A 57,671-nucleotide genomic window follows, 5' to 3' on the forward strand; every position below is an offset into this window, starting at 1 on the left:
GTGGTGCTGGGCATGCGCGAGATCAACAATCTGGTGACCTGTATCTCGGTGTTGCGCGCCTTTCCGGGTCGCGGTGAAGCCGGTTTTGACCGCAACGCGTTCTGGGAGCATTCGGCGGGGACCGGTGAGATCGCGCGGGTCATCGCGTCGCGGTTGCACTTGCGCCTGCACGGGGTGGAGTTTACCGCGGGTTTGTTGCACGACGTGGGGAAGATCGTGTTGGACCAGCATTTTCACTCGGAGTTCATGGAATCGCTGCGGGTCGCTTCGGCGGAAGGCCTCAGTACGGCGGAGGCGGAGCGACGGGTGCTGGGGGTGGATCACGCGGAGATCGGAGCCTGGCTTGCGGAGGCCTGGGCGCTTCCGCCGGCGATTACCGAATGTATTCGTTATCATCACCAGCCCACGCTGTCGCCGGACTCGCGGACGTTGACGGCGGTGGTTCACATGGCGAACCTGTTCACGACCGCGATGCTCGGCAGTGAGAGTCAGCGGGCGCGGTTGACGGAGCGGATCGCGCTCAGTCCGGCCTGGAATATTCTTGCGGAACAGCATCCGGAGCTCATCGCGATCGACGTTTCCGGTTTCGCCGCCGACCTGCAGGAAAACATCGAGCGCGCACGGGACTTCATTCGCATGGCGACAGAGTAGCGGGCGAGCGCACGACGGATTCGACAGTATTTCCCGGACCGACCATCAACCCGATCAGACCCTTGCCGATTCGCGTACTTGTCGTTGACGACTCCCCGTTCATTTGCAAAATGATCTCGCTGATTCTCGAGGAACAAGGCGAGTACGAAGTGGTGGGCACGGCCCACGATGGTGCCGAAGGCCTGGGGCTGGCGGACCAGCTCCGCCCGGACCTGATTACGCTCGACCTGGATATGCCGGGCATGAGCGGTTCGGAGATGATTACCCGGTTGCGTCTTCGCAGCACGGTTCCGGTGGTGATTGTGTCGGGGCTGCCCGAGGCGATGGGTCCGGGTCCGGGTCATCCGGATTGGGAGCCGGTCGGATATGTCGCGAAGGTGCTTTCGGACCGGCCGTTGGATTTGAGCTTGTTTGCCGCGGAATTGGCCGAGGCGATTCGGGCCACGTGCGAGCAGGTCCGTCAGATTCCCGGTCGTATGACTATGAAATAGAAAGAGTTTACTGGCTGGAGGGAGCGTGAGCCGTTGACTGCGGGGTCAACGGCTCACATGTTTTCATAATTCATCATAGTTTAGTCGGGTTCCCCAGTAAAGCGTCAAGGGTATTCACAGGGTCCTGCAAACCGGCGGAGCTTCGCTTTGGCGCATGGATGGCCTCTCTTTTCCGGTGGGTCACTGGGGGTGGGCAGAAAATCCTGCCTTGCAAATCATGGAATTAGCTTCGCATGCGTCTATTCGGGCGGTGGATATTTTGGTTCGCAGGTGCATTAATAACAGAGGTTAAAATTGTGTTCGGACATTTTTGGTAAAAGTGAGCAAAGGGTTGCGTAAGTCGTTGACAAACTGTCAGTGTGGCGTTATATTTAGCCCGACTTGAACCATCCGGCGGATGCATGAAATGCGCACTGGATGTCGTCACGGGTCAGCTGTGCGATTTTCGTGGTTTTGCTTGCAAGATAAGGCAGTTTGGGCAATCTGCTAACTCACTTTAAGGAGAGGTGAAGAGATGACCAAGAAAATGCTATGGTATGTGTTCCTGGGTCTGCTTTGTTGTGGCTTAGGAGCGGCGGTGCTGAGTGCGAAGGTGAACAAGACCTCGCATACGGTGGTGGCTGGCAGTGTCGCTGAGAAGTATCAGCGGTTGACCGGCGACGCGGCCTTGGATGCCACGACCCCGGTTTCTGTTGGCAACAAGGTGGAGAATTTGGATGAGATGCGTGCGCGTCAGGCGCAGCGTGCTCAGGTGAATCCGGTCTCGGTCGAGACGCCCAAGTTGGACGTGTCGGCCCTTGAGCTTCAGATCGCCGAATTGGAAGCACAGCTGTATTCTCCGTCCGCCTCTGATCAGGATGCGGTCGTGCCGATGGATGTGAAGCTTCGCTTAGGCGAACTTTACGCGCTCCGTCCGGAGAATCAGCGGAACCGTCGCAGTCTCGACCAGGGTGTCGATGCCTGCCCGGGAACGGTAATTCCGTCGGTGCCCTACAGCGATTCCGGCACAACGGTTGGTTACGTGAACAACTACACGACCTGCGGCGCCAACACGTCGCCGGACGTCATCTACGAATTCACGCCGACGACGACGACGCAGTACATTCTTTCGATGTGCGGCAGCTCCTACGATTCGCGGCTTGAAGTTCGCAGCAGCGGCGCCTGCCCGGGTACGGTTCAGAATGGCTGCAACGACGACTTCTGCGGCCTCCAGTCGCAGTTGACGCTGGCGCTGACCGCCGGCACGACGTATTTCGTCATCGTCGATGGTTACGCCACCAGTTCGGGTGCTTACGTCCTGAACATCACGGAATTGACTCCGTGCGTGATCACGTGCCAGGGTGGCGATGTGATCGAGTGTGCGGCTCAGGGTCCGGATAGCACGACCCAGGCCACGGATTGCAACGGTGGTTGCAACAACTCGAGCGGCACGCCGTTGTTCCAGAACATCAACTGTGGCGAGACAGTGTGTGGCACGGGCTTCACCTATCTCACTCCGGGCGGCCTGCAGTATCGCGACACCGACTGGTACATGTTCACGATCGCGGCTCCCTGTACCGTTCGCGTCAGCGCCCGTGCGGAGTTCCCGGTTCTGGTGGGCATCGTGAACAACGTCAGCCCGTGCGCCGGTCCGGCCTTTGTGGCAAGCGCATCGAATGCGAACCTTTGCTCGACGACGGTGGCGACGTCGATCTGCCTCGCGGCGGGGACGTACGCGGCCTTTGTGTCGCCGAACGTCTTTACGGGTTATGCGACGCCGGCTGAATACCGTGTGACGTTGACCTGTTCGGCTCCGTGCGCACCGTGCGTTCCGGACCTTACGCTGGCTGCTCCGGGTTCGATCAGCGGATCGACCTGCGGCGCGGGTGACAATTGCAATCTGCGTGCTGGCGAAGATGTCACGGTTGCTGTGACGATCCCGACGGCCGGAAACTGGACGTTCAGTCTGTGTGACCCGGTGACGAACTGGGATTCGTACATGTATGTGACCACCGCTTGCTGCGGTGGAACGGTGCTGGCTCAGGATGACGACGCCTGCCCCGAGTTCGGCGTGGGTCTCTCCCTGATTCCGAGCCTGGCGCTCGCGGCCGGGACGTACTACGTTGACATCGAGCCGTTCTCGGCCGGTGTGTGCTCGACCTGGACCCTCGTGGTCTCGCAGCCTGCTCCGTGCGCGCCGCTCTACTTGGCGACGGCACCGTTCACGCAGGCGTCGCCGGGCACCTCGACGACGAACACGTGTAACCTGACCGCGGGTCCGGATGAGACGTGGGAAATCACGATTCCGAACGACGGCGAGTGGACCTTTACGCTCTGCCCGACGCTGCCGGCCACGTGGGATTCCTACATTCGTCTCAGCACGACCTGCTGCGGCACGTCGCTGATGGATGCGGACGGCAGTCCGTGCGACGGCGTGAACCTCTCGGAGATTACCTGCATCGCGTTGACGCAGGGCGTCTATTACTTGTCGGTTGAGGATTGGAATGCGGCGGCGTTGTCGGCGTACACGCTGCAGGTCTTTGAGTGCCTGCCGTGCTCGGTGGCTTGCGCCGGTGGAGCTCTGATCGAAGGCGAAGCTTGCGATCCGACGATTGACGTGGTGGACGGTGGCTGTAACTACACCCCGTTCCTCGCGTTGAACCTCGCTTGCGGCACGACCTACTGTGGCAATATCGTGGCGAACGACACGATCCGCGACACCGACTGGTACGCGGTGAACTTGGCCACGGCGGGCACGATTACCGTGACGGCTCAGGCGGAGCGTGCGTTCTCGATCACGATCATCGACACGACGTGCGGCGGCTGTCCGGCTTCGGCGTCGATTGGCAGCGGTTCGCAGGTGGCGTGCTCGACCTTGACGGTCGTCAGCCAGTGTGTCCCGGCGGGAACTTACTTCGTGGTGATTCTGCCGACGAACTTCCCGACGCTGTGTTCCGACTACAACATCACGGCGGTCTGCGATCCTTGCGTGCCGTGTGATGTGGTGAGTGCGGGCACTCCGGAAGCGTTTGAAGACTTCACGTCACCGACCTTCCCGGATGATGATCCGGACGGTGGCTGCAACAATCTGGTGCCGACCTACGGCGCGATCGCCTGTGGCGAGCACGTGGCGGGCCGCATCGCGGTTTACAATGCCGGCGCCAACCGTGATACCGACTGGTATCAGATCACGCTGGCCGACTCCGACAGTCTGAACATCACGGTGAATCCGGAATGGGGCCTGATGTTTACGTACCTGTTGGCGGGCGACTACTGTACGTCGTTTGGCATCGTGGCGGGTCCGGCCTTCTCGACCGCCCCGTGCGTGCCGTACACGCTGACCACCGGCTGTATCGCCGCCGGCACGTACATCGTGTTCGTCTCAACGCAGGATTGGACGGGACCGTTCTGTGCGAAGGAATACGACTTGTTCGTGGAATGCTCGCCGTGCGGTACGCCGTGCCCCGACATCTACGACCTGACGGCGTTGCCGTACAACCACCGCTTCAACGCGAACCCGAGCAATCCGCCGGACTCGCTGTTGTTGACGTGGTCGGTGCCGGATTCGTTGATGATCGACTCGGTCATCATCTATTCGGCCGACGGCGCGTATCCGACGGTAGATCCGCCGTCCGCTCCGTGGGTTGCGGTTGAGACCGTGCTGGGTGCTTCGGTAACGGGCAACTCGTTCCTCCGTAAGTACGTGGACGTGCGTCCGCTGTCGGTGCTTCCGAGCACGCCTGGTGTTCCGAAGACCCGTTTCTACAACGTGGTCCGCAAGTACTGTTTCGTTCCGCCGCCGCCTCCGCCTCCGCAGGCTGAAGAACGGTGCCCGGGAACGGCGCTCTCCGGCGCGTTACCGATCACGGTGACGAACAATACGCTGCTGATGGCGAACGACTACACGGCGGTGGGTCTGGGTGCTGCGGCTCCGGCATGCTGGCTGGGCTTCTATTCAGAAACCACGTCATGTGCGGGTCCGGATGGGGCGTATGACTGGACGGCTCCGGCGACGGCGACGTACACGATTTCGCTGGCAGGTTCGACGTTTGATACCTGCTTGCTGATCTACACGTACACCTGCCCGACCGAGCCGGTCAATCCGACCGACTACCTCTGTGGTAACGACGATTCCGTGGGTCTGCAGTCGCAGATCAACAACCTGTCGTTGACCGCGGGTCAGCGGGTGTTGATTGTCGTGGACGGTTACGGTACCAGTTCGGGTACGTACACGTTGACGATCTCGACTCCGTAGTTCGATCGAGACAATCCAGTTGGCCCGCGTGGGCCGGCTGGCGGCTGAAACTGAAAGGCCGGAGCGCAATGCTCCGGCCTTTCTCTCTCTATGGTCAGTCGCCAGTGATAAACAACAGCCCCCGCCGGGGCGGGGGCTGCAGGTCTAAGCTCGAGTGCGAAGTTTTCAGCGCGCGAGATGCCGGTGTCGTACCACGGATCCCTCGACCATGTATATCACATCCTGCGCGATGTTCGTGGCGAGGTCGGCGATTCGCTCCAGATAGCGAATGACGGAGAGCAGTTGGATCCACGGCTCAAGCTGGGAAACATCCTGCTTGATATACTGCTGAATCGACACGAACAGGCCCCGGTGCAGCGCATCGACCTCGTCATCAGACGCGCAAACGGCGCTGGCCAGACTCGAGTCGCCCTCGACGACGCAATCGAGCGACTTCCGGACCATGTTCACAACCTTCTCGGCCATCGTGGCGACTTCGTCGGGCAGCCGGATGTCCGGGTACATCGAGAGTGCGACGGAGCGCTCGGCGACGTTCGCCGCATAGTCGCCCATCCGTTCGAGGTCGTTGTTCATCTTGAGCACAGCCACGACGAACCGCAGGTCCTTGGCCACCGGTTGATGGAGGGCGAGGATTTTCAGGCACTCCTCTTCGAGCTGCACTTCGCGGCGATCGATCTCCAAGTCACCGGCAATGACCTGTTCGGCCAGCGCGCGGTTTCGGCTGGTCAGCGCGGTGACGGAGCGCGAAATCGACTCCTCGACGATGGTACCGACCTCGAGGGTGATCTTTTTTAGTTTCTCGAGGTCCTTTTGGAGATGGACAGCCATGGCAAGACGGGTTTGGACAGTGGAGAGAGAAATGAGGCGGCCGCTCCCGGGCAACGCCTCGCGCGTGAGGTGCAAATTTAATGACAGCCCCGCGGAACATCCTGACATTTTAACGCGCGAGCGCCCGCCGGGGTCCCGCCGGAATCAGCCGAATCGGCCCGTAATATAGTCCTCGGTCTGCTGCACGGCGGGCTTGGTGAAGATCATCTTGGTCAGGCCCAGCTCGATCAGTTTGCCTTCGTAGAAGAAGGCCGTATAGTCAGAGACGCGCGCAGCCTGCTGCATATTGTGGGTCACGATGACAATCGTATAGTCTCCGCGCAGTTCGGCGATCAGGTCCTCGATACGGGCCGTTGAGCGCGGATCGAGGGCTGACGCGGGCTCGTCCATTAACAGGACCTCCGGATCGACAGCCAGTGCCCGGGCGATGCAGAGTCGTTGCTGTTGTCCGCCGGAGAGAGAGACGGCATTGGTTTCGAGCCGATCCTTAACCTCGTCCCAGAGCGCGGCGCGGGTCAGGCTTCGCCGGACGATGTCCGAAAGCTGGGAACGGTCCTTGATCCCTTCCAGCCGGGGTCCATAGGCGACGTTCTCGAAGATGGACTTCGGGAAGGGGTTGGATTTCTGAAAGACCATTCCGACCTTGCGACGCAGCGCGAACACATCGGCATCCGGTCGGTAGATATCATCGCCGTCGATCAGAATCCGGCCTTCGAGACGGGTTCCGGGGATGATATCGTTCATGCGGTTGAGCGTGCGCAGAAAGGTGGACTTGCCACAGCCTGAGGGACCGATGAGCGCCGTGACGCGGGCGGCTTCGATGTCCATCGACACGCCGTACAGCGCCTGCACCGCGCCGTAGAAGAAGTTGAGGTCGTGCACGTGGACCATCACGGGATTCGCTGCGGAAGTGCTGCTCACCAACGGTATTTCTTTCGGAAGTGCATGCGGAGGAAGATGGCGACCAGATTAAGACCCAGCACCAGAATCAGCAGCACCAGCGCCGTCCCGTATTGCATCGGCCTGACCTTGTCCACGTCGGGGAGCTGCGTGGCGAGGATGTAGAGGTGGTACGGCAGGGCCATGACCTGATCGAAGATGGAATTCGGCAGTCTGGGCAGGAAGAAGGCGGCGACGGTGAGCAGAATCGGGGCGGTTTCCCCGGCGGCCCGGCCGACCCCGAGGATCGATCCGGTCAGCATTCCGGGCATGGCGTAGGGCAGCACATTGCGCCAAATGGTCTGCCACTGGGTGGCGCCCAGGGCGAGGCTGGCCTCTCGCAGGGAGCGCGGGACGGCTTTCAGCGATTCTTCGCTGGCGACAATAATGGTGGGCAAGATCATGCAGGCGAGCGTCAACGCGCCGGATAGAATGGAAGCGCCAAAGCCGAGGAAGATCACGAACAGACCCAGCCCGAACAGCCCGAAGACGATGGACGGAATCCCGGCCAGCGTCGAGATCGCCACTCGGATCAGGGTATTCAGCCGACCCTGTGTGGCATATTCGGTCAGGTAAACCGCTCCGGCCATCCCCAGCGGAAGCGCGATGGCCACGGTGCCAATGACGAGATAGAGCGTGCCGATAATGACCGGGAAGATCCCGCCTTCGGCACCGCTGCGCCGCGGGTATCCGAACAGGAACTCAGCGGACAGCACTCCCGCGCCGCGGATAACGATGTCGAGGATGATGTATGCGATGACGGCTACGACCGCGTAGGTGAAGAGGCGGAGCAGCCAGAAGCCGCGGAGTTCTTTGAAGTGCAGGTTTGGCATTAGCCGATCCGATATCGCTTCAGGACCCGTTGCGCGATGACGTTCAACACAAACGTCATGAGCAGTAATACCACACCGATACAAAACAGCGCGCGGTAGTGATGGCTGCCGAACGGCACTTCGCCCATTTCCGCGGCGACCGTTGCGGTCAGCGTCCGCACGGACGCGAGCGGATTGGCGGTGAGGATCGCGGCGTTACCGGTCACCATCATGACGGTCATCGTTTCGCCGATGACCCGGCCGATGCCGAGCATGATCGCGGCGATGATGCCGGACAAGGCGGCGGGGACCGTAACTTTGAAGATGGTCTGGATCCGGCTGGCTCCGAGCGCGAGCGACGCTTCTTTATAGGAATGCGGAACCGAGCGGATCGCGTCCTCGGAAATCGTAATGATCGTCGGTATCGCCATGAGCGCGAGCAAGAGCGCTCCGGTCAGCGCGGTGAGACCGGTTTGGAGTCCGAAGGCCGATTTGACGAGCGGGGCGACGACAATCAGGCCGAAGAATCCCAGCACGACGGAGGGGATTCCCGCCAGCATTTCCACGAACGGCTTGAAGAATTCGCGCTCGGTGGGCGTGGCAACTTCGGCGATGTAGATGGCGGCACAGACCCCGAAGGGCACAGCCATGATCGTCGCGAGCAGCGTGACCAGCAGCGATCCGGTGAACAACGGGATGATGCCGAACAGCTCTTTTTCGAAGGACACCGGATTCCAGCGCGATCCCAGCAGCTCCTGTGCGCCGGGCTCCGTGACAAATGGCGCGGATTCCCTTCCGAGAAACACAAAAATCAGCAGCACGATGAGCACGGACATCGCTGCTGCCGATTGTAAGATGATCTTGACTGCTTTATCCTGCCAGAGTGGACTCACGATTCACCCGCAGCGAATTTGCCGGAGGCGCCTGCCGGTCGATGATGGGCAGCGCTCGTTTCCAATTCAGAATCAGCTCTTCTTCACGGTCATATAGCCGGACTCGACGACGATCTTCTGGCCGGCCGGCGAGAGACACCAATCGACGAATTTCTTCAGTTCGCCGGTGGGCTGGCCATTGGTATAGTAGAACAGCGGCCGGGCGATCGGATAGCTGCCATCGTGCACGGCGGCTTCGCTGGGAAAGACGGCCGCGGCGTCCGGCGTGGACTTGACGTTTAAAATCTTGATCTGTGAGTTTTCGCCGTAAGCGACGCCGCCGTAGCCGATCGCCCACTTGTCGTCTCTGAGGGCCTGCACGATCGCGCCGGTGGACGGCATCAAACGCACGGTGGCGGCGAAATCGGCTTTGTTGAGGACATGTTCCTGAAAATAGACATAGGTGCCTGAGTTGCTTTCGCGCGACAGCACGACAATCGGCTGGTCGGGTCCGCCCACATCACTCCATCGCGTGTACCCGCCCGTGTAGATCTGCTTGATTTGTTCGAGCGCGAGTTCAGAAATCGGATTCGCCGGGTTGACCATGACCGCCAGACCATCCATGCCCACGCTGAGTTCGACGGGATTCACGCCGCGCTGCTTCGCCTGCTCGCGCTCATTATCCTTGAAGGAACGTGACGCAGCGCAGATATCGGTCGTGCCGTTGATCAGGGCGCTGATGCCGGTGCCGGAACCGCCGCCGGTCACGGAAATGTCGATTTGCTTGTTCGCCTTCATGTAGTCTTCGGCAAAGGCGGCCACCAAGTTGACCATGGTGTCGCTGCCTTTGATCTGAATGCTGGTGCTGGCTTGACCTGCCTCTTTGCGTGAACAGGATACGCAGAGGAGGAGCGTGGTGAGGAGCGCTACGGCGAGGAATGCCGTCCGTTTCATGAGCGGGGAGTCCTTTCTTACGGTAGAGTGAGAATTTACGAGTTCCATGTTAAGATCAGGTTAGGAACAGACGTTCAGAACTTGACTTCGATGTCAGCCATCAGACGCCCATAGGCACGATCAGCGCCGTTATCAAACGGATCGATGCGATTCAACAGGTAACGTACACGGCATAGGGTATTGGCCATCGGCCAGATGGTCCCCGTAACGGAATGCCCCGAGCCGTTTGTACCTCCTCCGATGAAATCGGAGTCGGCGAACTCACCAACCGCCGCGTCTTTCGCCAGTCGGCGGTAGTGGTAACCCACGTCCCAATCCCATCCCGACAGCTTTCGCTTATAGGTGACCCCCGCCAGGGCACCGACCCGCGCGGAGTTGCTTTCGGACGCGGCCATGTTCACGACGTACTCGCCGAGGAGCGACAGGGTCGATTTTGACCACGTCCGCGTTCCCGCGAAAGAGAGTTCGGCGAGATTGAAGTCCGACACGTAAACCGCACTGGATCCGCTGCCAGCCACACGGTTTCCGCGCGCACCGCCGATGATGGCATGGTGCTTCAGATTTTGGTAATCGGCGTAAGCGAGGGCAAGGACCGCCGTGCGCGGACCGCGCACGATTCGGTAGCCCGTCTGGGCCAGCAGCAGCCCCTGATCCGGCTGGGTAGCGGATTCCGTTAGCCAGAATCCGCCGGCGGTAGCCAGCAGGCCGGACTGCTTGGGATCGCCCTTCCAGCGCCCGGCGGCTCCTTCGAGATTCAAGTCAGTATCCCAGATCAGGTCTGTGGATTCCAAGGGCACCCCGAACTTTCCCGCGAACAGCGAGATTTTCGGCGCCGGATGCATTTCAAGGAAGGCGCGGTCAATCCAAATTCCCTTCTGTCCAGACCCTCCGCCCAAGTCCTGATTGGTTGAAACCGGCTCGCCTTTCCCGCTGGCGAGGCGCAGGCTTGCTTCAAGGCGCTCGTTGATCGTGGCCATGGTCGCGAACCGGACCCGCAACCGATGGCGATGGCGGTCAGGTTTCGCGTGTTCCGTGATGCTCTCATGACGATAGCGAAAGTCGCCTGAGAGGGTGATCCGGTCCGACCACGGTTTCGGCGCCTCGGCTCGGACAAGCGTTACGAGCCACAGTGAAGCGACCAAAGCGATACAACGGCGCAATCTGAGATGCATGACGACTCCTGAAGCGATCCGCGTTACTGAATGGTGACGATCAGGTTTCAAATAAACGACCGTATTGTGAACATCGTGTTAGAAGAGAGTAAGGAATTGCCCTCAAATGAGAAAAGAGGCCGCTATGCCTCTTTGGTGACGAACAAGTCGTGGGACGCCGCGGGCTCAGCTTGCCGGCAATTCGATTGAGAACTCGCTGCCGGCGCCGGCCTCGGACCGCACGCTGATCTTTCCGGCATGGACCTGGACGATATGCTTCACGATGGCCAGTCCGAGTCCGGTACCGCCGAGTTGCCGGCTGCGCGCTTTGTCCACGCGGTAGAAGCGTTCGAAGATTCGCGAAAGATGATCGGCCGGAATCCCGACACCGCGGTCGCGCACGCGAATCACCGCGCGGTCTTTAAGACTCGAAATCGCGACGGTCACCAATTGGTCGCGTCCACTGTATTTGATGGCGTTGTCGAGCAGGTTGGCGATGGCCTGCTCAATCAGCAGCGCATTTACGGGCGCCAGGACATCGGCCGGGCAGACCAGCTCAATCGTAACCCCATGTTCGGCGGCCTTGCGGGAGAGATGCGAGATGGCCGCCGCCGCGATCGCTCCGAGGCTGCCGGGTGCGCGCTGCAGGTCACCGCGATTCCCCTCTTGTTCGATGCGCGACAGGCTGAGCAGATCGTCGATGATCGCGTTCAAGCGAATGGCATTCTGCTCGATTCTCGTCAGGAAATCGCGGGCTTTGTCCCGGTCATCAAGTGCTCCGTCGAGCAGCGTTTCCACGAAACCCTGAATCGTGGTGATCGGCGTCTTCAGCTCGTGCGACACATTGGCGACAAACTCGCGGCGCACGTTTTCGAGTTTTCGCAATCGGGTAATATCGTTGAAGACGACCAGCACGCCTTTGGTCGCGCCGCTCAGATCGCGGAGCGGAGCGCCGGCCACCTGCAGCACGCGGTCTTCGCTGAATTCAAGCGTGACCTCACCTTCCCCGATCTGTGACCCGGCCAGGATTTGCCCGATATACTGTTGGAGTCGGCTGCTGCGGGCGACTTCGGGCAGCAACCGGCCGACCACCTTGTGCGACTCAACTCCGAGCAGCTCGGCGGCGGCGCGGTTGGCATACAGCACGCGCTCGTGCGCGTCGAGGGCGATCACACTCTCGCGCAGGCTGGCCAGAATCGCTTCCTGTTCGTTGCGCTGGAGCGTAATCGCATGGATCTTGTCGCCGAGCTGATCCGCCATTCGATTCAGGGAGTCGGCCAGCCCGGCCAATTCCGTGATTCGCGGGAGCTTGACCTTTTCGGAGAAGTCGCCCGCGGCGAAGCGTTCAGCGCCGCGCTGCATGTCGGCGATCGGGCGATTCACGAAGCGCGAGAGCACGACCGTAATCAAAGCGGCCACGGACAAGGAGACCAGTACCGCGAGCAGGATGACGACGCGATTCCGTTCGAGATCCGGGCCCTGTGCTACCAGCGGGACGGCGGAGCGCATGGCTCCTACGACCTGGCCGCGGTGCAAGAGTGGGACGGCCACGTACAGCACTTCGCTGCGCAGGACTTCGCTGCGTCGTGTCGCCGAGCCGGTCTGGCCCGCGAGCGCCGCGCGAACTTCCGGTCGAAAGCTGAGCGATTCCAGGTCGCGCGGATCGATCGGGCGGATCAGCGCGGTATCTGCGGCGGAGAATCGATCTTCGCGATCACTGTCACCGAGCACGCGTCCCGCAGTCGAGACGAGCGTGAGCCGGACGCGCGAGACGGCGGACGCGTATCGACAGAAAGACTGGAGTGAATCAGGGGGGGTGAACGGGAACGAGGAGGGAACTTGCTCCGCCAGCAGCCGCAGTCGGACTTGCAGATCGGCCGCGGTGCGTCGCAGGTGGTATTCCTGGAGGACGGAATTGGTGTAGGTCCCTGTGACCACGACGGCCACGAGGATAATCAGGAAGTAGATCGGCGCGAGCGTCCAGAGCAGCCGGTTCCTAAGCATGCCGCAGATCCCGGAAGCGATAACCGACACCGCGGACGGTTTCCACCATGTCGCCGGCTTGTCCGAGTTTGCGGCGCAGGGAAACCATATGAACATCGACCGCGCGACCGGTAACTTCGGAGTTGCTGCCTTGAGCGAATTCGAGGATCTGTTCGCGGCTGTACACCCAGCCGGGGCGGCGGCAGATCATTTGCAGGATGCGGAACTCCGTCGCCGTCAGATCGACGGACTGGCCGCTGACGCGAACTTCATGCTTGTCGGGGAGAATCACGAGGGGGCCGAATTGCAAGGTGCTGCCGGTAATTTCCGGTGAACTCGCGCGTCTCAAAACGGCCTTCAGGCGCGCAAGCACAACGCGCGGGCTGAACGGTTTCGTGATGTAATCATCGGCGCCGAGTTCGAGACCGGTGACAATATCGGCCTCTCCGTCCTTCGCCGTGAGCATGATGATCGGGATGTTGACGGTCTCGACGTTGGACTTCAGGGTTCGACACAGGTCGAGTCCGTCCACGCCGGGCAGCATCAGGTCCAAAATCACCGCGTCGGGCGAGCTGTCATTGACGATTTTGAGCGCCTGTTCGCCACTGGTGGCCGTGACCACCTGATGACCTTCGCGGCTCAGGTTGTAACGCAGGAGTTCGAGAATGTCTTCTTCGTCGTCAACAACGAGGATTTTGGCCTTGCTCATGGTAGTGTTCCGACGTGCTGCCGAGTGGCAGAGACTCCGCTTGCAGCCAAGCGGGGTCCGGCTGTTAGGATCTCGTTCCGGAAATTTACGAGGAATCGCCCGGAAACGCAACCGACCAGCTCGTCCTCTCGCAGCACCCCTGCGGTCCGTGCTGTGGACCCGGCGCACGGACGGTAAGTGAAATAATTCAATAGTTTAACAAATGTGACTCTTTTTGGAAAATTACTTGACATGCGGGTGTCAGAGCATTAAATTGGTAGCATCATGATCCACCAGCCGTCCCATAACACCTGCTGCTGTTGTCCTTGTTGGAAATACCCTCCGGCGAAGTTCGGCCTCGTGTTGCCTCCGAATTGACGGACGCTGCAATACAAACAGCCTGACCCCTTCGCCACCGCGAGGGGGTTTTTCTTTTGGCGATAAGTGCTTTTGTCGGCGGAATGCCGAGCCACCACAACGGAAGGAATGATTGCGCCATGAGTGACACGACTGCGACCGCATATTTACCCCGCCTGAATGAGCCGGCGCCGGACTTCACCGCGAAAACCACGCAAGGCGAGCTGAAGCTGGCCGATTTCAAAGGCAGGAAGTGGGTGGTGCTGTTCAGCCATCCGGCGGACTTTACTCCCGTCTGCACGACGGAATTCATCGCCTTCGCGCGAAACCACGAAAAATTCGAGCGCCTGAACACACAGATCATCGGTCTGTCAATTGACAGCATCTATTCGCACATTGCGTGGGTGCGGAACATCGAAGACAAGTTCGACGTGAAGGTCCCGTTTCCGGTGATCGCGGACCTGAAGATGGATGTGGCACGCGCCTACGGCATGGTGCATCCGACGGCGTCCGACACGTCGGCGGTGCGGGCGGTCTTTGTGATCGACGACAAAGGCATCATCCGGGCGATGATCTACTACCCATTGACGAACGGTCGCTCGATTGACGAGGTCTTGCGGATTGTTGAGGCCTTGCAGACCACGGATAAGAATCAGGTCGCCACACCGGAGAACTGGCGTGCCGGTGATAAGTGCATCGTGCTGGCGCCGCAGACCGTACAGGTGGCGGCGCAGCGGTCGGCAGAAGGCTTCGACTACACCGACTGGTACTTTACGAAGAAAGCGGTGAATTCGTGACGGCCTATCCGCTGCTGACGACGGAAGCCGCGCCCCGGGAATCGGTGACCGCTGATGACTTGTTTACGCCACCGCCGGTGGTCACGCAAATCGGGAATACGCCGCTGCTCGAACTCAAGCAGGTGCGTAGCGGGCTCCACCCCGCCGTGCGCGTCTTTGCCAAGGCCGAGTGGTCCAATCCGGGAGGCTCGGTGAAGGACCGCGCGGGCTGGTATATGATTCGGCAGGCGATCATTGATGGCCGGCTGAGCGGGGACCGGCGCATTCTCGATGCCACGAGCGGCAACACGGGAATTGCGCTGGCGATGATCGGCGCCGCGTTGGGGATTGGCGTCACGCTCTGCATTCCCGCGAATGCGAGTGCGGAACGGAAGCGCATACTTGCGGCTTACCATGCGGAGGTGATCCTGACGGATGCCTTGGGATCCACGGACTCGGCGCAGGCCACGGCGCGACAGCTTTCTCTGAAGTACCCTGACCGCTACTGTTACCTCAATCAATACGCGAATCCGGCCAATGTTCGCGCGCACATGTTGACGACCGGACCCGAAATCTGGCGACAAACCGACGGGAAGGTCACGCATTTCGTCGCGGGTCTGGGCACGACCGGAACCTTTACGGGTGTCGGACGCTATTTGAAGGCGCGGGCGCCGCAGGTCAGGGTCTTTTCGTTTCAGCCTGACGGTCCGCTGCACGGACTCGAAGGATTGAAACACCTTCCGACGGTTCACGTTCCGGAGATTTACGACGCCGCGCTATTGGACGGGAATCTTGAGGTCAGCACGGAAGACGCTTACCTGATGATGAAGCGACTGGTGCGCGAGGAAGGCCTGTTCGTCGGCGTGTCCGCGGCGGCGGCAACCGTCGCCGCGCTGCGCCTGGCGGCCACGCTCGAATCGGGGCTGGTGGTGACAATTCACTGTGATACCGGCGCGCGCTACCTGTCGCTGCCGGTGTGGGATTCCTGATGGGGCACAGCCAACTGTGCAGAGAGGACTTCTGATTTGGCGATTCAATTGACGGCCGGACACATCTCGCTCATCGGTCGGGAAGCCGAGCACGGCTATCCCGATGAAGTCTGCGGGTTTCTCTATGGCCGGGATGGCGGCGATACGCGCGAGATTCAGCGCGTGGTTCCCGTGGTCAACGAGCAGCATTTCAACCGCGCGCGCCGGTTTCTCATCACGCCCGACCAGTTTCGTCACGCGGAGTCGCGGGCGCACGAATTCGGTCTGGACTTGCTCGGCTTCTACCACTCGCATCCCGACCACCCGGCGATTCCCTCGGAATTCGATCGCGAGCACGCGTTGCCATTCTACTCCTATGTCATTATCTCCGTACGTTCCGGGCGGAGTGCCGAGTTGCGCAGTTGGCTGCTGCTCGAAGATCGCAGCGGCTATGCCGAGGAAACAATCCGGGAACTCACCACCACGACGATATGAGCATCTCCATTCAAATTCCCACAGTACTCCGCAGGTTCACGGAGAATCTGGACCAGGTTGAGGTTGACGGCGCCAACGTGCGCGAGGCTCTGCAGTCGCTGGTCTGGCGTCACCCGCATCTACGGAAGCACCTGTATGACGACGCCGGTTCTGTACGCAGCTTTGTGAACGTCTATCTTGGTGATCAGGACGTGCGTCACTTGCCCGCGAAGCACGACACCCGGCTGAACGGCGGCGAGGTCCTGACCATCGTGCCTTCCATTGCCGGGGGCAGCGGCCGCAATGGGCTGCCGCCATTGACACAGCATGAGATTCGGGCGTACAGCCGGCATTTGTTGTTGCCCGAGGTCGGCGCGGAAGGCCAGCGCAAGCTGAAAGCCGCCTCCGTACTCGTCATTGGCGCGGGCGGGCTCGGCTCACCGTTATTGGCCTACCTGAGCGCGGCCGGAGTTGGCCGCATCGGTATTGTCGATCTCGATGTGGTGGACGAAACGAATTTGCAGCGGCAGATTATTCATGGTGTGGACCGCCTCGGCGCGTCCAAGCTTGAATCGGCCCGGCAGTTCATTCGCAACCTCAATCCACGTGTTCAGGTCGATCTGCATGAGACATATCTCTCGAGCGAGAACGCGCGGTCGCTGGCCGCGGGTTACGACATTCTGGTGGATGGGACGGATAACTTCCCGACGCGTTATCTCGTCAACGATGTTGCCTACTTGCTGGGAAAGCCGAACGTCTATGGCAGCATCTTTCGATTTGAGGGGCAGGCCAGTGTTTTCTGTACGGAGGGCGGACCGTGTTATCGTTGTCTCTATCCGGAGCCACCGCCGCCCGGGTTGGTTCCTTCGTGTGCCGAAGGCGGGGTTTTGGGCGTCTTGCCGGGGATCGTCGGGTCGATTCAGGCGACGGAGGTCATCAAGCTGATTCTCGGAGTTGGGCAGTCGCTGGCGGGTCGCTTGCTGCGCTTTGACGCGTTGGGCATGAAGTTTCGCGAGTTCGTGTTGCAACGCGATCCAGCTTGTCCGCTGTGCGGTGACAGGCCCTCCATTCACGACTTGATCGACTACCACGAGTTCTGCGGACTTCCGGCATCGCAGGGCTCGGTCTCCGTGCCGGTCGAGAACCAGATCGACGTGAAGCAACTGCACGCGCTGCTGGAACACGGCAACGGCCATCGTCCGGTGCTTCTGGATGTGCGGCTGCCCGAGGAGCTTGAAATCTCCGCCCTGCCGGGCGCGCAACTGATCCCGATTCAGGAACTGGAGTATCGGCTGCACGAGGTGGAACGGGAGCGGGACGTGGTGATCTTTTGTCGCAGCGGCCGCCGCAGCGCCCAGGCGTGGTATCTGTTGCGCGATGCGGGGTTTCGCAATCCCATGTACAATCTGGAGGGCGGCATTCTGGCGTGGGCGGAGCAGATTGATCCCACGATGGCCTTATACTGAGATGTCAACATCAGAGATTCGGCCCGTGGCAACGCAGGAGGAGGCGTTGCCCGAAACAGCAAGCCCGGCATGAAGCCGGGCCTTTTGCGAGCCGGATTGTTCGGCTTACTTGATAGACTTGATGAAGTAGAAATTGAGGGAGTCCGATGCGGCAATGCCGACGTCGGTATACTGCAGCCCGAACGTGAAGCCGATAGAGTCGGCGGACGAGGGAACGAACTCGCTATCCGCACTGCGATAGATGACGTATCCGGTAATCGTCGGATCCGGCTCGGTCCAGGCCAGCAATGCATCGTTGCCGATAATCTGGATCACCAGATCATCCACGGCCAACGGCGCGACCGGCACGGGTTCTTCGCCGGAGATCGCGAAATTATCGAGATACCAGCCTTCACGCTGCGTACTCGAATCCGAACAGAAGCGGAACCGGAACCGCACGCTGTCGCCGGCAAATCCGCTCAAGTCAATTGTCTTGCTCAGCCACGACGTCGATCCGGAGTAGCAGGGGACTCCCGGCAGGGGGCCGGTGTAGGGGTTTCCGGAGCCGCGTTCATAGCGGAAAGTCCGCCCATATCCGCCGCTGGGAGTTACGATGGCGAACGGACCGCCGTTGGTCGAGATCTCGACGAAGCCGCCGTCGTAGGCGGAATCCTGATAGAGTGTCGAACTCTCGGCATCGATCCAGGAGTCAAACGTGAAGATCGACTGCGGAGTAATGACGATCGGCGGGCTGATCAGCCCGGCATCAAGCGAATCCGAATACGTTCCGGTCGAACTGTTGCCGCATTTCCAGGCCGAATCCGGAGAGGCCGACAGCTCAGTCGAGATATGCCATTGATCGACGAACCCATTCGTGTAGTTGTCATGCGTCCATCCGTTGGTCCCGTCGCGCACGCTATCGGCCCAATAGATCGTGCGGCGACCGATGATGAGCGCAAAGGAACGGTTCACGGTATATCCGCTGTCCGCGGTGAGCGCCAGCGTCAGAGTCGCCACATGATCCAGCGGAGTCGCGCTGTCGGCTTGCAGCACGAAATAGTCGGCCGTATTCGACCGCGTGGAGTCTTTGTCGATCTCCGGCCACGCACCGCTGTTATCGATCAGGCTCAGGTACGGATCACTCTCCGACAAGGTGCCCGCCACATTAGTCGCATTCGCGGCGGTGTTGAGTATCGCAACTTCGAGCGTGACGGTTTCGCCGCGCTCGAACAGGCCGTCGGCGTCCGCGAAAACCGTATCGGCCACCACGGAGCTGACATATCTCAGATTGGGCAGCGCACCGTTGGAGCCGGAATACTGGCTGATTTCATTCACGGCCTTATGGAGATTCAACCGTCCCCAGGTCACCGTGATGCTGGTCAGCGCGGATATCGTATCGACGGACGCCAGCAGGAGCTCGCGGAGTGCCAGCGCGGCGGAGTCGGGATACAAATGATAGTAGTCGTTGAACACCGTGCTGGCGGCGGCGTGCATGAGCGCAATCGCGCCGGCGACGTGGGGGGTGGCCATCGAAGTGCCCGTACTGTATCCGGTGGCGCCGTCCGATGTCGTGCTGAGAATGCTCGTGCCCGGCGCGCCGAGATCGATTGACGTTTGCCCCCAGGCCGATCCCGAGTTCTTGAGATCAGCGTTGGTCGTGTTCGTAACCGTCACCAAATAGGGGCTGGTGCATTGGGTCGGCACGTCGCCTACGGCATCCACGTCGACCGCATTGTTGGCGGTGGCCGCGGCGGACAGAATTCCCTGTTCGCCCATCGCATTGTACAGGTCGTTCCAGATCGGGTAGGAACCGCTGGTGCACGACGCATTATCCACACCGAAGCTCGAATTAGTGGCCACGACGTTTGCGCCGCGCAGGCCGTTGGTCTGCCACCAGAGCGTCTTTTGTGTCAGGACATAATTGTACGCGATCGACACGACCGACGTCTGGCTGCTCGACCCGGCCACGATCATGAGCTTGACGTTCCAGTTGACGCCGGACACCATCGACGCATTATTGCCTCGCGCTCCGACCGTGCCGGCCACATGCGTACCATGATTGTGGACAGGCAAGGTCCCGTTCTCATCGTACGCATCCCAGCCGTTGATATCATCAACGTACCCGTTCGTATCGTCGTCGATCGCGTTTCCCGGAATCTCGTTGGGGTTAGTCCATAGATTGCCCTGCAAGTCCGGATGCGTGAGCAGGCAGCCACCATCGATGACCGCGACGACGATGTCGTTACCCGCTTGATCCGTGCCTCCGGTGGAAACATCCCACGCCTCCGGCGCATCAATATCTGAATCGCTGGCCTGGTTCATGTCCCACTGGCTCCCGAACAGCGCGTCATTGGGGAACGTGGACCGTTGGCTCAGATAATGGTCAGCCTGCGACCACACGACGATAGAATAGCCCTTAAGCTCCTCGATCGCGTCCAATACGCTGAGTTGCGGGGTCAATTTGACCAGCTGGATGTTCAGCGCCGGAACCAACTCGCGCTCGAGGCTGAATCGCAGCGGATCGAGCAACTGTTGCGCCTCGGTGCGCGAGACGTGTTTCCCAAATCGAACGATGACCTGGCCCTCGACATAGGCGGACGCTCCCTGGGCAAACGAAGCACCCGTCAAAGCTGTCAAGAGGGTCAAGATCGCTAAGCGAAACCGCATGCTTACTTCTCCGCGCATTTCATCCAAGTTGTGACTGTCGGCCAGCATTTTCCAATCAACACAAAATAACATCGGAACCGCGCGAACGCAAGGGCGGTTCGCTATGCAGTTCAATTCAGTGCCGGCACAGGGGCTCACGGAAGCTCAGATTTTACAATGGTTCCGTGTCCCTTATCAAGTGGATTGAACCCGCTGTCCTCAGTAACCCTCGTCGCCGCTCACCAAACGAGGTCAAGTCAGACGGCTTATTGGGCTGGCTTCGGGGGATCGTCTGTCTTCGCGCCCAGCACGTACTTGTCGAACCAGTGCAAATCCCATTCGAGTTTGCAGCGGCGCTGGGTCAGCTTCGACAACCCGTGTCCCTGTCCGGGGTAGATCACAAGCTCCGTGGGCACACCGAGGTACTGATGCAGCGCCCGGTGCAGGGTCTTGGCATGGGCGGCGGGAACTCGTTCGTCCTTCTCGCCGACATGAATCAAGGTCGGTGTCGTGACTCTGTCGAGCTGGTAGAGCGGCGAGGCCTTTCGCATTTCGTCCGCGGCACTCCAGGGCAAGCCGCGCATGTAGTTGATGACGTGCCCCGGCGTGTCTTCGATCCCCCATTGAATTGACATATCAACGACGCCGGCGCCGCTGCTGGCGGCCTTGAATCGCTGGGTATGGGTGATGAGGCAGTTCGTCAGATACCCGCCGTTACTCCAGCCGCCGACGGCCAACTTCGCGGAATCCGCGATTCCACGCTCGACCATCGCATCCACGCCGCGCAAAATATCTTCGACCTCGATTTCGTTTTCATGGCCGATGAGATCGGCGCAGAAGCGGTCACCGTATCCGGTGGAGCCGCGATAGTTCGGGCAGAGCACCGCCCAGCCCCGCGCCGCCAGCAAGACTCGACCGTAGATCCAGAACTCGAATCGCAGTTTGTCGCTGTCGGTGGGTCCCCCGTGCACACTGACAAACATCGGGAGCGGCTTGCCCGGCACATAGTCCGGCGGCAATTCGAGGATGCCTTCTACATCTTCTCCGTGCGCGCCGGTCCAGGTCACCGTCTCGATCCGCGGCAGCTTCCAGTTGTCGATTTGCGGATTAACGTGGGTGAGTTTCCGTTTCGCCGTTGCGTTCGTTGTGGACCACAAGTAGATGTCACCGGGATTGGTCACGTCGCTGATATTGGCGGCGATTTGAGCGCCGTCGGTCGATAGCGAAAACTGTTCGACCACCAAATCGCCGGGCGTAAGCAGATCGGTGCGACCCTGTTTACCATTGGCGATATCCCGAATCGCGGCCACGCGAACTCGCGCGCGCTCCTCAGCGCCGACCAGCAAATCCCGGGAATTGGGCATCCACGCGATGGAGCCGCCGTCCGCGGGCGAGAACTCGCGAACCCGTTGCAGCTTTTGCGTCCGCGGCTCTCCGGTTGACCAGTCCGCGACGAAGAACTCCGCGGCGTAGCCGTCAAACCCGACGCCCAGCGCGAGTTTTTTCGCGTCGGGCGACCAGGCGAGACCTTCGATCCATCCGTAGGGCGACGGCGCCTGTTCGCGCCAGAGCGAGTCCTCCAGTGCGGAGATGGCCTTGGTTGCTCCGTCGTAAATATCGACCCGGGACCAGCCCTCGTTGGTCACGAGTTTGGAATTCGGTGTCGTGATCATCGCGATCCGCGACCCGTCGCGCGTCACGGCGAACTCGCGAATGCTCCGCTTGTCGTTCACGAGTTCTTCGGTTCGCCATGTTATCAGGTCCAATCGGTACAAGACGGAGATTTCGTCAACGCCATCACCGTAAGTGACGTCCTTGAATTTCTCGCGCAGACTTTTCCACTCATCGCCGATGTTGTCGTCGCTGGTCGTGTAGTACAACGCCTTCCCGTCCAACGATAGCTTGAAGGCATCGATCCCGTCCTTCAGCCGTGTGACGGCCTGCGCCTCGCCGCCCTCGATGGAGACTCGCCAAACCTGCGGCTTATGATTCAGGGGCGGGTCCGCCTTCTCCTCCCCGCGGCTGGCGGAGAAGAAGATGCTGCGGCTATCGGACGCCCACTGCGGCCCGGCGTCAGCTCCCGGATCAAAGGTCAGGCGGCGCGTTTCGCCGGTCGCGGTCCTCACGATCCAGAGTTCGGTATTGCGGGACTCCGCCGGCGGCTCCCAGCGCATCTCGGTGTAGGCCACCCAGTTCCCATCCGGGGAAATCACGGCACTGGTGATGTAGGCTTGCGTGAAGTAATCGTCCAGCGTGATGTCATGGTCCCTCACCGCTGCGCTGAGGGCACTGGCGAGCAGGCAGAACAAGACGGCGACGAGGCGTGGAACCGGGTAAAGCATGGTTGGAATCTGATGATTTTGAAGCAGTGAACACACAATCAAGTCCTCAGGGAAAGGTACGAACCTCTCCGTAGAAACGCAATCATTGACGCCGCGCCGGGTCGAATCCATAGTAAGATTGAAAAAAATTCGTATATTGCGCTTCAGTGTATCCTGGCGACGTGCGCCGGCGCGATCAAGCATAGCATATTGTAATTAATCACGTTACTGACGATCATCTGTTCAATGACGTCAGTGAGGAGTCTTGGCGAACAGGGTACTGGTCACGATGCCAAAGCAGAGGTAAACGATGAAGCAGCACACTTCGAGACTACTGCTGGCCGCCGCCGGGCTTGTGGCTCTGGTGACGATTGCCCGTTCGACCCCGGTTCTTTTCTGGGAACTGGCGGATCGCACGCAGGACGGCCAGATGACAATGTTTAATCCGTCAGCAGGGGACGGCGATACCGGGATTCCGGTTTACGGCGGCGGCGACCTTGACGGTGACGGCAAGATGGACGCGATTCTGTCGGCGATAACCGGCGACGGCCGCCTCGGCGACCGAACCTCGTGCGGTGAGTTGCATGTTCTATTCGGGGTGGACTCGATTCGCGGGCTGGTGGATTTCGCGAATTATGATGGGGTCTATTCCAACCTGCTGACGATTTGGGGTCGCAGTCGGAAGGATTATTTTTCTTCGAATGCGAAGACCGGCGATCTTGACGGCGACGGGACGCAGGATCTGATCGTGGGTGCGATGTGGGCGGACACGCTGGGCCGGCAGGATTGCGGGTCCGTGTATATCATCTGGGGCGGCGCTCACCTTCGGGATCGATTCATAGATCTGGCGAGTTCCGCCGACATGACCGAGTTCGAAATCACGACGATCACGGGCGCGCAGGCCGACGACAAGTTGGGGGTCTGGATTTCCACGGGCGATGCGGATAATGACGGCGCGATCGACGTGCTGATCGGCGCCCCGCGCGCGGACGGTTATCAGAACGCGCGTCAGCAGAGCGGCGAGGTCTATCTGTTGTTCGGGCCGTTTGCCCGGCTCGACCACATTGATCTCGCGAACACGACGCATCGCCGCACGATCATCTACGGTATCGACGCCGACGACCAGATGGGTAACACCGTGGAGTTGGATGATATCAACGGCGACGTGTACGACGACCTGATTCTCGGAGCGGGCGCGTATCGCGTGGCCCGTCTTGGGGATACGAATGTGGACTATCCGTTCGAGACCGGTGGCGCGGGCGATGGTCCGCTGAACAACCGACCCGAGGCCGGCGAGTTCTATATTCTACCCGGACGCGCCATTTGGCCGGACACGATCGACTTGCACGCGGGCATGCCCACGGGCAGCACGGTCGTGTGGGGTGCTTACGGCAATTCGGGGCCGGAAATCGGCGGCGACGAGCTGGCCGAAGAGATCGTGACCGCGGACATCAACGGCGACGGCATCCACGACTTGATCGTCGGCGCGTTTCGCGCGGATGGCTATTACAATGATATCTTCTGGGCCGGGAACTGCTACGTCTTTTACGGACGCTACAACTGGTTTTCGTCGTGGGACTTGCAGTCGGGCCTGCCCGATTCGACTTCGATTATCTGGGGTGGGGGGGAAGACTGGTTAGTCGGCGACTCGAACCCTTGCGGTGATCTGAACGGCGACGGCTATTTCGATATCTTCGCCGCGGCGGTGCACGACGGCGGGCCGTACAACATCTATAAATCAGGATGTGTGCGCGTCGTCTATGGCGGTCCGCAGCTCCTTCCACAACTCATCGACCTGGCCAGTCCTCCGCTTTCCATCGGCAAAGTTCCGGCGATTCAGGGAGCGGAGGAGAGTGACCTGTTGGCCTATTGGTGTACGACGGGCGACTTCAACGGCGACGGCTATTGGGATATCATTCCCAATGTAATGCACGGTGACGGCCCGAACAACGAGCGGAATAACGGCGGGGACTTCCACATTCTGTCCGGCGAGTGGTTCACCCGTCATCCCGGCAAGCCGCGCTACTTCACCGCGCTGCCGTTGGTTGATCGTGTCCAGCTCGAATGGTTTGATAACGGCGAGGCGGGCACGGATCACCACGTGGTTTTCCGGCGGCTCGATTCGGTCAGCACCTTCGATTCGATTGCGACGGTGCCCTATCCCGGGCATCTATTCCTCGATACGACCGTCACCAATCCGAATACGTACGTTTACCGGATTACTGCGGTTTCCGCTGCGGGCTTTCCCTCGAATCCGTCGGATCCGGTGGCCGCCACGTTGGGCCTCAACGTCGGCAGCGACGTCCCGCTGGTAGTCAACGGGATTCACTGGACATTCTACGGCTCGGAAGCCTACAATTTCTGGAATGACGATGTGCTGATGGGCGCCGACACGTTTGACTTCTGGGATCTCTATTCGACCGGCACGTATCCGCCCGGATTGATTCCGCGCGGGTTTGGCCCGGATAGTCTTCCGGCTGCGATCTTAAATTCGCGTCGCGTGATCTGGGTGTTGAACGGCTATGATCCGGCGGATCCGGACACGAATGACGGTACGATCCTGCGTGGATTCGGCAATGTGCTCGACGCTTATCTGCAGAACGGCGGCGAGCTGTTGGTCATCGGAAAAGAGTTGAACGACTTCATGCCGCCGACCACGCTTCGGGACTACGCGCACGTCGTTGGCTCGGGATTTGACAACTCGGTAACGACCACGAACGCACTGGTTGCACTCCATCCCGGGCTCTCCGATATCGCCAAGCGCGCCGGCGGCGCGAACGCGGACAATCTCGCTCCGCTGCGAATCGATGTGTCGGGCTGTACGCTGCCACTCTACAAGTTCGACAATGTAGTTCCGCAGGAGTTGATGGGCATTCTCTCCCGCGCGGCTCCGCCCAATTTCTACAACACGTGCCTGATTAGCCACCGGCCCTACCGTGCGGACCAAACTCCGCTGCGGCAGAGTCTGGACTACATCTATGATAACCTGTTGGGCCGCTATCCGGCTCCGACGGGGCTGACGGCTCAAGCGGCGGACACACAGATTGTCTTGAATTGGGTGCTTCCGACGAGCTTCAGCTACACCGGCATGCGCGTCTTCCGCCGCCGTGCCGATGGCCAGGGTCCGGTCGATACGCTCGCGGTCGTGAACACTCCGGGCATTGCGTACGCCGACGCAACGCATAACCGCTACGAGACGTACGATTACTGGATCTGTTCTGTGCATGGCGACGGTCGAACATCGCTCCCCAGCGATACCGTTCAAGGCTTTGCACCCGGCGCTCCGTCGGTCGGTGACATGTTGATCGTGAACGGCATGGACTGGACCGTTTATGGTGCGGAGATCACTCCGTTCTACACGGACAACGTAATTCAGGGCACCCGACCGTTCCGCTTCTGGGACCTGTTCACGACCGGGAGTTATCCGCCGGGCTACACACCGGATGGACACGGCACGGACAGTCTGATGGCGGCCATCTGGCAGTCGCGCCAGACCGTGTGGTTATTCAACAATTTCGGTGGCGATCAGGCCGCGTTTACGGCGATGTTGCCCGTGCTCAATCTCTATCTGGACAGCGGCGGCAATCTGCTCATCATGGGCAAGGAGTTGAGCACGTCACTGGGCGCGGAGCTGGAATCCCGTTTGCAGTTGACGTCGTGGCTGACGGCGGTGGATTGGTTAAACACCGATACGGCGCGCAGCGAGCACCCGGCCCTGCTGGATTTCGGGAAACTCAATGCTTCGCAAATGTCCCTGTGCCCGGAGTTCACGCTGGCCGGCTCGCCGCTGGTCCAGCCACTCTATCACCGGAACTTCAATGCCGCCGCGGTGATCGGGGCGGCGGCGCGGCCAACTCCGACGGCGGCGTACAACCTGATCATGCTTTCGATTCGACCGTACCGCGTGATCGGCGCGCAGTTGCGTTCCGCGATGGAAACCCTGCTTACCGGATTCTGGGATCACACGTTGGTCGATCCGGTTGAACATCTGACCGCGGCTCGGAGCGGCGGCGCCGTCGAGATACGCTGGTCGGCCCGCGTGGGAGCGACGGGTTACCGCGTCTGTCGCCTGTCGGACTGGAATGATCTGGTGAGTTCGAGTACGATCATCGGCACCACCGGATCGACGTCGTTTCTTGACACTGCTCCGCTGGGCAGCGGGGACCAACGGCGGTACTACCTTGTGTATCCGATCCTCCCCTGAGAGTCCCCGCCTGCCCCGGTTGTTGACGTACATTTCGGATAATCTATATACGCATGTCTCGACCCTCCTTTGACCGACTGAACGAGCGCCCTGAGCGCAGCTTGCGGAAAGTAATTTGCATCATGCCCGCGTACAATGCGGAGCTGACGGTGCGGAAGACGTTCGAATCTATTCCGGCGGGCTGCATTCAGGAGTTCATCTTGACGGATGATTGCAGCCGCGACCGGACGGCGGAGATCGCGGAATCGCTGGGCATGACGGTCATTCGCCACACGCAGAATCGCGGCTACGGTGGGAATCAGAAGACGTGCTATGATGCGGCACTCGATCGCGGCGCGGATGCCGTGGTGATGATTCACCCGGACTACCAGTACGATGGTCGGGTGACGCCGGCGGCGCTGTCGTTTCTGCAAACCGGGATTTGCGACGTGATTCTGGGGTCGCGCATTCGCACGCGCCACGAGACGCTCGCGGGCGGCATGCCGGTGTACAAGTACCTCAGCAATCGCGCGCTGACGACCTTCGAGAACGTCTGTCTCGGCCAGAATCTGGGCGATTTTCACTCCGGGTTTCGCGCCTATGCGCGGGAAGTTCTGGAAACCGTGGATTACCGCAACAACTCCGAGGACTTTGTCTTCGACACGGAGTTCCTGGCGCAGGCGGTCTATCATGGGTTTCGCATCGGCGACATTCCGATTCCCACCCGCTATTTTGACGAAGCCTCGTCGATCAATTTCAAGCGCAGTACCAAGTACGGTTTGCAAACCGTCGGCGTGATGGGCAAGTTTCTCTTGCAAAAGATGGGCGCGGCGCGGTTCTCGTTATTTGAACCCGTTAAGTCAGGCGAATGATCGCGCCGGGCAAGTCCATTCCACTCTGGCGTAACCGGCCGTATCTGTACGCTTCGCTGGCGCTGGTGGCGCTGGCGTTGTTCTACAATCTGATTCGGCCATGGGGGATGGAGGAGGATTACTGGGAGACGACCGCGGCGGTGCGGGCGGTGGCGGAGCATCCGCTGCATCCGGTCAATCCCCTGATCGGGCTGGGCGAACACACCAGCCCTCGCTTTGTGCCCTACACAATCGTGTGGGGTGTTTTTATGCGCTTGACCGGGCTCGATCAGCTGACCGTGATGCTCTTCGCCGCCCTGACGAATCTGGTCATCCTGCTGAGCGGCGTGTATCGCTTCGTGTCGCGTCAATGGCGGCGCACCGACTTGCCGCTGTACGCGCTCGGGGCGATGCTCTTGCTCTGGGGCAAGGGCTATACGCAGGCGAACGCCTACCAGCTCGAGTTGCTGCTGGTGTCGCTGCCGTTCACCGGAATCTTCGCGTTTGCGGTTTGCTTTCATGCCTTGGCGAGTTTGCGCTCGTATCTCGACGAGCGCCGCTGGAGCGGCTTGCTCGGTTTCGCGCTGCTGTCGGTAATCGTCTTCATTTCGCACCCAATTACGGCGTTGTTCGCCTTTGCCGGCGGTTTCGCGATGTTGTTGGCGGAGCGCCGTTGGGGTCAAGTGATCGGGTTGCAGGCCGTGCCGCTGCTCGCACTCGGCGCGGCGCTGGTCTGGCCGTACTTTGACTATTGGACCGTGCTGTTCAAAGGGTCCACCGAGTCGTGGTTCTATATGCCGATGTTTTCGAATCGCCCGCTGGCGATCGGGACCGCCTTCGTGGGTGCTCCGGTCCTCGCTTATTTTGCCTGGCGGCGCGAGCAGCTGTTTCTGGTTTACGCGGCGATTCTCTGCGGGATCGCCTATCTGGTCAGCGACGTACTGCAGGTGCTGATCGGTGCGCGCTTCCTGTTCTGGATGATGGTGTACGTGCAAATCGCGGTCGCGATTTTTGCGTTGGATCGCGGATTGCTGAAGTGGTCCCGGCTGCGCGAATCGCTGCGCGGCGACGGACTCGTGTTCATTCTGGTGTTCGTCGTCCTGCTGCCCTGCTTGGCCTTTCGGGTCAATGAGCTGCGCAAGTATGCCATGCTGGGAATTCGCGAGGATCAGTCCGGCGAACCGTCCACGCGGGTCGCGGACCCGTTCTTCTTTCTCGCGCAATCTCTGAAGCCGCACGAGATCGTGATGGCGGATTTGATCAGCGGCTGGCCGGTACCGGCGATCAGCGGTGCGCGGTTGGTGGCGCAGGCCAAAGGCAATCCGCTCATGCAGCCGGAAATCGAGCGCCGCCGGAGGGACGTTCTGGCCTTCTATGAGACTCCGCTGACGCTGGAGCAGCGCTCGCGCACGTTGCGGCAATATCAATGCACGCACATCCTCTGGAGTGACCTGGAGGCGGAGCATTGGGACGCGCGGCTTCGCGGGCAACTCGATACCCTCGGTGAGCGTGTGGTTTCAGCGGGCCCGGTGACATTGTACAGGGTAACACTACCAGCAATTTCGACACCATAACAACATGTATCCGAGAACTGCACGAGCAACCAAAGAGCACTTAAGGCACAAACGGGAGCGTGAGGTATCGCTCGCCATGTCCGCTGTGTCCGAGATCCTTCAGGCGGAAGGCCGGCTGGGCGCGCCGGACTTCGCCGTGATGGAGTTCGGTTGTGGGGATGGCTTCCAGATCCCGCACCTTCGGCAGTTCGGCAAGGTTTCGGCGTCTGATCTCTACACCAGCGACGGCATCCGCGCCATGCCGGACCTCGAGTATCACGAATGCCGGATCGAGCGTACGCCGTTCCAGACCGGGCAGTTTGACCTGATCTATTCCAATCAGGTGTTTCAGGATATTCCGGAATCTATTCTGCCGCAGGTGTTTACCGAACTCAAACGGATCGGGAAACCGGGTTGCATCTATGCCTTTACGGTACCGACCAATCATTGGCTGATTCTCCGTATTCCCGCGCATTACTGGAATAATCTGCGCTTCGTGTTGCAGCGCATTCGTCACGGCGACAAAGGCCTGGTCCCGGGCAGCACTCACTTCGCGACGCAGACCAGCGGAGCCGTCGAAACACGGCAGAAGCGAAGTCTGGCAAGCAAACTATCATTCCTGCTGCTGCCCTCAGGCATCGGTGGCTATCCGGGGTTCTGGAATGCGTTTCGCAAGATGAGTGTGCGGTCATGGATGAGGCGCCTCGAGGCGCTCGGATTTCAGCGTGTTGATGTGCGGAGACTATTGGTGTATTCTCCGTCAGAGTGGCCAATCATGCCTATCAATACATGGATGACTCGACTGGGGATCTGCTCCAGCGCCCTGATTGTTTTTCGTGTGCCTCGATAGCCGGACCATGCCTCTCGTTTGGCTCCGAAATTTTGGTGTCAGCGGACCTGATCTAAGGCGGTGAGGCGTGAAAACAGCGGTAAAATCATGTAAATAATGTGGATAACGAGTTGTAATATATAAGCTAAATATTTTGAATAGTTTAGAAATGAGAATATGACCAATTGACAACTATTTCGACTTCGCTGTGGAAACGAAAGTCATGGATATCATTAGGACTTGCGGATCACAGTGAAAGCATGTATATTCTCGCGAATTTAGCACATTTCTCGGGTACCCCTCCAGTCGGATTGCGTCCACCCAGCACCATCATTGATTCATTGGCCGGCAAGTCCGGGAGCTCTTCCCGGATTTTGCTTAGTTGGGGACGCCGTTTGCGCAAAATTTCACGTTCTTGTTTGTATCCTTCGAACCTTCCTGCATGACCCATCTCTCCTGCACCAGTAATCGCGTCCGCGCGGAGGTGCGATGAATCGTAACGTGTTGGGGGCGGTCTATGCCGTCGCGATTCTCGCCTTCGGCTACTATTTATGGGGAAATGTGATCTGGTCGAACAAGGGCTACGCTCCGGCGCAGCCCATTCCGTTCAGCCATAAGATCCACGCCGGTACGAATCATATTCCCTGCCTTTACTGCCACACGAATGTGGAGCGCTCGCCGCACGCCACGATTCCGGCCCTGAACATCTGCATGAATTGTCACGGCGTGGTGGCCGTGGACAAGCCGAATATTGTGAAGCTGACCGAGCTGTACAATACGGGCAAGCCGGTGGAATGGGTTCGCGTTCACAATCTGCCGGATCATGCGTTCTTTTCGCATCAGGCCCACATCGCGAAAGGGTTTGATTGCCAGGAGTGCCACGGTGATGTGGCTCAGATGGACGTGGTGCATCAGGCGAAACGACTGCGCATGGGCGACTGCATCACTTGCCACCGCCAGAACGAAGGACCGACGTCCTGCAACACATGCCATCAATGAGCGAACACCGTCACGAACACGCACCCGAGCCGCGTGCGGCGCAGAGCCTGACGGCCGTACCGCGCGTGCACTGGACGTCGCTGGCGGAGCTGAATGGTTCCGCGGAGGTGGCACGGCGGCGCGGCGAGGAATTTTACGACAAGCCCGCCGCCTATTATGATGCGACGGGCTGGTCACCGGACGGCCTGAACTCGCGTCCCGGTCCGGTCATGGAAGCGGCGGGGTTCATGGAATTGGCCGTGAAGAACAACGGCGGGGGCGACCAGGGTTTCTCGCGCCGCGACTTTCTCAAACTTTCCGGCGCGGCCATGGCGTTCGCGACCGCGGGTTGCGGGCTGCGCCCGGCGGAAAAGATCATTCCGTTTGTCAAAGCGGACGAGCGTGTGGTGCCCGGTGTCGCGACCTATTATGCATCCTCGCTCGGCGACGCCGTGGGCACGGGAGTGCTGATCCGTACGCGTGAGGGCCGACCCGTCAAGCTTGAAGGCAATCCCGACCATCCACTGACCCGCGGCCGACTCGATGCGGCGGGGCAGGTTTCGATCTTCAATCTCTATGACCCCGACCGTCTGACGGGTCCGATCAAGCAGCAGCGCGGCGGCGGCGAACCGCAGGCGATTCCGTGGCCGACCGCGGATGACGAGATCGCCAAGGCGTTGACCGCGCCCAATGCGCAGATCGTACTGCTGACCGGAACCGTGAATGGACCGGCGCGCCGCCGGCTGATCGCCGAGTTCCTGTCGGCTTTCCCCGGCGCGCGGCACGTAATGTTTGACGGCTGGAACTCTGAATCTACGTGCAACGCACAGGAGAAGTGCTACGGCACGAAAGTGCTCCCGCGCTACAGATTTGATCGGGCGGAGTACATTCTTTCGCTGAATGCCGATCCGTTGGGTTCCGGGTACTCCGCTTTGGAATGGCAGGTCGGTTTCGGCGAGCTGCGCAAGGTGCGCGACGGCAAGTTGAATAAGCTCGTCGCGTTTGAGCCGTGCCTGACCATTACCGGTTCCAGCGCGGACGAACGATTCCGGATTCGTCCCGGCGATGCGACGAAGGTTGCGATCGCGATTGCCAAGAATTTGCTGGCGATCATGCCGCCGGACGCGGCGATTGCCGGACGCGCGGACATCGAGTCGGTTCTGGCGCGGTATTCGGTTTCCAGTATCGAAACCGAGGCCGCGCTGCCCCAGGGCACGATTCAGCGGATTGCGCAAGAGCTCTGGAAGCATCGCGGGCAGTCCATCGTATTCGGCGGCGAAGTCGAATCGCTGCAAGCGATCGTCAATCTGCTGAATACCTTACTGGGCAATGACGGTCGGACGGTAGATACCGTGGTGGCGCCATCTCAGCAGAGCCTCGGTTCGGGCGCTGAGCTGCTGGCGCTCATCAATGATATGAAGGCGGGCAAGGTCACGGCGCTGATTACGTTCGGAACCAACCCCGGCTTCACGCTGCCCGAATCCGCCGGCTTCGCTGACGGTATGAAGAAAGTCAAGACGACTGTGAGTCTCGCCGATCGCGTTGACGAGACGGCGATCTGGTGCGACTATGTGTTGCCGGGTCTGCATGACATGGAAAGCTGGGGTGACAACGAGCCGCAGGCGGGCCTGTACGGGTTGGTGCAGCCGACCATCATGCCGCTCTATGATTGCCGCGGTTGGGAATCGTCGCTATTGGCGTTCGCGGTGGCCGCTAAAGCGGGTCCGCTGAGCGGCTTTGTCGGCGACTGGCGAACATACATGATGGACACTTGGAACCGGCAGATCTGGAGTCAGCCGGGTCGCTACGAAGCCACATTCGACGATTTCTGGTCGGGCGCGCTGCGAGCGGGTGTCGTGAACACGATTGTCGAACGCGATACCGACCGCCGCTTGTTCAAGGTGGAAGCGCTGACCGGGCTTGATCTTCCGCAGGTGGATCGCGGCGGGCTCGAGCTCGTTGTCTATCCGTCGCCGAATCTTCGCGATGGCGGACATGCCAACAATGCCTGGCTGCTCGAGCTCCCGGATCCGGTTTCGCGAATCTGCTGGACAAACTACGCCAGCATGTCCGAAGCGACAGCCAAACAGCTCGGAGTGAATGAAGGCGACTTCATCATGCTTGACGCGGATGGCAACTCGGCGGAGATCCAGGCGCATATTCAGGTCGGCGACACCGACGGTGTGATCAGCGTACAGTCCGGATGGGGGCGTCGGCGCGCGGGGCGCGTGGGGGATGACACCGGTGTGAATGCCTTCGTTTTCCGGCAAGTCAAACACGGAAAGCTACTCGCATCGAGCGTCGCGTGTCAGGCTTCCAAGACCGGCAGGTGGGAAGAGCTGCCCTGTGTCCAGGGCCACAATTATGTTGACGGGCGGCATATCCTTTATGAGACGTCGCTCGAGGAGTATCGGAAGAACCCGAAGGCCGGTTTGCATGGGCATGAACCGGGCGAGAGCATGTGGGGCCCGGGCTTCGAGTACAAGGGTTACCGCTGGGGCATGGCCATCGACCTCACGGCTTGCATCGGCTGTAATGCCTGCATCGTCGCCTGTCAGGTGGAGAACAATATCCCGGTCGTGGGCAAGGAGCAGATACAGAAGGGTCGCGAGATGCACTGGATTCGCATCGACCGCTACTACAGCGGCGATCGCGAGAACCCCGAGACGGCGTTCGAGCCGATGCTCTGTCAGCATTGCGAAAACGCGCCGTGTGAAACCGTCTGCCCGGTACTGGCGACGGTGCATGACGACGAAGGGCTGAACCAGCAGACCTACAATCGGTGCGTCGGGACCCGCTACTGCTCGAACAACTGTCCTTATAAGGTGCGGCGCTTCAACTGGCACGAGTTTACATTTGCCGCCTACGACGAGCATCCGCTCGAACTGGCGTTGAACCCCGATGTCACGGTGCGCGAAAAGGGTGTCATGGAGAAGTGCACCTTTTGCCATCAACGCATCCGCGATGCCAAGCGCACGGCGAAGGACCTTGGGCGCACGGTGCATGACACCGATCTCCAGACCGCCTGTCAGCAGACCTGCCCGACCGGCGCGATCACGTTTGGCGACATGAACAATCCGGACAGTCTGGTCTCGCAGGCCACGGCGGATCCGCGCGGTTTCCATGTGCTCGAAGAACTGAATGTGAAACCATCGATCACTTATCACACGAAAATTCGCAATCGAGCCCCCTTGGCGGACGCTGACCACGGCACCGGGCACGATGGCTACCATGAGCGAAAGGAGCACTCCTGATGGCAGTGGTTGCTCCGCGGGTCAAGCCGGTCGAAGACGTGCTGCCGCCGTCCGACCTGATCTCGTCGAAGATTCGGCTGCGCGATGTGACGGACGACGTATTGCGTCCGACCACGCGTCTGCCCAATGCGTTATGGTGGATTGGCATCGCGATCACCGGCACCATGCTCGGGATCGGCATCATCACGGTGGTCCGGCTCCTGATCAAGGGGCAGGGCATCTTTGGCATCAGCCATCCGGTCGGCTGGGCGTTTGACATCACGAATTTCGTATTCTGGATCGGTATCGGTCACGCCGGCACGCTGATTTCGGCGATCCTCTTCCTCTTGCGGCAGTATTGGCGGACGGCGATCAACCGGTCCGCCGAAGCGATGACGATCTTCGCCGTCATGACCGCCGGCATCTTCCCCCTGTTGCACACCGGTCGCCAGTGGATGGCGTTCTGGCTGTTCCCGTATCCCAATGAGCGGCTGTTGTGGGTGAATTTCCGTTCGCCACTCGTGTGGGACGTCTTCGCGGTGAGCACCTATTTGACGATTTCACTCCTGTTCTGGTATCAGGGGCTGGTGCCGGACTTCGCCACCATGCGGGACCGGGCCAAGAATCTGTTGCGCAAGAAGGTTTACGGAATCCTGTCGTTGGGCTGGCGCGGCTCCGCGCGGGCCTGGAATCACTACGAGAAGGCGTACCTCGTGTTCGCGGGACTGTCGACGCCGCTGGTGTTGTCGGTCCACTCGATCGTGTCCTTCGACTTCGCCGTATCGTTGCTGCCGGGTTGGCACACGACGATCTTCCCGCCGTATTTCGTGGCCGGCGCAATCTTCTCCGGCTTCGCGATGGTGGTGACGCTCACGGTCGTGATGCGCAAGATGTTCCATCTTGAGCATCTGATTACGATCCGGCACATGGAACTCATGAATATGATCATCATGGCCACGGGCCTGATGGTCGGCTACGCCTACATTACGGAGTTGTTCACGGCCTGGTACAGCGAGAATCCGTACGAGCGTTATGTGTTTTGGAATCGCGCCACCGGCCATTATGCCTGGGCCTTCTGGACGATGATGAGCTGTAACGCGATCATTCCGCAAATCTTCTGGTTCAAGAAGGCGCGCCGCTCGCTGGTCGTGATGTTCATCGTCTCGATCTTTGTGAACATCGGCATGTGGTTTGAGCGCTTCAACATTATCGTGACGTCGCTGCACAACGACTTCATCCCGGCCAACTGGGAGATCTTCACGCCGACAATTTGGGACTTCGGCTGGACCATCGGCGCCTTCGGCCTGTTCTTTACGTTGTTCCTGATCTTTGTCCGCGTGGCTCCCACGATTGCCATGGCGGAGATGAAAGGCGTGCTGCCGAATCCGACCGGCAGCGGCAAGCCCAGCCTGCACGAGGAGGTAACGGCCCATGACTAAGCTTACGCCGGTGATGGTCGCTGTCTTTTCTGAGCCCACCGATGTGCTGAACGCCGCCGAGGCCGCGCACAAGCAGGGCTGGCGGCATCTTGACATCATGACGCCGTATCCGATTCACGGGATGGAGAAGGCGCTGCACCTGAAGATGTCGTGGGTGCCGTGGGTCACGCTCGTGATGGGGCTGGGCGGTGCGGCGTTGGGATTCCTGTTCGCGTCGTGGACGAGTGCGGTAGCCTGGCCGATCAACGTAGGCGGCAAGCCGTTGATTTCGTGGCCGGCATTCATTCCGGTGGTGTTTGAGTGCGGAATCTTGATCGGCGGCATCGCCACGTTTATCGCGGTCTGGCGCGCCTGCCACATGCCGACGAACACGCCGAAAATCTATGACGAGCGTTTCACCGACGACAAGTTTGGATTGATCGTGCCGCTGCGTGAGGGTATGAAGGACAACGACGTCCAAGCATTTCTGAAGGGAGTAGGTGCGGATGAAGTCCGTCGTGTTGACGCTTAATCTCCTGCTGCTCGCGGTTCTGGGCTGCGGGCTGTCGTCGTGCGGCACTCGGGACTTCGGCGAGACCGAATACATGCCGGACATGTACCGGCAGCTTTCCGTTCGCGCGCAGGAATACGATTCGACGACGGTTCCGGGCGTGGGCACGCGAACACCGCCGCCCTTTGCGGTGCCGCGCGATTTCGAGCCGTATGTGTACACCTTTGCCGATTCCCTGCTCGCGGATCAGATGCTAAACCCGCTCGCCCCGACCCCTGACGTGCTGGAAGCGGGCAAGAAGTACTTCAACAGCTATTGCATCGTCTGTCACGGCGCGCGCGGCGACGGTCGCGGCTACATTGTGCCCAAGTTTACGATGCCGCCGAGTCTGTACAGCGAGAAGCTGCTGGTCTGGAAGGACGGCCGCATCTATCACACGATGACGCTCGGGCAGGGCCTGATGTCGAGCTACGCCTCGCAGTTGCGCCCGACCCAGCGCTGGGCGGTCGTACACTACGTGCGCGCGTTGCAGCGGGCGGCCTTCCCGACCGAGACCGATATCGCGACGATGCAACGCGAGAATCTGACGCTGGAATCAGATCTTCCCGATACCGGCCAGACGTCGCTCTGGCCCAAGAAGTAACCGCGGCCTCGAAGCGGGAACCTGACTGAACTTTTCCCATGCACCACGCAGTCATAACACAAGTCGATAATCCGGGACCGGTGGCGCTCGCGTCGAAATGGCGCCTGACATTCATCGGCATGACAGGGATCGGCGTCGCGGCCTTCGCGGCGGCGGTACTATCCGATCCGGCGCGCGCCTGGCACGGCTATCTCGTCTCCTATTTCATGTTTCTCGCGTTCGGTATCGCCGGGCTGTTCTTTGTCGCGATCAACAATGCGACGAATGCGAAGTGGATGATCGTGATTCGCCGGCTCGCGGAAGGCTTTACGGCCTATCTGCCCGTGGCGCTCGTCCTGTTTGTCGGGGTCGTGCTGGGTATGAAGCACCTCTATGGGTGGTACGACGGCGCCACCGACATGGAGCCGGCCAAAGCGAAGTGGTTGAGTCCGCTCTGGATAACGGTTCGCGGCTTTGTATTCCTTGCCGTTTGGGTGCTGTTTGCGCGGGTCCTCGTGGGCTGGTCGGTGAAGCAGGATGCCAGCGGCGATGCCAAGTTATCCCGCAAGGCGATCAACTTGTCGGTCGTCTTTCTGCCGATTTTCGCCGGGACGTTTACGCTAGCGGCCTTTGATTGGATCATGAGTTTGCAGTATCACTTCTTTTCGACGATGTTCGGCGTGTACTGCTTCGCCGGGATGTTCCAGAGTGGCCTCGCGCTGTTGACCATTGTGTTCATCCGGATGAAGCAGCCCGGCGGTCCGTTGCAGGCGTACGCGACGCAGTCCCATGTCAAGGACTTGGGCGGTCTGATCTTCGCGTTCACGGTGTTTATGACCTATATCGGCTTCTCCCAGTTCATGTTGATCTGGTACGCGAACATGCCGGAGGAGACGTTCTACTTCATGCAGCGGTTGGACGGCGGCTGGCAGGTTCTGACCGTCGCGCTGCCGTTCTTCAAGTTCGTGGTGCCATTCTTTGGCTTACTGGGCCAGGGTCAGAAGAAGAACGAAACGTGGCTGACCATCGTTTGCTGGACGATTATTGTCGGTCAGTTCCTCGATATCTACTGGATGGTCATGCCCACCTACAGCAAGACGCTGGTTCCGATTGGCTGGATGGAAATCGGCATCTGGCTGGGCTTCGCGGGGATCTTCGGATTGGCGGTGTCGCGCTTCTATGCCAGAAACTCGATTATGGCTGCCCGCGACCCGCGCATCCTGGAGAGCGTCAACTGGAGGATGTGGGAATGAACGGCACCGAATCCCGGACCAGCCTTTTCTTCTACGTCCCGGTAATCTTTTTCGCCGCGTTCGCGCTCTTCTGGGTTTTCAACCACTTCTATGATGAAGGTCAGGTGGCCGGGAAGAACGCTCCGCCGCCCGTGGAAGCGGTGAAGAAAGCGGCGGCAGTGGACTTGCGCGCGCTGGGGCGTGATGAGAGTCTGGCCGCCAAGGGCCGCCCGTTGTTCGGGATCAACTGCGCAAGCTGCCACGGGCCTAAGGGTTACGGAGACGGCGATCGCGCGGCCAGTCTGAATCCCAAGCCGCGCAACTACCACACGGAAAAGTTCAAATTCGGCGACGACATCTTCTCGATCTACAGTACGCTGCTGAAAGGCTCCCCGGGCACCTCCATGCCGTCGTTCGCGTTGCTGCCGCCGGAAGACGTGATGGCCATGGCACACTACGTCCGCGCCTTGATCCCCAAGCCCACGCCGACGACGGACGCGATTATCAACCAGTTCCCCGATGTCGGCGGAACCGGTGGCGGCGCGACGGCGTCCGCAACGCTGCCCGGTGATACCACGAAGGCCGGGCCGAGAATCCCGATTCAGCTCGCCATGAAGAGCCTTGAAACAGTCTATCCGACGACAACGGTTGCCGCCGGACGCGTGGATCGCACCGCCGCGGGTGCCGAACTGTTCTCGCAGCAGTGTGCGCGCTGTCATGGCGCCACCGGCGACGGCGTGACCTGGCGGACCCTCGCGGTGGCTCCCTATCGCTATGCGGCAACGGGAAGTCTGAAACAGCCGGATGCCGGTTGGAAGTCTGATCGCAAGCGCTTTGCTGAAGTCATCACCCATGGCCTGCCCGGTGATCTGATGCCGGGCTACGGGACGCTGACGACGCAGCAGGTTGACGATCTTCACACCTACGTCAAGAATTTGGCCGCGCGTTAATCCGGCGTTTCCCATATCGCATGATAAAAAAGTTCCACTACTTTCTACCGTTGGGTCTGCTCACTCTGGCGGGGGCCGCGTGGGCGGACAAGCCGATCACGACCTGGCTGTTCGATCCGGCCACGCCGATCGCGCGCGAGGTGCTCTCGAATTTCTGGATCACCATGGGGCTGCTCACGCCATTCCTGCTGTTGCCGCAGGTGTTGCTGCTTTATGCGATCTGGAAGTTCAAGGAGTCCCGCGGCCACCAGCCGGCGACGTTTCACGAGAACTTGAAGCTGGAGATCGTGTGGACAATCGTCCCGGTGATTACGCTGATTCTGCTCGCCATCCCGATGTACAAGACGCTGCGCAAGATGGACGTGCCGCCCAAGAGCGATCTCGTGGTCGAGGTCATCGGTCACCAGTTTTTCTGGGAGTATCGTTATCCGAAGTTCAATCTCGGCATCGCCAACGAGCCGTTGGTGGTCCCCGCTGACAAGGTGGTGACGCTGAACTGCACGAGTGTTGACGTCATCCATTCCTGGTGGGTGCCCGCTTTCGGTGTGAAACAGGACGCGAATCCCGGTCGGATCACGCATACCTGGTTCAAGGCGGATGCCGGGACCTACAAGGGGCAGTGCGCGGAACTGTGCGGTCCGCTGCATGGCGAGATGCTGATCAATGTAAAGGTCTTGCCCGAGGCCGAATTTGAAGCCTGGGCGCAGTCCAAGGCGGTTCAGGCATTGGACACGACGGCACCGCAGGCGGCGCCCCCGGCAAGTTCCGTGGCGCCGGCCGTGATCGGACAGAACACGCAATCGCAACTCTCGCAGAAGGGGGCGCATGAGCAGCGTATCGACAGCTAAGAAACCGGTGTTGCTGAGGTACATGTCGTCCACCGATCACAAGGAGATCGGGATCGCCTACCTCTGGTTCAGCTTGTTCATGGCGATTTTCGGCGGCGGTTTCGCGGGCTTGATTCGGCTGCAACTGTCGAGCGCCAATTCCGGCTACTTGACTCCGGAGTTCTACAATCAGATGCTGTCGATGCATGCGACGCTGATGATCTTTTTCGTGATCATCCCCGCCTTCACCGGCTTCGGCAATTACTTTGTTCCGCTGCTGATCGGGGCGCGTGACATGGCCTTCCCCAAGCTGAACGCGTTCTCCTTGTGGATGCTGGTCCCGGCCGCGGTCCTGGCCTTTGGCGGGTTCTTCATGAAGGGCGGGGCGATGGCGGCGGGCTGGACCGGTTATCAGCCGCTCGCGTCCAAGCAGTTTAGCGGCACGGCGGGCGTCGATTTCTGGATTCTCGCGATCCACATGATCGGCATCTCCTCCATCCTCGGCGCGATCAACTTCATCGTCACAATCCTGAACATGCGCACGCAGGGCATGTCGCTGTTCAAGATGCCGTTGTTCGTCTGGTCGTGGCTCGTGAACGCCACGATGATCCTGGTGGCGACCCCGGTGCTCGCCGGTGCGATCACGATGGCGCTCCTGGATCGTCATTTCGGGACGGGCTTTTTCCGGCCTTCGGAGGGCGGCGATCCGCTGCTGTATCAGCACCTGTTCTGGTTCTATTCGCACCCCGCGGTGTACATCATGATTTTGCCCGGCTTTGGTCTCATCAGTCACGTCATCGCGAGCTTTTCGCGCAAGCGTGTGTTTGGTTACACGGGCATGGTTTACGCGATCGCGAGCATTGGCATTCTCGGTTTCATGGTCTGGGCGCATCATATGTTCACGGCGGGCATGGCGCCCTGGCTGCGGGCCTATTTCTCGTTCATGACCATGCTGATCGCCGTCCCGACGGGCGTGAAGGTATTCTCCTGGCTGGCAACGTTGTGGGGCGGCTCGCTGCGCTTCACGGTGGCGATGAAGTTCGCGCTGGGTTTCGTGTCGCTGTTCGTGATCGGCGGGATCAGCGGCGTTATTCTCGCGAATGTTCCGGTGGACGTGCAAGTGCATGACAGCTACTTTGTCGTCGCGCATATTCATTACGTGTTATTCGGTGGGTCCATCATGGCCTTGATGGCCGCGACCTATTACTGGTTCCCCAAGATGTCGGGCCGCAAGCTGTCCGAGAAGCTTGGGAATTGGAATTTCTGGCTGTTCGTGATTGGGATGAACTGGGTCTTCCTGCCGATGCACTGGCTGGGTCTGATCGGCATGGCCCGCCGCGTTTACACGTATCGCCCCGAATTTGAGTCGATGAATTCGTTTATCTCCTACGGCTATCTGTTCCTGCTGGTCGGGGGGGTGATCTACATGGTCAATGTGATCAAGTCGCTGCGCAGCGGTGAGATTGCCGCTGCCGAGGATACGTGGGCAGTCAACGACATCCAACATACATTGGAGTGGGCGACGTCGAGTCCGCCGCCGAAAGAGAATTTCAAAAGATTACCGGTCGTTTCCTGATGGGTACCGCCTTATCCGCCGGTCACATTGAGGAGGGTTCGCGCGAACCCTCTGTTGTGTCTGCGACTTCGCCCGCGCGCCGACTGGCCTCGTGGTTGCTATTGCTCTGCGCGCTGGTTTCCATTCTGATTCTGTGGGGCGGGATTGTCCGGCTGTCCGGTTCCGGGCTGTCGATTCCGGAATGGCCGCTGATCAACGGCAGCTTGCTTCCGCCATTCACGGGCGACGGCTGGGAGACGGTCTTCCAGACCTATGCCGTGCGCTATCCCGACGTCGCGGCGAACTTGACCGCGGCGCAATTTCAGCGCATGTTCGCCGTCGAGTATTTCCATCGCTTCCTCGCGGCCCTCGTGGGAATTGTATTTCTGGCGCTATTCGTGCGTTCGAAACGTAATCCCGCGCTGTGGGCGGTCGTACGCCAACGCATGGTTTCGGCGGCGTGGTTACTGGTGGCGCAAGCGGTCTTGGGCGGAATCGTGGTCAAGCTCGACTTGCAGGCGGCGGCGGTCGCGCTGCACCTCGGAATGGCCTTCTTGTTTTTCGGCTTGCTATTGTGGACGGCACTCAGCCTGTCGCGTACCGGTTCCGGCTCGGTGCGTGAAGTTCGCAGCCGGCTCGCGTGGTTTGCCACGGGCGGCATCTTTCTGCAAATCGTAACGGGCGGCCTGGTTGCGGGTACCGGCGCGGGACTGACTCTGAACACGTGGCCCCAGATCGGCTCGTATTGGATCCCGCCGTTACATCTGCTGTGGGCGGATTGGTACACGCCGGGGATCATGAATCTGTTTGAGAATCAGGTCCTGATCCAGTTTATTCATCGCTGGCTGGCTTTCGTCGCCGCGGGCCTGGTGATCGCTCTGGTGGGTCGCAGTATCTTGGCGCCCATTTCCTCTCGCGGCCGCATCGCCTTGCGCGCGCTGACCACCATTCTCGTGCTGCAACTGCTCTTGGGAATCGGGAACCTGCTGTTCAAAGTTCCGATGTGGCTTGCTTTTTCCCATCTGGCGATGGGTTTATTACTCTATACAACGCTGCTTGCCCTGACCCACGAACTGACGCACCCAGCGGCAGATTAACCACGTAGTTAGCACCGAGCCGGGTTAAAGATTCGCAACCCTGCCGGATTCGGAATCCACTTTCTCCTTTCACATTTCAGCCATGTCCCGCTGGCGCGAGTTCCTTCAACTGATGAAACCGTCGATCCTGACACTCGTGATTCTCACGGGTGCCACGGCGCTGGTGCTTGAAGGCAGCCTGCTGCACGAGCCGCTGAAGTTTCTCGCGGTTATCGTCGGTTTGGTCTTTACGGGCGGCTGTGCGAACACGCTCAACCAGTATTTCGAACGCGACCTCGACGCGCAGATGGGGCGCACGCGCGCGCGTCGCCCGCTGCCGCGGCATACCGTGACGCCGCGCGAAGCCGTGGTCTTTGCCACGGTGCTTGGAATCGGCGCGCTGGCGCTCTTCGGTCTGCGGTTCAATCTGCTCAGTGCGGCCGCCGCGCTGGGCACCATTCTGTTCTACAGCTTCTTCTACACGCTCTGGCTGAAGCCACGCACGTACTTGAATATCGTCATCGGCGGGGCGGCGGGCGCGATGGCTCCGGTGATTTCCTGGGCCGCGGCGACCGGCACGCTGGCGCCGACCCCCTGGATTCTCTTCCTGATCATCTTTTTCTGGACGCCGCCGCATTTCTGGGCCTTGGCGCTCTGCGTGAAGCGCGATTATGCGAACGTTTCGATTCCGATGTTGCCGGTGATCAAGGGTGACGCGGAAACCCGGCGCCAGATTCTGATTTACACCCTGTGGATGGTCGGAATTAGTCTGGCGTTACTCGCCGTTCAGGCTGGCTTAGTCTATCTGCTGTTTGCGATCGGACTGGGTGGATTGTTTGTGTATAAGGCCTTTCGCATTTGGCGGGGCAACGAAAATACGCACGCGTGGGGCTTGTTCAAGTACTCGATTATCTACTTGATGGTCCTTTTCGTCGCGATGATGGCCGATCGAGTCATTCGGATTTGATCCGGGGTCGGGCACCTGCGCCCGGCGGAAGCGCTACACAGCCGCGCCGGATTCCGGCGCCGGCGGCAAGAGAACCATGGATAGCGAACAAGTTGCCCGCGAGCGGAGGTCGAAGAACCGCCAGCTCCTGCTCTATTTGATGATTCCCGTCACGCTGATCATGTTCGGTGTGGCCTTTGCGCAGGTGCCGCTGTTCCGCATCTTCTGCCAGAAGATTGGCTTCGGTCAGTCGCCCTTGACGGATGTGTCGGAGAGTGAGGGCGGCCGCGAGGTCAAGGTCCTGTTCACCGGCGTCGCGGCCGGAAATCTTCCGGTCTATTTCCGGCCCAAGCGCTCGATCATGACGGCTCATCTCGGCCAGAAGTTCGAGAACGCGTACAACTTTGTTAACATGTCGGATGATACCGTCTATTTCCGTCCGGTGCATTCGATCCTGCCGGAAGACGCGGCCAAGAAGTTCACGATGACGAAGTGCTTTTGCTTTGACGATCAAATGATGCTGCCGCGCGAAGAGAAGACGTTTCCCGTCATCAGCATTCTATCGAAGGAGTTGAATGACGAGATCGAGCAGGTGACTTTGCACTACACGTTATTCGAAAAGAATCCGGCGGAGATGGAATTCGGGCGCAACGTCAGCAATGTCGCGGATAACGCTGCCGGAGCCGGCAAGTGAGCGCGGTGCCCGCCGTTGACGCCGGGACTCGTCGGCGTAATCGCCGGCTTGCGCTATGGATTTCTGCCGGCGTACTGGCGGTCATGCTGCTCGGGTCGTGGTATCTCTGCCATTTCGGCCTGCCGACAGAGCGCATTCTCTACCATTGAGCCTTGCTGCGCCGAGCCGGGGTATGTCCTCGCAACCCGGCTGGCATCTTCTCGGTCTATCGGTTTCTGATTTCTAAATTTCAAATTCGTCCATGAGCACACTTTCCCACCAGCCTGCCGGGCAACACAACGACGACGTTCATCTGCCCGAGCCCAGCTACTGGCCGATCGCGCTGGCGATGTCGATCATGCTGCTCCCGATTGGTTTCTTGCTGACGATGTGGGGCAGTGGCGGCGGGGGGCCGATGCTCCTGATGCTCGGCGGCGTCTGCACGGTCATCTGCATGATGGGTTGGGCCAACTCCGTGATCAAAGAAACCGCCGCGCTGCCCAACATTCAGGAAGACGACAAGTGGATGCGTCACGGCCTGAAGCTGTTTCTGATCTCTGAAGCGGCGATTTTCGGCGCCTTCTTCGCGCATCATTATTACACCCGCTGGCACTTCCCCGCCTGGCCGCCGGAAGGCGCGCCGCATATCGATACCACGCTCCCCGCCATTGCGACGCTGATCCTGATGTCAAGTTCGGCGACGATGGAATTCGCGCATGTTTCGCTGGTCAAGGGCAATCGTTCGCGCGCAAAACTGTTCACGTTCATCACGATTGTGCTGGGCGTCATCTTCATGGCGTTTCAAGCGCATGAATACGGTTTCCTCAAGACCTACGACAATTTCACGCTGCAGAGTGGCATGTTCGGCTCACACTTCTTCGCGATGACCGGCTTTCACGGCCTGCACGTCGCGACCGGCATCATCATGCTGGCGATGGTTTGGTTTCGCCTGCGGCTTGGTCACTTTGATCCGAAGCGTCACTTCAGTTTCGTCGCGGCCTCGTGGTACTGGCACTTTGTGGACTTGGTCTGGATCTTCCTCTTCTTCACGATCTACCTGATCTGATCGCGATCACAGAAACGGCACCCGCAGGTGCCGTGATTTCCGAAATCGGCCAGCGGCACCCTCACGGGTGCCGTGCGTTTACCGGATGAGCACGATTTTCGTCGTGGCGAGATTCCGCCTTCCAATCGGCGACCAAGCCCGCGCGAAATAGATGCCCGAACTCAGGCCGCTGGCGTCAAACCGGATCTTCCTGCGCTCAGTGATCGCCCCGCGCCAGACCTCCGCCGCCTTTCTGCCCAGTAGATCGAACAACTCGACACGCACAATACCTGGTTTCGCGACCTCCAGTTCCAGAGTCACGCTGGCATTGAACGGATTCGGGTAGGCCTTCAGCGCGAACTGCTCCGGTGCGGGAACACCTGGCTCACTCGCAGTCACAAAACTCGTGTCGGGATACCACGGGTCGAACAGCACAGGGCCGCGCACTTCGTCTCCCGTACCTTCCGGGTTCTCAGGCGAGCGCGGACCGGTCTCAGCTCCCCAGTAGTTCCAGCGCGCGTCAAGCGTATCGGCGGGATCACCCATTGCCACCAGTGCCACGCCGTTCCCGATAAACACGTTGTCGTGGAACGTGTGCAACCGCATGCTGTCTCGAATATTGACCGATACTCCCGACTCCGGCATGTTGTGCAGCCACAGATTGCGCTGAAGAATGAGCGGCGAACGCTGGAGATCAGCCGTCAGCCACAACGCGATGTCGCCTGTGGGCTCATCGGCCATGTTCCGCTCGAACAGATTCCCCTCAATCGTGACCTGTGCGCTTTCGGCCCGCTCCGAGGGCGACTCGGAAATCCTGAATACCGCCCCGGCTCCGTCGGGAAGCGCCATGTTTCCCTCGAACAAGTTTACAGAGATCAGAACGGTGTCCGCGGTTCTGACCACAACATCCGCGATCATCGTAGCCAACCCAAGAACTTGAAAGACGTTTCCGGATAGCTCGAGATATTCGTGCGTCCTACTCCTGAACATGGGCTGCCAGTAACTCGTTTGGGTACCCGGCCCGAACAGGCAGTTCCGGACGACTTTGGGGCCGCTAACCACGAGCGTCACCCATCCGCCCACGAACACACCATCAAACTGACAAGATTCGATCAGTGTGCTGTCGCGGCCATAGTACCCGGCGTACTGTGTTCCTGTTACGTGACAGCCAATGACGGTAAGTGGGCCAAGTCCGTGCACACACCCACCGGCGACATCCCGGAACACGGATTGCCTGACGTCGATACGCGGTCGCAAATCGTACTGGCTTGGCGAGATGCCTCCCGTGGTCGAATCGAAGGTGCATCGGACGACTCTGATCTCTCCGCTGCTCGTGAATCGCACACCGCCCAGATCAAGCGCCGCCGGCTCGCGCGGATACATCCATGGCCCGTTCACAAATCTCAGATCTGCAAGTGCGCATGACGGGCTGGAACCCAGCAGTAGGCAAGCCGAAGTATCGTCGCCTTCACCCTGCGGCGGACTGATCGTGGGCCGCGACTCTTCCGTCGTGTCATCGCCGACGTCGCCAAACAGCGCAAATGAATGTGGCGGACCGATCAACGCTTCTGCATAGGTGTCCCACCCCACGGAGACCGTGTCTCCAGCGGCTGTCGCGTCAAGCGCGGTCTGAATCGTCGGGTAGTCGTGCGGCACGCGCAGGACAGCGGCAAACGTGTGGTTTTCATGGAAGACGCTGACGACACACGTGCACAGAGCGATGAGGAGTCTCAGACGACCGTCACCAGGCCGTGCAGTCGCCATCATCGCCATACACCCTCGCCTTGAGCTTGCAAACGCATTGTGAGCAGGAAGTTGTTGTCACCGGGCATCGACCCATTCTCACATAGATTGTGTAACTTTGTCCTTGAGAGAGACCGACGCTGGTGTAGCGGTCATAAGGTTCTTCACAACCCCAACCATCATCAACCAGAGTGATAGAGCCAGACTGCACGAGGTTCCCATTCGAGTCCCGCAGTTCGGCGCATCCAATGCATTGATAGACACTGTGTCCGGATGCGCAGTCCTGCAATCGGGCGCGAAATGTGTAAGAATCCGTGCACGGCGCCGTGAACGAGTAAGTTGCCCACAGTCCCGAACCGGGGCAATGAGTGAACCCATTGCACGATGTTGTTTCGACACTGGCACAAAGTTCGCATCCGCCCGACTCCCTTTGACCAACTGCTCCACTGCAGGCTAACGCGAGCATGACCAAGACAGAGAACAGCGCCTTCATAACACGCCTCCTCTGATTGAGCTTACCGTAACGCAAGAACCCTCGGCAGGAACCGAGGCGCATCTAAAGTAAAAAAAAACTTGACCAAAGTCAAGTTGCTCGCGAACGCACCGATGCGAGTAGCTAAGCGCCCGAACGGCGGGGGACTAACCTTGTTCTTTCGCGCCCTGCGCGGCGTACTTTCGATTCAGCGGAAACCGAATCGTGAAGGTCGATCCCCGACCCACACTCGATTCCAGCTGTAGATCCGCGCCATAGCGGGCCAGAATGCCCCGGCTGCTGGAAAGTCCGAGACCGGTTCCGGTTGGCATTCCCGGTATCGCTTCATTCGCTTTGGGCTTGGTCGTGAAGAACGGTTGGAAGATTTTCTGCTTGAGTTCCTCGGGAATCCCGTGCCCGGTATCCGTTACGGCAAATACAATGGACTTGTCTTCGCGACAGAGCTTTACCGTCAGCACCTTCTGATCGCTCTCATGCATCGCATCGATCGCGTTGCGCAACAAATTGCCGATCACCTGCGACAGATCGCTGTAAACGCCGTGAATCGTCGGGATATTCGAGTCCGTCTCGACGATCTTCTCGACGTTGTGCTTGAAGAACAGATTCGCATCAAGGAACTGCAGCTCGGTCCGCACGATATCCTCCAGCATCAGGTCCTGCGGCTCCGTCTCCTGTTCGCTGCGCGATTTGTGCATCAGGTTGGAGATGATGGCGTTCATGGTCAGTGCCTGTTGCCGGATCTGCTGGATCTCTCTCAGCTCGACATGCTTCATGTCGAGCAGATCGCAGAAGCCGAGAATCCCGGTCAACGGCCCGCGCAAATTGTGGGCGATGCCCGCGGAGAACATTCCGAACTCGGCCAGTTTGGTCTCGCGCATCAATTCAAGCTCGAGCTGGTGATTCTGTCGCTCGACGACTTTCTGATCCGTGATATCTTTCGCCATTAGCATGATATTCGCGCGCTGCGAGCTCTCGAACAAAAAGCTCCGCGTGACCAGAAACACGCGGCCGTTGGTCGCTTCCAGCTCCATGGTCTTGCCCACATACGCCGAAGTCATTCCCTGCAAGTCCGTCCGTTCGTCCTTGGAAAACGTCTGTAGCCAGCGATGACACACGATCGGCAGCTCGAACGGTTCAAACGTCTGTTCCGCGGCGGGATTGGCGTACTCAATATCCCCGGAACTGGAGAGCATGACGAGCACGTCGCGCATCGAGCGAATAATCGCGTTCATGCGATCACGTTCAGATCGCAGATAACGTTCGGTCATTGCGCGCTCGCCCACGTCGCGGCCGATAATCACCGCGAACTGCCCGCCGCCGAGCGGACTCACTGAGCACGTGAACTCGACCAGGTACGCGGTGGAAGACGTCTCGGCGCTGGGCAACTCGATCACGTGAATCCCGCCCGAGCCGGCTTCGGCATACAGCTTCTTGACGGCGCGCTGTTCCGATTCCGCGAAGATCGACGCGATCGGCTTTCCGAGCAGGTTGGTGCGCGTAATCCCGGTCCAGGCGCAGAATCGCGAGTTGACCTCCACGATCTCGCCCGCCTGGCGGTGAATCACGAGCATGGCATCCGGGCCGGACAACAGCAGGTCCAGGAGCTCGGGCTCTTCTACCGCGGGATTGGTGGGGGGGGTCTGCGGCGGCGGAGTTGAGGCTGTCTGGCCGCGAATGCCCGGCAGGAGGGACGTGATGGCATCGGCCAGGCCCCGCGCACGGCTCGGCGCCGACGGTGTATCGGGTGACACGTCGGGACCGGGGGAGGCCGCGCTGGACTCGCGATGAGTATCGATGTGTGGTCGGCGGGTTGGCATTACATTACGCGGCGCTATAGCACTGGCGGCAGCAAAAACAAGTCGTTTGGACAGGGCAACCGCACATCAGCAATCGATCTGAAGTTTAGCAAAAGTAAATAATTACGGCTTCTGTTGAGGAATCTCTTGAACCGACCATAGTCATGTGAGCAAGACGAATGCCATTTCATCTGTACTTTCACTTGCCCTACTGCCGTCGCCGCTGCCCTTACTGTGACTTTTACAAAAAAGTCCCGAAGGACGGGGACTTAGAACGACTAGCGACGGCCATCCGTGCCGAGCTTTCCCTCGCCACTCGGGCGACGCCATGGGCGACCGGACCCGTACAAACGGCATATTTTGGCGGCGGGACTCCCTCACTTCAATCGCCAGCGGAAATCGCGTCTATTCTGACTGAAACCACGCGACTGTTCAGAATCGAAGCCGATGCGGAGGTTACCCTCGAAGCCAACCCCGGCACGGTCACGCTGGATTCGCTCACACGCCTTCGTGAATCCGGGGTCAATCGCCTTTCGCTCGGCGGCCAGAGCTTTTCCGAACGCAAGCTTGCAATTCTCTACCGCGACCATACCGCCGTCGAAATCGAACAGGCAATCGTCGCTGCCCGCGCTTCCGGGTTTTCGAATCTTTCCCTCGATCTGATTTTTGGTCTTCCTGGCGAGTCGATTTCGGAATGGCAGACCGATCTTGATCGCGCGCTCGCACTTGATCCGGAACACGTATCCCTTTACAATCTCGAGTATCACGAAGCGACGCCGCTCTATCGCTGGCGGGAGCAGCGGCGGGTGAAGCCCCTCGATGAAGACCTCGAATTCGAGTTGTACATCTCTGCGCACGAACGCCTGACCTCAGCCGGATACGAGCACTATGAGGTCTCAAACTTCGCCAAGCCGGGCTTGCGTTCGCGGCACAACTCCGCCTACTGGACCGGCGCGCCGTACCTTGGTCTCGGACCGTCGGCCCACTCCTTCGACGGCGAGCGGCGTCGATTTGCCAACGTCGCGGACGTTGACCAATGGCACGCGCGGATCGAGCGCGGCGAACTGCCGATCTCCCGCGAGTGGATTTCCTCGCCGCGCGAACTCATCGAGGAGTGGCTGTCTCTCGCGCTCCGCCGCTGCGAGGGGATCGGTTATGACGCCGCGGTCGCCCGACTCGGTGCTGCCGCGGCCACGACACTCTGGCGGAAAGCGCGTACGCTTCCCGCGGATTCTTGCGCCATCTCCGATCAGGCGCTCCGCCTGTCCGCACGCGGCTGGTTCCGCGAGAATAGCGTCCTGCTCTGGCTGTTCGAGGCGCTGCCTGTGGATTAGTCGCACCTTCACGAAATGAAAACAGGCCCCCGCGGGGACCTGCTTCGCCATTCGGCGCAGTGCATTCAAGTGCCGACCACGGCCGAGCCGTGCGTCCTCGCGCGGCCGGTATCGGAGCATCGCCGCGACCGACGACTTCGCTATGTCACGGAACCGATCGCGTTCTCGATGAGTTCTCTCGCACGTGCGCCCTGCGGCGACAGCTCGGCGTCCTGTAAGGTCTCAACAACGGCCCCCGGATTGAGCGCCCAGATCGAGACGGTCCCATCCGCCTCCTGACGCAGGCATACCGAGCAGGGCAGAAAGACTCCGACTTCCGGGCGCCTCGATAGCGCCTCGTGCGCAAGCGTTGGATTGCAGGCGCCGAGGATGCGGTAGGGCGAAGTCTCGACGCCGAGCTTCTCGCGCAGCACGTTGTTGACCTCGATGCGGGTCAGAATGCCGAAGCCAACCTCTTTCAGTGCGGCGACGATTCGGGCCTCAACATCGTCGATTCCGCCCGCGGCCCGGGCGCTGAGGACAAAGCTCATGAAGTCTCTCCGTGTAAGTTTGAAAGGCGGAACCGGCGATCCCGCTCTGCAGCCACCGGCACGGGTATTCGCCACGCGGCGATTCGCGAGGGCGGCAATCTACTTCAGCAGGACCGTCTTCATCGCCCCTGCCGACCCGGAGGTTTCGAGTCGGACAATGTAAATTCCCGAGGCCAATCCACGCGCATCCCATGACATGCGATGCTGCCCCGCCGACTCCGTCGCTTCGTGCAGTACGGCGACCCTGCGTCCGGTCAAATCATATACGCATATCGCAACCGCTTGGGTTCCCGGCAACTCATAACGGATCGTCGTCATCGAATTGAACGGATTCGGGTAGGTATCGACCAGTCGTGCCGCCTCCGGCGTCACCTGCTTCCGCGACGCGACCTCAAGAATCTGCAAGCCTTCCACTTCCACGTCGCTCTGGACTCCCGTCCAACGGAAGCAGAGTTGCAGCGATCGGGACGGCGAACTCCAGAGCACCGCCGAATCGGCTTGACTGAACTGAATGGAATCCTCGACGACGGGTAGCTCGATTCCCTCGAGTCTCACGCTCACCGGCGGCTCGCTCACCCGATGCAGCCGGCAGTACATCTTTCGGCTCGCGGGCGCTCCCGGAAAACCGTGATTCTCCCGCTGGAATTCCAGCACGAAATTCACGGGGTTCCAGGCGCTGCGCAGGCGGATGTGTTCATATTGGTTGAGCGCATACGCATTCGGCGTGTGACCGTCATCGTCGTAAATCGTGAACTCCGCCGACGGCACATCGGGATCCGGATAGTACTCGACCGTCAAGGTGTCAGTATCATAATCGTCGGTGCTCTGGACGACTGGCGCCATCGGGAGGATGCTCCCCGCCCGCACCAGCACGGGCATCTGCTCGAGCGGCGCGGCGATCGGCACCGTCTGACCACCCGCGTAGGAGTCATCTGACCAGAAGTTGATCCAGCGACCGGGCGGCAGCAGTACGTCCCGTGCGCGCGCCCCGGTGATGGTTACTGGCGCCACCAGCAAGTCCGGCCCCCATAGATACTCATCGTAGAGATCGGCGGTCTCAGCCGTCCGCTCATCGAAGAATAACGGCCGCGCCAGCGGCATTCCCGTTGCATGATTCTGCCAGGCCAGCGTGTAGTTGTACGGCAGCAATCGATAACGAAGTCGAATGAAATCCGCGACGATCCGCCGTGTTGTCGAGTCGAAATTCACCGGTTCCGTCGGCACATTTACACCGTGCGCGCGCATCGTCGGCGCGAACGCACCCATTTGCATCCAACGAATATAAAGCTCAGGATCAAGCGGGCCGCAATCGAACCCGCCCAGATCGCTGCCGCAGAACGCGACGCCGCTCAGTCCCATGCTTAACAGGATCGGCAGTTGCGCTCGCATGCCGGAGAACGACCGCTGCACGTCGCCCGACCACGGAAACGCGCTATATCGCTGCATTCCCGCATATCCCGACCGGATCAGGTTGAATAGCCGCGTGGCGGGAAACTCTTCCGCGTAACGCTCAAACAGCAGCTTGGCCCAGCGCAGTGAGTACACATTGTGGATTTGCGCGGCAGACCCGGCGGCATGCACCATGTGAGCGGGATGCAGTTCCGGCTCGCCCAGGTCCGACCACCAGCCGCCGACGCCCTCATTCACGCGATCGCCGTAGAAAGTCCAGTACCAATCTTGCGCGGCCGGCAGCGTGATGTCCAGCAGTCCCGCGCTGCCTGCCCAGAATTGCGGCATGATGACAGGTGTCCCCGCGGAGTCCGGCGTCAGATATCCCGCGCCGTAGCATTCCGCGAAGTTACTCGAGGATTCCACGATATACGGCTCGACAATGAGAATCGTCTGCACACCCATGACCGCCAAATCCGCCATCATCGAAACCGGATTTCCCCAGTGCGAGCGGTCCCAATCCAGATCTCCCATTTGCCCCCAGCCGAACCAATACAGGTCGAGAATCAGCGCGTCGAGCGGTATCCGCTGCGCGCGAAACGCATTGACCAACGCCCGCGCTTCCGGCTCACTCTGATATCCGAATCGTGACTGAAGATAACCCATCGCCCAGCGCGGCGGCAAGGGCTGACGGCCGCTGAGTTCTGTGTACGCCCCGAGCACTTCCGGCGCTGAATCCCCGGCCATCAGGAAATACGATAGCTCTCCCCCCTGCGCTCCGAATTCGACCACGTCAAAGTCCGTACCGCCGACGTCCAGCGTGTGGGGAAAGCTGTTCTCGAAGTACAGCGCATAGTCCCGCGACGAGAGTAGCAGCGGGATCGCGATATTCAGATTCTCCGCCCCTTCTCCGTAGCAATAGGACGGTGCATTGTATCCCTGCAGGAGCCTGCCGCGGTGATCAAGCCCATCCGCGCGCTCTCCGGCACCGTAGAAATGTTCAGTCGGACTCGCGTGGAGTCGCACCCCGCGCGCGTCGCCATTCCAGACGAAGCCGCTGTCGTCGCGCACCAGTTCTCGCCCGTCGAAGCCCCAGCGCAGGCGCAAGGGGTGGAGCTCGGCATGCAGCACGAAGCGCGGTCCGCTCGCAGTCAGTTCCGTCTCCCCGACGGCTACCGTCCAATCGAAGCCGATTGGATTCAGCACGACGACGTCGGACGAGTCCAGCCCCGGCTCACCGTGCGGTCGCAGCGACACTCTCACAACGCGCTCTGTGTACGGCGTGATGACGACGCCGGACTCACCGGCATGGATCACCAGACCATGCGGCTGTACCTCATGGCCCGTATAGTCGCCCAGTGTGACCGCGCGCGCGTCGGAGCGCAGGCCGCAGATCGCGGCGATCAACAAGCCGGCGCTCAGCATGTTACGCATCCTGCTCATACTTCCATCAATATACGGACGCGGCACGCGGAAGTCAAGTTGACCCTCCACATCGATGAATTCACCGTGAGCTTGGGATCGATCCGAGCCTCCAATTCGAACCTGTCGCAATTTCTGCAAAAGCATGGGAAATCGCGGAGTGACGCCGGCCATCAGGGTTCCGGGCCGAATCGGGCGATCTCGTTCCTCCGTCAGCGTTACTTCGCGGAATTGACGTTCTTTATCGCTGATTGCACTTTGACAATCACCGATTTCGGCATTAAATTAGCAGTATGCGAAAAAATTCACAAACTCGTCAGCAAGTCGGTATTTTGGCGCGTTAGCGAATCGTCCCGCCCATGATCCTTGGCATCGGCTGCGACATAATGGATGTAAAGCGCATGGCCGACCGGCTGGCCGCAGATCCATTGCTCGCCGCCTCCCTTTTTACGGAAACGGAACTCCACTATTGCTCGGGGAAGCGCTACCCTGCCCGACATTTCGCCGCGCGTTTCGCCGCCAAGGAAGCGCTGTTGAAGGCTCTGCCCGGTCCTCGCCTGTCCGTGATCCCCTGGCGCGAAGTCGAGTCCGTCAATGACGAGGCCGGTCGCCCGCTGCTCAGGTTGACGGGCTCCCTTAAGCAACTTGCGGCTCGTGCCGCCATCACATCGATACACCTTTCCTTGTCCCATACGGAGACCTCGGCCATCGCCGTCGTCGTTCTCGAAACCGCGGGCGACGCGACGGGACCAACCCCCAGCACATGAGCAATTTCGGACTCTATCAAGACCGAGTCGGTAACTTCGAGTGGTCCATGGCTGAGCGGGAGCTCGGCTACAAACCCGGCGCGCCGCTTAACATCGGTTGGATGTGCAGCGATCGCATCTGTCAGCTCGGCCAGGCCTCCAAGCTGGCGCTGATGTGGCAGAATTTTCACGGCCAGCGGCGCGACTTCACGTTCGACGACCTGCGCGTGCACACGAATACGATTGCGGCCTTCCTGCAATCGCTGACGATTTTGCCCGGCGATCGCGTTTGCCTGTTTATGGATCGCGTTCCTGAACTGTACTTCGGATTTCTCGGCGCGCTCAAGCTGGGCGCGATCGTGCAACCGTTGTTCTCGGCGTTCAAGGAGGAGTCGCTGTGGACGCGCCTGAACGACGCCGGGACTCGCGCGATCATGACGCAGCGCAAATTCCTGCCGGTCATCCGCAAGATTCGCGACCAACTGCCCCACCTCGACCTCGTGATCGTGGTGGATGCCGGCGACGCGCCGCTGCGCGCGGGCGAAGTGGCCTTTGACATGGATCACGCGCCGCGTGTCGAGCACTTCACGGTCTATCCCAGTACAGCCGAAACGCCGTCCGTGCTCCACTACACTTCCGGGACTACCGGACAGCCTAAAGGAGCGCAGCACGTTCATTACTCGATCATTGCGCAATATCTCACGACCAAATGGGTATTGGACTCGCAGGCCGACGATATCTACTGGTGCAATGCCGATCCCGGCTGGGTGACCGGCACTTCGTACGGGATCATCGGTCCCTGGGCGAACGGGGTGACGCAGGCCGTACTCGATTCAGGGTTCAATGCCGCTGCCTGGTACCGGTTTATCAGCGAGCACCGGATCACGATTTGGTATTCGGCGCCCACGGCGATTCGCCTGTTGATGCGTGAGGGCACGGAACTTGCAAAACAATACGACCTGTCGTCCCTGCGGCATCTCGCCAGCGTGGGTGAACCACTCAACGCCGAAGCCGTGGTCTGGTCCAAGGCTGCCTATGGGCTGGCCTTTCACGACACCTACTGGCAAACCGAGACCGGCTGCATCGTGATCACGAACTTTCCGGGAATGGACATTCGCCCCGGCTCCATGGGACGGCCCATCCCCGGCGTCACGGCCACGGTACTCGATCCCTGCACCAACCAACCTTATAGCGAACCCGGTCACGTCGGTCTGATCGCCCTCAAGCCCGGCTGGCCCTCATTGATTCGCACCTACTGGAACAACCGCGCCGGCTACGACAAGAAGTTCGTGAATGGGTGGTATCTGACGGGCGATCGCGCCAGTATTGACAAAGACGGATACTTCTGGTTTGTGGGCCGCGATGACGATGTGATCAATACGGCGGGGCATCTGGTCGGTCCGTTTGAGATCGAGTCCGCGCTGCTCGAACATCCGGCCGTCGCCGAATCGGCCGCCGTTGCCACTCCCGATCCGCTGAATCTCGAGGTGGTCAAGGCGTTCGTGACACTGAAGCCTGGCTTTGTGGGCGATGATGACCTCGCGCTCGAAATCATGAATTTCGTGCGCAAGCGTCTCTCGCCGCTGGCCATGCCGCAAAAGATCGAGTTTGTGGAGTCACTGCCCAAGACCCGCAGCGGCAAGATTATCCGTCGCGTGCTGCGCTGCCAGGAATTCGCCGAACCCGTCGGCGACCTCTCGACTCTGATGAACGACTGACCCCGAAGCACCCGTCTTCAGGTGCCCGGAATCGGAGCGTCGGCACTCCCCCCACATCCAGTGGGGGACCGGGGGGGGGCGCGTCTTCGCGCATCTAATCGGAGCGTCAGTATTCCCTGCGGCGGCACGTCTCTTGAGACTTGACGTGCCCCGCTCTTTCTCCGCCGAGCAGGGATTCCTTCCCTGCCGGAATCTCGCTCAGCCAATCCCCGCCGCGCCGTGCGTCCTCGCGCGGCCGGAATCGGAGAGTCAGTTCTCCCTGCGGCGGCACGTCTCTTGAGACTTGACGTGCCCCGCTCTTCCTCCGCCGAGCAGGGATTCCTTCCCTGCCGGAATCTGCCTCGGGTCCTTCCCCAGTTTCTGGGGAAGTTAGATGGGGTCGGCTCGGGTCCCCCGCGGCAACCGTCTTCGGGTGCCCCAAATCGGAGCAATCCAGTTTTCCAATTTCTTAGCGTCTTCTCCTCAACATCACATCCCATGGACGACCTGACCAAAACTGTGCTTGACTACGTCATCCGCGAATACATCGAAGAAGGCGACGATCGCGAAGTGAAAGCGGACACCCCGCTCATCACGGGTGGTATCGTTGACTCCTTTTCGATGGTATCCCTCAAGCGCTTTCTCGAAAAGAAGTACAAGATCTCCATCCCCGACGCGGAGGCAACTCCTGAGACGTTCGACAGCGTCAACAAGATTGTCATCGTCGTGCAGCGATTCCTCAACGCCTCGGCATAAGTCATGACCACGGCCCCGCACGCAGCAGCCGTCATCGACCTGCCCGCACCGCGAACGTCGGGCGGGAAACCGCTGTTCGACTGTCTGCGCGAACGCGCGAGCGTGCGCGAGTTCGACTCCCGGCCGCTGCCCGCGCGGCTTCTGAGTGATCTGCTGTGGGCGACCTTCGGTGTCAGCCGGCCCGACGGCAAACGCACCGCGCCTACCTCGTTTGACAGCCGCGAGTTCGATCTGTACCTCTTCACGGCTGACGGCATCCGCCGTTACGACGCGAATGCGCACGGCCTGGTCACCATCAAGGCGGGCGATTTCCGCGCCGCCACCGGTGCGGAAGATTGGGTGGTTGCCGCGCCGCTGAATCTTGTCTTCGTCGCGGATTACCTCAAGCTCAAGGACTGCCCGCGCGGACTGCTCGATTTCTGCGCCACGGCCGACGTGGGTTTCCTGTGTGAGAACCTGTCCCTGTTCTGCGCGTCGGAGGGTCTGGCATCATGTGTTCGCGGTGGATTTGACGGTGAGCGGCTGCGCGCGCTGCTCGACTTGCCGGCACAACAGCGCGTCGTGATGGCGCAAACCGTGGGCTTTCCGCGGAGCTGAGTCCGCGGACGTTTCGGCGCGCCTTAGGTATTTTGCATCATTCGCCCGCGGCGATCCGGCGCGGGTGTTCAAGTTACAACCTCTCTGAAGGAGTGT

At 60.1% G+C, this 57,671-nt stretch carries 44 protein-coding genes (1 of these 44 only partly in view); 30 read left to right on the top strand and 14 right to left on the bottom strand.

Translation table 11 applies throughout. The features are described from left to right. The 3 genes from HZB60_03095 to HZB60_03105 form a co-directional block, all read left to right on the top strand. Positions 1–651, top strand: the 3' portion of a protein-coding gene (locus HZB60_03095) for an HDOD domain-containing protein (protein MBI5058753.1). Its footprint begins 297 nt before the window's first position; only the last 651 of its 948 coding nucleotides appear in the window; its start codon lies off the left edge, out of view; the stop codon is at positions 649–651. Between the two features lie 62 nt (positions 652–713). Further along, complete coding sequence (locus tag HZB60_03100; protein ID MBI5058754.1) at positions 714–1,142, top strand: response regulator; 429 nt, start codon at positions 714–716, stop codon at positions 1,140–1,142. Positions 1,143–1,656: 514 nt separating this feature from the next. Next, on the top strand, positions 1,657–5,376 hold the full coding sequence (locus HZB60_03105) for a PPC domain-containing protein (GenBank protein ID MBI5058755.1): 3,720 nt from the start codon (positions 1,657–1,659) through the stop codon (positions 5,374–5,376). Positions 5,377–5,541: 165 nt separating this feature from the next. Here the strand turns inward: HZB60_03105 and phoU are convergent, their stop codons facing one another. The 8 genes from phoU to HZB60_03145 all read right to left on the bottom strand — a co-directional run bounded on the left by phoU (position 5,542) and on the right by HZB60_03145 (position 13,624). Next, a complete protein-coding gene (gene phoU / locus HZB60_03110; protein ID MBI5058756.1) occupies positions 5,542–6,204 on the bottom strand; it encodes a phosphate signaling complex protein PhoU in 663 nt (220 codons plus the stop codon). Positions 6,205–6,348: 144 nt separating this feature from the next. Beyond that, complete coding sequence (locus tag HZB60_03115) at positions 6,349–7,095, bottom strand: phosphate ABC transporter ATP-binding protein (GenBank protein MBI5058757.1); 747 nt, start codon at positions 7,093–7,095, stop codon at positions 6,349–6,351. A 26-nt stretch (positions 7,096–7,121) separates the two neighbouring features. Beyond that, positions 7,122–7,976, bottom strand: a complete 855-nt coding sequence (gene pstA / locus HZB60_03120; GenBank protein ID MBI5058758.1) for a phosphate ABC transporter permease PstA — start codon at positions 7,974–7,976, stop codon at positions 7,122–7,124. After that, a complete protein-coding gene (gene pstC, locus HZB60_03125) occupies positions 7,976–8,851 on the bottom strand; it encodes a phosphate ABC transporter permease subunit PstC (protein MBI5058759.1) in 876 nt (291 codons plus the stop codon). The genes pstA and pstC overlap by 1 nt, the downstream gene beginning before the upstream one ends. 69 nt (positions 8,852–8,920) lie before the next feature. Further along, positions 8,921–9,781 (bottom strand): PstS family phosphate ABC transporter substrate-binding protein, encoded by an 861-nt coding sequence (locus HZB60_03130; protein ID MBI5058760.1) that lies wholly within the window; start codon positions 9,779–9,781, stop codon positions 8,921–8,923. A 74-nt stretch (positions 9,782–9,855) separates the two neighbouring features. Next, entirely contained in the window at positions 9,856–10,953 is a 1,098-nt protein-coding gene (locus HZB60_03135; GenBank protein ID MBI5058761.1) for a putative porin, read from the bottom strand. A 165-nt stretch (positions 10,954–11,118) separates the two neighbouring features. Further along, positions 11,119–12,936, bottom strand: coding sequence for a PAS domain-containing protein (locus tag HZB60_03140; GenBank protein ID MBI5058762.1), 1,818 nt, complete (start codon positions 12,934–12,936; stop codon positions 11,119–11,121). Beyond that, entirely contained in the window at positions 12,929–13,624 is a 696-nt protein-coding gene (locus tag HZB60_03145) for a response regulator (GenBank protein ID MBI5058763.1), read from the bottom strand. Before HZB60_03145 ends, HZB60_03140 begins: the two co-directional genes overlap by 8 nt. A 476-nt stretch (positions 13,625–14,100) precedes the next feature. Here HZB60_03145 and HZB60_03150 point away from each other — a divergent pair, with 476 nt between their 5' ends. Genes HZB60_03150 through moeB form a run of 4 tightly spaced genes read left to right on the top strand, consistent with a single transcriptional unit; the run spans position 14,101 to position 17,644 of the window. After that, positions 14,101–14,757 carry a peroxiredoxin gene (locus HZB60_03150; GenBank protein ID MBI5058764.1) on the top strand — a complete coding sequence of 219 codons (657 nt, stop codon included), beginning with the start codon at positions 14,101–14,103 and terminating at the stop codon, positions 14,755–14,757. Positions 14,758–14,816: 59 nt separating this feature from the next. Further along, positions 14,817–15,725: a cysteine synthase family protein gene (locus HZB60_03155; protein ID MBI5058765.1), complete on the top strand. Its 909-nt coding sequence runs from the start codon at positions 14,817–14,819 to the stop codon at positions 15,723–15,725. A 36-nt stretch (positions 15,726–15,761) separates the two neighbouring features. Beyond that, entirely contained in the window at positions 15,762–16,199 is a 438-nt protein-coding gene (locus HZB60_03160) for a M67 family metallopeptidase (GenBank protein ID MBI5058766.1), read from the top strand. Then, positions 16,196–17,644, top strand: a complete 1,449-nt coding sequence (gene moeB, locus HZB60_03165) for a molybdopterin-synthase adenylyltransferase MoeB (protein ID MBI5058767.1) — start codon at positions 16,196–16,198, stop codon at positions 17,642–17,644. Before HZB60_03160 ends, moeB begins: the two co-directional genes overlap by 4 nt. 105 nt (positions 17,645–17,749) lie before the next feature. Here moeB and HZB60_03170 read toward each other — a convergent pair whose 3' ends face one another. Together HZB60_03170 and HZB60_03175 are read right to left on the bottom strand one after the other, a co-directional pair. Continuing rightward, positions 17,750–20,290 carry a S8 family serine peptidase gene (locus HZB60_03170; protein ID MBI5058768.1) on the bottom strand — a complete coding sequence of 847 codons (2,541 nt, stop codon included), beginning with the start codon at positions 20,288–20,290 and terminating at the stop codon, positions 17,750–17,752. 245 nt (positions 20,291–20,535) lie between these two features. Next, the gene (locus tag HZB60_03175; GenBank protein MBI5058769.1) at positions 20,536–22,611 is read right to left on the bottom strand and encodes a S9 family peptidase; all 2,076 of its coding nucleotides are present in this window, start codon (positions 22,609–22,611) and stop codon (positions 20,536–20,538) included. A gap of 289 nt (positions 22,612–22,900) precedes the next feature. Between HZB60_03175 and HZB60_03180 the strand changes: the two genes are divergently transcribed. The 18 genes from HZB60_03180 (at position 22,901) to HZB60_03265 (ending at position 45,093) form a co-directional block, all read left to right on the top strand. After that, complete coding sequence (locus HZB60_03180) at positions 22,901–26,794, top strand: FG-GAP repeat protein (GenBank protein MBI5058770.1); 3,894 nt, start codon at positions 22,901–22,903, stop codon at positions 26,792–26,794. Between the two features lie 122 nt (positions 26,795–26,916). Further along, positions 26,917–27,645 (top strand): glycosyltransferase family 2 protein, encoded by a 729-nt coding sequence (locus HZB60_03185; GenBank protein MBI5058771.1) that lies wholly within the window; start codon positions 26,917–26,919, stop codon positions 27,643–27,645. After that, positions 27,642–29,198: a hypothetical protein gene (locus tag HZB60_03190; protein MBI5058772.1), complete on the top strand. Its 1,557-nt coding sequence runs from the start codon at positions 27,642–27,644 to the stop codon at positions 29,196–29,198. The genes HZB60_03185 and HZB60_03190 overlap by 4 nt, the downstream gene beginning before the upstream one ends. Positions 29,199–29,274: 76 nt before the next feature. Continuing rightward, entirely contained in the window at positions 29,275–30,027 is a 753-nt protein-coding gene (locus HZB60_03195; protein ID MBI5058773.1) for a class I SAM-dependent methyltransferase, read from the top strand. 468 nt (positions 30,028–30,495) lie between these two features. Further along, positions 30,496–31,005, top strand: a complete 510-nt coding sequence (locus HZB60_03200; protein ID MBI5058774.1) for a cytochrome c3 family protein — start codon at positions 30,496–30,498, stop codon at positions 31,003–31,005. After that, positions 31,002–34,238 (top strand): 4Fe-4S dicluster domain-containing protein, encoded by a 3,237-nt coding sequence (locus HZB60_03205; GenBank protein ID MBI5058775.1) that lies wholly within the window; start codon positions 31,002–31,004, stop codon positions 34,236–34,238. Before HZB60_03200 ends, HZB60_03205 begins: the two co-directional genes overlap by 4 nt. Then, complete coding sequence (nrfD, locus tag HZB60_03210) at positions 34,238–35,656, top strand: polysulfide reductase NrfD (GenBank protein ID MBI5058776.1); 1,419 nt, start codon at positions 34,238–34,240, stop codon at positions 35,654–35,656. Before HZB60_03205 ends, nrfD begins: the two co-directional genes overlap by 1 nt. After that, positions 35,649–36,167 (top strand): DUF3341 domain-containing protein, encoded by a 519-nt coding sequence (locus HZB60_03215; GenBank protein MBI5058777.1) that lies wholly within the window; start codon positions 35,649–35,651, stop codon positions 36,165–36,167. The genes nrfD and HZB60_03215 overlap by 8 nt, the downstream gene beginning before the upstream one ends. Continuing rightward, positions 36,142–36,789 (top strand): cytochrome c, encoded by a 648-nt coding sequence (locus tag HZB60_03220; GenBank protein ID MBI5058778.1) that lies wholly within the window; start codon positions 36,142–36,144, stop codon positions 36,787–36,789. Before HZB60_03215 ends, HZB60_03220 begins: the two co-directional genes overlap by 26 nt. Before the next feature lie 38 nt (positions 36,790–36,827). Then, a complete protein-coding gene (locus HZB60_03225) occupies positions 36,828–38,021 on the top strand; it encodes a molybdopterin oxidoreductase (protein ID MBI5058779.1) in 1,194 nt (397 codons plus the stop codon). Next, positions 38,018–38,950 carry a c-type cytochrome gene (locus HZB60_03230; GenBank protein MBI5058780.1) on the top strand — a complete coding sequence of 311 codons (933 nt, stop codon included), beginning with the start codon at positions 38,018–38,020 and terminating at the stop codon, positions 38,948–38,950. The genes HZB60_03225 and HZB60_03230 overlap by 4 nt, the downstream gene beginning before the upstream one ends. Before the next feature lie 20 nt (positions 38,951–38,970). Next, positions 38,971–39,798, top strand: a complete 828-nt coding sequence (gene coxB, locus HZB60_03235) for a cytochrome c oxidase subunit II (protein MBI5058781.1) — start codon at positions 38,971–38,973, stop codon at positions 39,796–39,798. Next, the gene (ctaD, locus tag HZB60_03240; protein MBI5058782.1) at positions 39,776–41,353 is read left to right on the top strand and encodes a cytochrome c oxidase subunit I; all 1,578 of its coding nucleotides are present in this window, start codon (positions 39,776–39,778) and stop codon (positions 41,351–41,353) included. Before coxB ends, ctaD begins: the two co-directional genes overlap by 23 nt. Next, the gene (locus HZB60_03245; GenBank protein MBI5058783.1) at positions 41,353–42,429 is read left to right on the top strand and encodes a COX15/CtaA family protein; all 1,077 of its coding nucleotides are present in this window, start codon (positions 41,353–41,355) and stop codon (positions 42,427–42,429) included. Before ctaD ends, HZB60_03245 begins: the two co-directional genes overlap by 1 nt. Before the next feature lie 82 nt (positions 42,430–42,511). Next, complete coding sequence (locus HZB60_03250; GenBank protein ID MBI5058784.1) at positions 42,512–43,375, top strand: protoheme IX farnesyltransferase; 864 nt, start codon at positions 42,512–42,514, stop codon at positions 43,373–43,375. 76 nt (positions 43,376–43,451) lie between these two features. Next, a complete protein-coding gene (locus tag HZB60_03255; protein ID MBI5058785.1) occupies positions 43,452–44,048 on the top strand; it encodes a cytochrome c oxidase assembly protein in 597 nt (198 codons plus the stop codon). Beyond that, positions 44,045–44,197 (top strand): hypothetical protein, encoded by a 153-nt coding sequence (locus HZB60_03260; protein ID MBI5058786.1) that lies wholly within the window; start codon positions 44,045–44,047, stop codon positions 44,195–44,197. The genes HZB60_03255 and HZB60_03260 overlap by 4 nt, the downstream gene beginning before the upstream one ends. Before the next feature lie 92 nt (positions 44,198–44,289). Continuing rightward, positions 44,290–45,093 carry a cytochrome c oxidase subunit 3 gene (locus tag HZB60_03265; protein MBI5058787.1) on the top strand — a complete coding sequence of 268 codons (804 nt, stop codon included), beginning with the start codon at positions 44,290–44,292 and terminating at the stop codon, positions 45,091–45,093. 78 nt (positions 45,094–45,171) lie between these two features. On the opposite strand, the gene HZB60_03270 is transcribed toward HZB60_03265, so the two are convergent. Both HZB60_03270 and HZB60_03275 read right to left on the bottom strand, forming a co-directional pair. Beyond that, positions 45,172–46,839 carry a T9SS type A sorting domain-containing protein gene (locus HZB60_03270; GenBank protein MBI5058788.1) on the bottom strand — a complete coding sequence of 556 codons (1,668 nt, stop codon included), beginning with the start codon at positions 46,837–46,839 and terminating at the stop codon, positions 45,172–45,174. A 615-nt stretch (positions 46,840–47,454) separates the two neighbouring features. After that, complete coding sequence (locus tag HZB60_03275) at positions 47,455–49,125, bottom strand: PAS domain-containing sensor histidine kinase (GenBank protein MBI5058789.1); 1,671 nt, start codon at positions 49,123–49,125, stop codon at positions 47,455–47,457. A 158-nt stretch (positions 49,126–49,283) separates the two neighbouring features. Here HZB60_03275 and hemW point away from each other — a divergent pair, with 158 nt between their 5' ends. Continuing rightward, positions 49,284–50,438, top strand: a complete 1,155-nt coding sequence (hemW, locus tag HZB60_03280) for a radical SAM family heme chaperone HemW (GenBank protein ID MBI5058790.1) — start codon at positions 49,284–49,286, stop codon at positions 50,436–50,438. 140 nt (positions 50,439–50,578) lie between these two features. Here the strand turns inward: hemW and HZB60_03285 are convergent, their stop codons facing one another. Beyond that, positions 50,579–50,968 (bottom strand): DUF302 domain-containing protein, encoded by a 390-nt coding sequence (locus HZB60_03285; GenBank protein MBI5058791.1) that lies wholly within the window; start codon positions 50,966–50,968, stop codon positions 50,579–50,581. A 99-nt stretch (positions 50,969–51,067) separates the two neighbouring features. Continuing rightward, the gene (locus HZB60_03290; protein ID MBI5058792.1) at positions 51,068–53,791 is read right to left on the bottom strand and encodes a T9SS type A sorting domain-containing protein; all 2,724 of its coding nucleotides are present in this window, start codon (positions 53,789–53,791) and stop codon (positions 51,068–51,070) included. A gap of 347 nt (positions 53,792–54,138) precedes the next feature. Between HZB60_03290 and acpS the strand changes: the two genes are divergently transcribed. The 4 genes from acpS to HZB60_03310 all read left to right on the top strand — a co-directional run bounded on the left by acpS (position 54,139) and on the right by HZB60_03310 (position 57,575). Next, positions 54,139–54,546: a holo-ACP synthase gene (gene acpS, locus HZB60_03295; protein ID MBI5058793.1), complete on the top strand. Its 408-nt coding sequence runs from the start codon at positions 54,139–54,141 to the stop codon at positions 54,544–54,546. Beyond that, on the top strand, positions 54,543–56,243 hold the full coding sequence (gene acsA / locus HZB60_03300; GenBank protein ID MBI5058794.1) for an acetate--CoA ligase: 1,701 nt from the start codon (positions 54,543–54,545) through the stop codon (positions 56,241–56,243). Before acpS ends, acsA begins: the two co-directional genes overlap by 4 nt. 477 nt (positions 56,244–56,720) lie before the next feature. Continuing rightward, the gene (locus HZB60_03305; protein MBI5058795.1) at positions 56,721–56,978 is read left to right on the top strand and encodes an acyl carrier protein; all 258 of its coding nucleotides are present in this window, start codon (positions 56,721–56,723) and stop codon (positions 56,976–56,978) included. A gap of 3 nt (positions 56,979–56,981) precedes the next feature. Beyond that, the gene (locus HZB60_03310) at positions 56,982–57,575 is read left to right on the top strand and encodes a SagB/ThcOx family dehydrogenase (protein ID MBI5058796.1); all 594 of its coding nucleotides are present in this window, start codon (positions 56,982–56,984) and stop codon (positions 57,573–57,575) included. The last annotated feature ends 96 nt before the right edge of the window (positions 57,576–57,671 follow it).

It is taken from the genome of candidate division KSB1 bacterium (genome assembly GCA_016214895.1).
GTDB lineage: Bacteria > Electryoneota > RPQS01 > RPQS01 > RPQS01 > JACRMR01.

Coding starts and splice junctions, on each gene's coding strand:
- HZB60_03230 (MBI5058780.1), top strand. CDS start 38,018: ATGAACGGCACCGAATCCCGGACCAGCCTTTTCTTCTACGTCCCGGTA.
- pstA (MBI5058758.1), bottom strand. CDS start 7,976: ATGCCAAACCTGCACTTCAAAGAACTCCGCGGCTTCTGGCTGCTCCGC.
- HZB60_03290 (MBI5058792.1), bottom strand. CDS start 53,791: ATGCGTAACATGCTGAGCGCCGGCTTGTTGATCGCCGCGATCTGCGGC.
- HZB60_03185 (MBI5058771.1), top strand. CDS start 26,917: ATGCCCGCGTACAATGCGGAGCTGACGGTGCGGAAGACGTTCGAATCT.
- moeB (MBI5058767.1), top strand. CDS start 16,196: ATGAGCATCTCCATTCAAATTCCCACAGTACTCCGCAGGTTCACGGAG.
- HZB60_03270 (MBI5058788.1), bottom strand. CDS start 46,839: ATGATGGCGACTGCACGGCCTGGTGACGGTCGTCTGAGACTCCTCATC.
- HZB60_03245 (MBI5058783.1), top strand. CDS start 41,353: ATGGGTACCGCCTTATCCGCCGGTCACATTGAGGAGGGTTCGCGCGAA.
- HZB60_03115 (MBI5058757.1), bottom strand. CDS start 7,095: ATGGTCCACGTGCACGACCTCAACTTCTTCTACGGCGCGGTGCAGGCG.
- HZB60_03195 (MBI5058773.1), top strand. CDS start 29,275: ATGTCCGCTGTGTCCGAGATCCTTCAGGCGGAAGGCCGGCTGGGCGCG.
- HZB60_03220 (MBI5058778.1), top strand. CDS start 36,142: ATGAAGTCCGTCGTGTTGACGCTTAATCTCCTGCTGCTCGCGGTTCTG.
- HZB60_03200 (MBI5058774.1), top strand. CDS start 30,496: ATGAATCGTAACGTGTTGGGGGCGGTCTATGCCGTCGCGATTCTCGCC.
- HZB60_03285 (MBI5058791.1), bottom strand. CDS start 50,968: ATGAGCTTTGTCCTCAGCGCCCGGGCCGCGGGCGGAATCGACGATGTT.
- phoU (MBI5058756.1), bottom strand. CDS start 6,204: ATGGCTGTCCATCTCCAAAAGGACCTCGAGAAACTAAAAAAGATCACC.
- HZB60_03215 (MBI5058777.1), top strand. CDS start 35,649: ATGACTAAGCTTACGCCGGTGATGGTCGCTGTCTTTTCTGAGCCCACC.
- HZB60_03180 (MBI5058770.1), top strand. CDS start 22,901: ATGAAGCAGCACACTTCGAGACTACTGCTGGCCGCCGCCGGGCTTGTG.
- HZB60_03265 (MBI5058787.1), top strand. CDS start 44,290: ATGAGCACACTTTCCCACCAGCCTGCCGGGCAACACAACGACGACGTT.
- HZB60_03175 (MBI5058769.1), bottom strand. CDS start 22,611: ATGCTTTACCCGGTTCCACGCCTCGTCGCCGTCTTGTTCTGCCTGCTC.
- HZB60_03170 (MBI5058768.1), bottom strand. CDS start 20,290: ATGCGGTTTCGCTTAGCGATCTTGACCCTCTTGACAGCTTTGACGGGT.
- HZB60_03255 (MBI5058785.1), top strand. CDS start 43,452: ATGGATAGCGAACAAGTTGCCCGCGAGCGGAGGTCGAAGAACCGCCAG.
- ctaD (MBI5058782.1), top strand. CDS start 39,776: ATGAGCAGCGTATCGACAGCTAAGAAACCGGTGTTGCTGAGGTACATG.
- HZB60_03145 (MBI5058763.1), bottom strand. CDS start 13,624: ATGAGCAAGGCCAAAATCCTCGTTGTTGACGACGAAGAAGACATTCTC.
- coxB (MBI5058781.1), top strand. CDS start 38,971: ATGATAAAAAAGTTCCACTACTTTCTACCGTTGGGTCTGCTCACTCTG.
- acsA (MBI5058794.1), top strand. CDS start 54,543: ATGAGCAATTTCGGACTCTATCAAGACCGAGTCGGTAACTTCGAGTGG.
- HZB60_03150 (MBI5058764.1), top strand. CDS start 14,101: ATGAGTGACACGACTGCGACCGCATATTTACCCCGCCTGAATGAGCCG.
- HZB60_03250 (MBI5058784.1), top strand. CDS start 42,512: ATGTCCCGCTGGCGCGAGTTCCTTCAACTGATGAAACCGTCGATCCTG.
- HZB60_03140 (MBI5058762.1), bottom strand. CDS start 12,936: ATGCTTAGGAACCGGCTGCTCTGGACGCTCGCGCCGATCTACTTCCTG.
- HZB60_03105 (MBI5058755.1), top strand. CDS start 1,657: ATGACCAAGAAAATGCTATGGTATGTGTTCCTGGGTCTGCTTTGTTGT.
- HZB60_03135 (MBI5058761.1), bottom strand. CDS start 10,953: ATGCATCTCAGATTGCGCCGTTGTATCGCTTTGGTCGCTTCACTGTGG.
- HZB60_03205 (MBI5058775.1), top strand. CDS start 31,002: ATGAGCGAACACCGTCACGAACACGCACCCGAGCCGCGTGCGGCGCAG.
- HZB60_03310 (MBI5058796.1), top strand. CDS start 56,982: ATGACCACGGCCCCGCACGCAGCAGCCGTCATCGACCTGCCCGCACCG.
- acpS (MBI5058793.1), top strand. CDS start 54,139: ATGATCCTTGGCATCGGCTGCGACATAATGGATGTAAAGCGCATGGCC.
- HZB60_03130 (MBI5058760.1), bottom strand. CDS start 9,781: ATGAAACGGACGGCATTCCTCGCCGTAGCGCTCCTCACCACGCTCCTC.
- HZB60_03275 (MBI5058789.1), bottom strand. CDS start 49,125: ATGCCAACCCGCCGACCACACATCGATACTCATCGCGAGTCCAGCGCG.
- hemW (MBI5058790.1), top strand. CDS start 49,284: ATGCCATTTCATCTGTACTTTCACTTGCCCTACTGCCGTCGCCGCTGC.
- nrfD (MBI5058776.1), top strand. CDS start 34,238: ATGGCAGTGGTTGCTCCGCGGGTCAAGCCGGTCGAAGACGTGCTGCCG.
- HZB60_03305 (MBI5058795.1), top strand. CDS start 56,721: ATGGACGACCTGACCAAAACTGTGCTTGACTACGTCATCCGCGAATAC.
- HZB60_03225 (MBI5058779.1), top strand. CDS start 36,828: ATGCACCACGCAGTCATAACACAAGTCGATAATCCGGGACCGGTGGCG.
- HZB60_03190 (MBI5058772.1), top strand. CDS start 27,642: ATGATCGCGCCGGGCAAGTCCATTCCACTCTGGCGTAACCGGCCGTAT.